The sequence below is a fragment of the Shewanella sp. GXUN23E genome (assembly GCF_050865035.1).
GTDB lineage: Bacteria > Pseudomonadota > Gammaproteobacteria > Enterobacterales > Shewanellaceae > Shewanella.
Genome location: NZ_JBOZWP010000023.1, coordinates 1 through 57,671 on the forward strand (window position 1 = coordinate 1; position 57,671 = coordinate 57,671).

Here is a 57,671-nt window from a genome sequence, read left to right on the forward strand (position 1 = left end):
GTCATTAACGCAGGAGCGGTTAATGACCTTGTCTCAAGCGCATTGAACGCCCGCTGAAACAGATCAACTATTAAATGAAATTGGTATAACAAGTTGATTTAATTCGTTGATTTAAAATCATTAATTAAAAAATAAACCTGATCTACTGGACTTGCACTTTGAGAGGCAGAGTTGAATTACTGCATTGAACAGCGGCGGATTTTCAGACGAGATCCAGATGTTTGGGCCGTTTTATCCCATAACGTTTTTCAATCGCCATAGTCACCAGCTCAGACCATTCTTTTGACCCGGACTGCAACGTCGCTACAGGTGCTGCAACGCCGCCGGCGGTAGAATCTGCAGCCGAATCATTACTGCCGGAGTTAATCGCATCCGGCGGCGCAATCGTCACCGCAGTATCGGTTGTCTGAGTTCTGGTTATATTTCCCTGCTCATCAAGCTGGTTGCCTATCTGAGCTGACTGAGGTTCAAATTTAGCTGTACCTTCAATCAGTTGAGCAGCCTCTGCCAGAGTCTGCTGGGTATCCAGATCAGCAATGGCCTGCTGACGCTCCTGAGCCAATTGCTGTTTGGCGACATTGATTTTTTTCAACGCCTCGGTTGCTACCCGAATGTCTGCAATTGAAGGGTCAACCGGTGCCATCGCCGCAGCGTAAACCTTTTGCATTTTAATCAGGGTCGCCTGAGGATCATCAGGCACCTCGGAAATATCAATCTGCACTTCACCATCGACGGCGTATTTTTTACCGTCACTGCCGGTTTCATAGCGATAGCTTGGACTTTGCGCATAATGCCCACCGACAGTCACATGAGCCTGTTCATGGGACGTGACCTCCATATGCCTTTGTTGCAACTGCACCAACTCCTGCTCAGCGACGCCCATGTCGATAACCGAATGATTGCTTTCTTCGGAAGCCTTGTCCTCTTCCTTCGGTTCAGCCTTCTGTAGCGGTACCGCTGCGGCCTGTCCGGCTTGCGCCGCGCTGTCATCCCGGACCTCAGGAGCAATTGCCCTTTGCTGCTGACGGTCAGCGGTTTTGTCGTTAAATGCGGTATTCAACTCATCTGAATGTGATGAACTGTCTCCTGCCATTCCGGCGGGAGACGATATCAAATCAGACAGCGATGGATTTGCCATCCCGGATGATTGACCCAGAGGCAAATAATGGATGCTGACATCATCAATACTTTGGGATGCCAACGACGGAGAGAATTGCCCACTGATATCGGTTTGCGATGACAACCGGACGCCCGCTGGCACATAGCTTTGTTGACTGGCAGAGGATTTGGCAATTTGCCCGGCTCGGATCCCTGAAATACTTGATGCACCCGCACCCAATCGATAGCTGCCCTGCATGACAGCAACATCAGAAGACCCCGACACCCCGGCTGATGTCGTCGAAGTGGCAGATGACGAACCTGACGCAGGCGTGACAGATGAAACTGGGCTTACGGAGCGCGATGCGCTGCCTGCCCGATTAACCGACGTAATAGCCCCTGCGTATCCCTTGACCGCCGGGATTAAGGATACGTCAGTCATACATCACACCTTGATATCGATCAGAGTACCTAAGGTTTCCGAGGCTTCTTCGACGACCTTAGCAGAAGCTTCACCCTGATTTTCAGCCGCTTTGGCAGCCACCAATGCCTGGGTATTATCCTGCTCCGCCCGCTGCGACTCTTTACCTGCTTCGACAGCCTGTTTATTGGCATCAGGCTTGGCGACATCGGTTGTTGCCTGGGTTATCCCTGACTGGGCACTCTGAATGCCGGCTAATCCGGAAGACATAGCTGAATTAATCTGCATAACACTCTCCTGTGATGTGTCACTGTCCTAAGTATCGTCCACACCCAGCTGAAGATACAGGTTGCTTATGGGTTTTTACAGATCTATTGGTTATCAAACGTACAATGTTAAACCCTGTGGTAATGAAAGCGCTGACAGCCACACCCAACAGGTTACGCCACACAGAAATACCTTCCCGTCCCTTCTTCCGGGGGGGAAATCATGGTTCAGTTGTCGGTGGCAGCGTGTTCATTCAGCGAAAATGCCCGTCAATATTGGCGTCGATAGCCTGTTTGACCTCATCTTCACCACAAAAATCGGATAGCCGGGCAGTTTAGGATAAGTGTTGTGCAGGTCGCCGGGTTTACCACCCGACAGCAGGTATCGACAATCCGGACAATTCGATTGAGGTCAAATTGATGTTCCAGTATGGCAACCCTGGTGACATCAAACTCACCGCCGCCCGCGAGTATATCCATCTCACCATCCATTTCGTTCAGGCTGCGTGCGGCGGTATGCTCATTGGCACCGCGCTAAGCCCCCCCCGGATGGCACGGTTCTGCTGGTTTCGTAACGTCTGCACGCCAAACAAAGGCCGATGCAGTTGCTCTGTCAATATTATTAAGTAGATATCAACCGGGATATGCCCCGGTTAACGGTCACCGGGTGACGCCTCAGGTTGGCAGGTTCGGCGTTAAGCCGCCAAAATCGACCGGGACAGGTGCACCGGCAAGCACAGCGACAGGGGGAAATGCGATATCAGCGTCAGGAGACGGGAGACGGGGGCACAATGCGGCAATCGAGCGCATCACACCAGAGAAAAAGGCCATCAGGCTTTATTGCCTTCAGTCCTGCGTCCTTTCATAGTATGTCCATCCCTGTTTGTGTCAATCAGTGCACATCACGGTAACCGACAGTTTAAGTAGCATAGCGACAGGAAAGTTCCGCAGCCACAGGCCTGCCTTAACCCAAAACAAAAAAGTGTACACGTGTTCGCCAAGTGATTGAGCCCCAAAGTGCATACTGTTACACTGGCCTCATTTGCAGCCTTCAGGGACTTGGATATGTCAGGCGACGCCCTTTATCACGCCAAGGTCAATAACAATAAAAACACCATGTTATCCAACTATTCCAAAAACGAAGAATGGGCCAACGCCATCAGTCATGGACTTGGTGTACTGCTGGGTATAGCCGGGTTGGCGGCCTGTATTATCAAAGGCCGGGATACACTGACAAGCGTACAGATGTTAGGTGTAATCCTGTATAACGCCAGTATCATTCTGCTGTTTCTGTGCTCGACTTTATACCACAGCATTCATCTGCCGCGATGGAAATCCCGACTCAAACTGGCGGATCACTGTGCGATTTATCTGCTGATTGCTGGCACCTATACGCCGCTGATGTTGATCAGCCTGCAAACCGTGCAGGCTGATATGGTGCTGGCCGCTATCTGGATACTGGCGCTCGCCGGGATCGTGTTCAAGGTGATGTTCCTGCACAGATTCAAAGGGCTCAGTGTCGCGATCTATCTGCTGATGGGATGGTTATGCGTGACGGTCATGTCACAGCTCACAGCCAATCTGACATCGTCCGGATTCGACCTGCTGCTGGCTGGCGGCCTGTTCTACAGCGTCGGGGTGATCTTTTATGTGGTGAAAGCCATCCCTTTCAACCACGCTATCTGGCACTTGTTCGTCCTGATGGGCGCCTTCAGCCACTGGCTGTGTATCTATCTTACTGTGCTGCCGGCCAATGGATAATCCGCTGACACACCTGGGTCAACAGATGTTCATCGTGGGAGATCACCAGCATGCCAAGATTACGCTCGCGGGCAATACCCTGCAGCGAGCGCCAGATTTTCTGTTGGGTCAATACATCCAGCTGAGCCGTCACTTCGTCACACAGGACATAACGGGTATCCGGATTCAGAGCACGCAGCAGGTTGATTCGCTGTAACTGTCCACCGGACAGTGTACCGGGGCGACGGCTCAACCAGCCAGGTTCGATTTCCAGCTGGCTCACCAGCTCGCCCATCTCCCTTCCATGCCAGGCTTCATCAAGACTTTCAGCCAGTGTCAGGCGCGGATTGAACGCCAGCTCGCCCTGTTGGATCACCCATTGCACCGGGTTGTTACCGCCTTTGCTCTGCTTTGCTGTCATGACCTCGCCGGATGCCACGCAGGTCATACCGGCAAGCACAGATGCCAGCGTGGACTTCCCTACACCACTGGGACCTCTGAGTCCGCAGATATCGCCGCCTCTGAGTTCAAGATCAGGCAACACTATACGGCTTCGCCCCCGTTTGACGACAACCTTATGCAACCTCAGCATGCGCCCGCTCCCAATGTTCCGGCAGCGCCTGCCACAACGCACTGCTGTAATGACTGCCCTGTCCCCGCTGCAGTTGCTCCGGGGTGAGCGTTTCCACCAGACAGCCGTTGTCCAGTACCAGCAGCCTGTCGGCGACCCTGCACAGTTTTCTCAGGTTATGACTGATCACCAGTACGCCGATCCCTTTATCAGCCTGCTGCCGAAGCATCTGGTACAGCTCAATACTGGCGCTTGGGTCAAGACCGCAGCAGGGCTCATCGGCCACCAGAAAGTCCCGTCCCTGCACACAGGCCTGTGCCAGTAACGCCCGTTTGGTCATGCCACCGGACAACTCATGGGGATACAGTTTGCCCATATGGCTGATGACCTGCTCAGCCTGTTGCAGACTCTGGCCGCTGCCCAAGCGCCGTTTCAGGTGCTGCAGCACGGTACGCAAAGGGTCCAGCGCCGCGCCCGACTGGGGCGCCAGCGCAATGCCGTTGCCGGATACATGCACCTTGCCACCCAACCGATATCCCCGGGGCACAGCACCAAGCAGCGCATTACCCAGTACCGATTTACCGCTGCCACTGGCGCCGATAAGGCCCACCAGTTCACCGGGTTGCAGCACAAAACTTAAAGGTGAAATCAACATCTCGCCCGCAGGACTGCTGACGCTGAGCGAATCCACCAGCAGTCCGCCAAAGGTTTTGATTAAGTGTTCAGCCACCCTTATTCACCTCCATTTCTGACGGTCTGACTCGCCTTGCCGGCAAGCCAGGACAGCAACAGCACCAACAAAATTAAACTCATTCCCGGGAACAACCCCAGCCACCATTGTCCGGACAGCAGGTAATTGCTGGACTGTGACAACAGCCCGCCAATGGATGGCGTCAACGGATCCAGACCGAATCCGAGAAACGTCAGACCGGCCATATGTACCAGAGCATGGGGCAACAGCAACAAGGTGCCCACCAGCCACTGCGGCAATACAAATGGCAACAGGTGACGGGTCAGCACCCTGTGATAAGGCTGACCAAACTGGCGCGCCAGTTTGTAAAACGGCATACGGGTAATGGCCAGCATTTCAAATCTCAATAATCGGGTCAGTCTCGGCCAGTGACTCAGCGCCACCGCCGCAATCAACCCCAGCTCGTTGCCTCCCAGCGCCAGCGACAGCAGGATCAGCAACAGCAGATGCGGGATGGACATAAACACATCGACCAGCAGATCCACCAACCAGCGACAGGCAGGATGCAGCATGGCAACAAATGCCAGCAACAGTGACAGCACGCCGCTGAGCAATACCGCAGTCCCGCCTATCCAGATACTGACCCACAATGCCTTCATGGTCCGGCCAAGCATATCCCTTCCCAGCCAGTCGGTGCCAAAGGGATGCGACAGAGAAGGCGGCAGATTGCGGGCCAGCAAATTGATTTCAATGCTGCCGGACGGCCACAGCCAGGCCAGCAGGATAAGCGAAAACAACACACCGAATGCCATCAGGGTGGCAGGTGCGCGGCGGCGTTGATTCCCCGGATTGAACAACAGCGACAGCATCAGTGTTCCCCTCCGGTCATCAGTTCCCCGGCCAGCAGATTCGCCAGCACATTACCGGCGAAAATAATCAACGCCGAGATCATGGTGCCGGCCATCAACAGCGCAGTGTCCTGTGCCAGTGCAGCGTTCACCAGTGCCTGCCCCATCCCGGGAAATGCAAACAGGGTTTCGGCCAGCACAGAGCCTCCAAACAGTTCCGCCAACGATGCCAGCTGCAGCACCAGCGCCGGCACCATGGAGTTTTTCAGCACATGAAAGCTGATGATCCCGGCGCGACTCTCGCCGTGCATGCGGGCATAAGCAACAAACTCGCTGCCCAGCACATCCAGCACCTTTTCACGGGTATGCAGGATCACCGGCGACATATGCACCAGCATCAGGGTCAACACAGGCAACAACAGATGAGTCAGCTTGCTGTACAGCGGCTGTTCGCTGAAATCCAGACCGGGCGGCGCAGCGCAGCATACCGGCAACCAATGCAGCGCGACCGCAAACAAGCTGATGAACAACATCCCCAGCCAGAATGGCGGAATAGCCGATAATCCCCAGGCGCAGCGGCGAATGGTTTTATCCAGCCAGGAGTCCTGCCTGAGCGCCGCCACCAGCCCCAAAAGATAGCCCAGCACCAGACTGCCCGACCAGGCCAGCGCCATCAGCAGCAGCGACAACGGCAGACGCTGCTCTATCACTTCAGCCACCGGCTGGCGGAACAGGGTTGAGTAACCCAGCTCGCCGTGCACCGCGGCCACCAGCCATTGCCACAGCCGCTCTCCGGCAGGCATATGCAGGCCCAGCTCGCGGACCAGATTGGCCTGCTGCTCAGCCGACACCCCGAACACATTGCCCCCCAGATAGACATTCAGGGGGTCCATGGGAGACAGGGTCAGCAATCCCCATACCAGCAACAACACCAAGACCAGCTGTATCAGTAAACGAAACGCAGATAACACGGTGGCTTTCAGGCTCACTATCATTCGCAGGTCCAGCGCCAGTCAGTAATATTGTTCAACACCGGCCAACCGTGGCCATGGGGCTCAATGCCGGGCTTACCCAAATCCAGACAGGCCCGGGCCGCATACAGGTGGGTCAGATTGACCAGCCAGGTCCAGGGCTCATCCTGAGCGATTTGCTGTTGAGCATCCTGCCAGTACGGTAACGACGACTCCCAGGAGTCGGCGGTTCTGGCTTTATCCAGCAGAGAATCCACCAGAGGATTGGCATAATAACCTGAGTTGTAATATTCCTGTCCGCCATAACGACTGTGGTGAGTGAAGTACACCTCACTGGCGCTGTGACTGCCAAATCCCATTAATACCGGATTTTTATGCATCACTTTGGCGATCTGCTCCCAGCTGCCGCCTTTGGGCTTAAGCACGATTCCCAATGGCCGCACCATTTGCGCCACCGCCAGCGATAGCTGTTCACGGGTACTGTCCCCGGCAGCATACAGCAGTGTCATTTCCGCCCGCACCGGCCCGTCAGCGGTCTGCTTAACCCGCACCCCATCGTCCATCAGCCAACCGCTGTCGGTCAGCAGACGATCGGCCCGGGCAAGGCGTTCTGTAGCACTGCCTGTCTCAGGACTGATGTGGATCCCCCAGGGCAGTCCATCCGCAATGGAATAGGCCGGCCGGCCATAGCCTTCGAGTAAACCTTTAACCAGCAAGTCCCGATCAATCACCAGACTTACCGCTTCCCGCACGGCTTTATCACTGCTGACATTGTTGCCGGCTCCGGCCAATTGACCTTCCGCAATATAAGGCCAGACTATGCCGCGGTTATCGACACTGGCGACCTGCCACAGCCGAAAACCACCGGGAATGTGAGTGGCATATCTGGGCACCACCGATGCCATATCCAACTGACCGGCGGCCAGCTGAGCAAAACGGCTGTCATCATTGCCAAACAGCAGTACCAGCTGTTCAAACGCTGCCGGTTTGCCTTCATAGAAAGGATTCCGTTTGGCCAGCAGTTGCTGCCCCCGATCCCAGCGCACCAATTTATAGGGGCCGGAGCCGACCGGATGAGCCCCATAACCTGGACCATAACTGTCACTGGGTACGATGCCCAGCGTGGTCAGTGGTTCAATAAAGTGCATATCGGGGCGTTTAAGATGAAAAACCAGATTCAGATCGTCAGTCATGCTGACGCTGTCCAGCATAGTGAGATCCTGGGCAGAGGCCGAAGTCATCGCCCGTTCGAAGGTAAATTTGACGTCCCGGGCATCAAGCACCGAGCCGTCGGAAAACTGCAGATGGGGTTTGAGGGTAATATGCCAGCTCAGACCATCGTCTGACGTTTGCCACTGCGCCGCCAGACCGGGCGCCAGCGATAAATCGGGGGTTTTCGCAATGAGGCTGGACTGAAACAATGGGTTATTGTACTTTCCCCAGCCATGCAGTGGATCGAATCCGGACTCTGGTTCAGCGCCCAGCGCCAGGGTAAGCGTGTCAGGAATGGGTTGTGCTTCCCCCCCGCTACAGATAAGCATCAGACCCAGTGCCACTGGATTTAACCACTTCATTGCTACCTCTGTATGAGTATTACCAATTTCAGATGCGTAATACTGCCGTACATTTATGCACAACTCACTGTTTTAAGTATTAAAAATTAGTAATACGCGACATACGTCACATAATCACCCTTATAAAACAGGGTTAAATTGCGCATTCTATTTACATTCGTTTCAGTGATTTCTGCCAATACCCATGAATGACACCATCCGTTTCACTGTTTCACTGCCCAAATACCTGCTGGATGAGATTGACTCTGATCTGCAAAACCGCGGTTACCACAACCGTTCCGAGTATATCCGGGATCTCGTCAGAGAGCGCGCTATCAGTAATCAGTGGCAACAGCAAGACAGCGAAGTGACCGGTGTGGTGACGCTGGTATATGACCATCATCAGCGTGGTCTTGCACAAAAGCTCATTGAAATTCAACACGATGCATTAATTCACGTGCTTTGCAGTACTCATGTTCATATCGATCATTTTCACTGCCTGGAAACCATCATTCTCAAAGGCCATGCTGCGCAACTGCAACACTTGGTGAACAGCCTTGGCGCCCTGAAGGGAGTCAAGCTGGCACGGCTGACAGAAACCGGAACAGTCTGAGTTGAGGCACGAACGTTACCTCTTCGTCAGCACACCATTGCGCAGGCGTGACCAATTTGAGATGCAAATGCAAACAAACATGCTCACACCTGCCTATCAAACAGCGCACTTCACACATCTTCGCTTTGCCGTGATCTTTATCACCTTAATTTTGTTAAGGATATTTTAGACTTTGCTGGCTTACGTGGAATGCTGTTTTTGGCTGTACTTAGTATCGGAAACAACAAAAGGTTAACCCATGGATACACATGCTGCTCTCTATGAGCAGGGCAAACAACGATTGGAAGCGCTGCGCAAACTGCCGGCACGCCAAACGGTTTCCCTGCAACAGAAACTGGAAGAACATGGCATTACCCGCCGTGATTTTATGAAGTGGAGTGCGGCCACCGCCGCCATGCTGGCGCTGCCACTGCCCTTCAGCAACCTGGTGGCGGAAGCTGCCGAACTGGCCGATCGCGTGCCATTAATCTGGTTGAACCTGGCTGAATGTACCGGTTGCAGTGAGTCCCTGCTGCGGGCGACTACGCCGGATGTCTCGACCCTGATCTTCGACTATATCTCGCTGGAATATCAGGAAGTGCTGATGGCCGCCGCCGGTATGCAGGCCGAGCAAAACCTGGATCACGCCATGGAAACTTACCGTGGCCGTTATCTGCTGGCCGTTGAAGGCGCAGTGCCAACCGCCAATAACGGTTCGTTCCTGACCATTGGCCCCCATGCCACCACAGGCGTTGAACTGATCAAGAAAGCCGCTGATGGCGCCGCGGCCATTATTGCCGTAGGTACCTGCTCTTCATTCGGTGGTGTGCAGGCAGCTGCGCCCAATCCAACCGGTGCCAAAGGTATCCATGCCGTTATCGACAAACCGGTGATCAACTTAGGTGGCTGTCCGCCAAGTGAAGTCAATATCACCGGCACACTGATGTACTACATCATGTTTGGCCGCCTGCCAGCACTGGACATGTTCAACCGTCCAAAATGGGCTTACGGGGCGCGGGTTCACGATAACTGTGAGCGCCGTGGTCACTTCGATGCGGGCGAATTCGTTGAAGAATTCGGCGATCAGTACGCCAAAGAAGGGTTCTGCCTGTACAAGGTTGGTTGCCGTGGTCCTTACACCTACAACAACTGTCCTACCGAGCGTTTCAATTCTCACACCAGCTGGCCGGTACTGGCCGGACACGGCTGTATCGGCTGCTCCGAACCCAATTTCTGGGACGAAATGGCCGACTTTGAAAAACCACTGGGCCGCAAACTCATCCATGGTCTGGATGCCACCGCAGATACCGTCGGTGCGGTAATCCTTGGCGTCACTGCAGTGGGCATAGGTGCCCATGCTATTGGCAGCCTGTTTGCCGGTACCTATGAGGAAAAATAAGTATGAGTAATCGTGTAGTAATCGACCCTATCACCCGCATCGAAGGTCACCTGCGTATTGAGGTCGAGCTGGATGAGCAGAATGTGGTGCAGAAGGCCTGGGCCTCTTCCACTCTGTTCCGTGGACTGGAAATTATCCTCAAGGGTCGTACCCCATTCGACGTGGGCCTGCTGGTTCAGCGTATCTGTGGCGTCTGTACTTTCTCCCACTATCTGTGTGGCACCATGGCAGTGGAAAACGCCATTGGCGCTCAGGTTCCGCTGAATGCCAAATATTTGCGCTCTTTGATGCTGGATTCTTTGCACATTCACGACCATATCGTCCATTTCTATCTGCTGGCCGGTATGGACTGGATCGACGTGGTTTCCGCCCTGAGTGCCGACCCAGCCAAAGCCGCTCAGGTCGCCATGAAATATTCCGACAAGCCAATGGCGGCCGGTGAAGGTGAACTGCGTGCCGTGCAGGAAAAGGTCAAAGGCTTTGTGGAGTCCGGCAAACTGGGCCCCTTCGCCAATGCTTACTGGGGCAACAAGACCTACAAATTTACCCCTGAGCAGAACCTGATTGGTCTGTCACATTATCTCAAGGCACTGGAAGTTCAGCGCACTGCCGCCGAAGCCATGGCCATCTGGGGTGGTAAAAACCCACACCCACAATCCATTGTGGTGGGTGGTATTACTTCGGTCAGAGACATGATTAGCCCTGCCCGTTTGCAGGAATGGGCACAGAAGTGGGCCAATTTGCAGGAGTTCGTCGAACGCTGCTACTACCCGGATATTCTGATGGCGGCCGATGCCTACAAAGACGAGGAAACCGTGCTTGGCGGCGTTAATGTCCGTAACTTCATGGCGACCAATGAGCTGCTGTTGGGTGAAGGTAACTATCTGTTCCAACAGGGCGTTATCCGCAACGGTAACCTGGCCGATGTACAGGATGTCGACCCAATGCTGATCGAAGAGGACGTGACTCACGCCTGGTACAGTGCCGATGCCCCACAGCATCCCTGGAACGGTACCACCATTCCTGATCACACGCCTTTCATCGAGCGCGAAACCATTTATGGCAAACTGCCTACCGTCAATGAAGCCGGTAAGTACTCCTGGGTAAAATCACCACGCTATAACGGTGAACCTGTGGAAGTCGGTCCATTGGCCTCGATTCTGGTGAACTATGCCCGTGGCACCCCGGAAGTGGTTGCCGTGGTCAACGAGTTCCTGGCCAAGACAGGTCTGCCCAAAGAAGCGCTGTTTACTACCCTGGGCCGCACTGCGGCGCGGATGCTGCACTGTCTGGTGGTGATGCGTCACGGTAACCGCACATTCGATGCGCTGGTGACCAACATCAACTCCGATGAAAGCACCTATATCCAGCCCACTATCGATCCTGACAAAGAGTACAAAGGCTTTGCCATGATTGAAGCACCACGTGGTCTGCTCAGTCACTGGATCCGCATCAAGGATGCGCTGGTTGAAAACTATCAGGCGGTGGTGCCCACTACCTGGAACGCCGGACCGATTGACGGCAACGGCCGCATTGGCCCCTATGAGGCTTCTTTGCTGGGCCTGAAATTGTCTGAGCCGGAAAAGCCACTGGAAGTCGTGCGGGTGATTCACTCATTCGACCCCTGTATGGCGTGCTCCGTCCACGTGATGGATTACAAGGGACAGTCAATCAGCGAGTTCCGGATTGATCCCAACAGCCTGTAAGCAGGAGGTTTCCATGAGTCAACAACAAACCCTGTATGTCCGGGAACACATTTTTTCCGGGGCCATACGTGTCTTTCACTGGCTCAGGGCACTGTCCATTGTGGTGCTGGTGATCACAGGCGCTTATATCTGCTGGCCATTTCTGACCATGCCCCAGAGCAGTGATGTGCTGGTGCAGGGCTGGATCCGCATGGTGCACCTGATCTTCGGGTTTATCCTGGTGTCAGTCACTGTGGTACGGGCGTACCTGTACTTCTTCGGCAAAAGCGATATTGAACGTCGCTCTTTCCGGGATGTGATCAGTGCCAAAGCCTGGTGGGCACAGCTGAAATCCTACGTCTGGATTGGCCGTCACCCCCACGCCGGTGTCTATGGCCCGCTGCAGTTTGTGTCCTATTTGGGGATCACTCTGGCAGCAGCCTTTATGTGTGTGACAGGATTGGTGCTTTATGCCAATGTGTACCATGAAGGTCTGGGCGGTCTGCTGTGGCAACCCGCCACCTGGCTGACGGTGCAGATGGGTGGGCTGGCAGTGGTTCGTCTGTGGCACCACTATGTGACCTGGGCATTTGTCATCTTCCTGCTGATCCATATTTATATGGCAGTGTGGATGGGCATTCGCTTCAAGCACAACTCGGTTGATGCCATCGTGTCCGGCTACGACTACCACCCTAAAAACGGCCATTAATGTCCAAGGAAACACGATAATACCCTATGAAAATCTTACTCTTGGGTATTGGCAATGTACTGTACGCCGACGAAGGGGTCGGCGTACATTTTGTCAATTACATCTCTGAAAAATACCGTTTCAGCCACCACGGGCATGAGTTGGATATGCTCGATGGCGGCACCCTGGCACAGGGCCTGACCCCTATTCTGGCGCGCTACGACTATCTGCTGGTTGTCGATACTGTCAATGCCAATGGTGTTGAACCCGGTGAAGTCTACTTTTTCGATTTCGACAACGCACCGCCGGAAATTGACTGGCAGGGCAGCGCCCATGAAGTCGAGATGCTGCAAACCCTGTGCATGATGGAAATGCTGGGCGATCGCCCCAAGACCTTCGTGCTCGGCGTTACGCCTACCGTGCTTGAGCCCATGTATCTGGGATTGACTGAAAAAGTAAATGCCGCCGTACCTGTGATGGAAAAAGTGCTGCTCAACCATCTCACTGAGCTTGGCTTTACTGCCGAACAGGTCGCCGACATCGACATCAATCAACTGATCCCCGACGCCTACAAACGCCACCTTGGCAGCTGATCGCCATCGGGCAGCGCCCATCGTCCCGGCCGGGACGAGCGGGCCATCAACTTTTGGTTACCTCAATAGACAGCATGAACAAAAAGCGCTTAAATCAGTTATCACATTTTCATCACATGCGTGACATGAATCACACCGCATGCAGTGTTTCTACATTAGACTGACGGAAATGATGTGACGTGCGGTTCCCGGTTAGATTTTCAATGCTGACAAAAGGTTAACCAATGGATACTCATGCTGCTCTGTACCAACAGGGGCAACAACGCCTCGCCGAGTTACGTGCCCTGCCCCCCATTAACCCCGTCTCCCTGCAACAAAAGCTGAAAGATCATGGCATCAGCCGACGCGACTTTATGAAGTGGAGCGCCGCAACTGCCGCCATGCTGGCGTTGCCCCTGCCATTTTCCAATCTGGTGGCAGAAGCCGCCGAACTGGCCGACAGGGTGCCGCTTATCTGGCTCAACATGGCGGAATGCACCGGCTGCAGTGAATCATTGCTGCGGGCGACCACCCCGGATGTCTCTACCCTGATCTTCGATTATGTGTCACTGGAATATCAGGAAGTGCTGATGGCCGCGGCGGGTATGCAGGCGGAGCAGAATCTCGAGCATGCCATCAGTGAATATCATGGCCGTTACCTGCTGGCGGTCGAAGGCGCGGTACCGACCGCCAATAATGGCACCTTCCTCACTATAGGTCCCAAAGCCACCACAGGTATGCAACTGCTACAGGAGGCCGCCGCCGGCGCCGCCGCGATTATTGCCGTGGGTACCTGCTCGTCATTTGGCGGTGTGCAGGCAGCCGCGCCCAATCCCACCGACGCCAAAGGCATCCACAAATTGCTGACCCAACCGGTCATCAACCTTGGAGGCTGCCCACCCAGTGAAGTCAATATTACCGGCACGGTGATGTATTACATCATGTTCGGCAAGCTACCGGCGCTGGATATGTTCAACCGCCCCAAATGGGCCTACGGTGCCCGGGTTCACGATAACTGTGAACGTCGCGGTCACTTCGATGCCGGTGAGTTTGTTGAAGTGTTTGGGGATGAAGCCGCCAAGCAGGGTTACTGTTTGTACAAAGTCGGCTGTAAAGGGCCCTACACCTATAACAATTGCCCCACAGAGCGCTTCAACGCCCATACCAGCTGGCCGGTACTGTCCGGTCACGGCTGCATGGGCTGCTCAGAGCCGGATTTCTGGGACACCATGGCGGACTTTGAAAAGCCGCTGGGTCGCCAGTTGCTCCATGGACTGGACGCCACTGCAGATACCGTTGGCGCCGTCATTCTCGGGCTGACCGCCGTGGGTATTGGCGCCCATGCCATCGGCAGTCTTTTCGCAGGCACCTATGAGGACAAATAACCATGAATACACGTGTTGTCATTGATCCCATCACCCGCATTGAAGGCCACCTGCGAATTGAAGTTGAACTGAACGAGGAGAACGTCGTTCAGAAAGCCTGGGCCTCCTCTACCCTGTTTCGGGGGCTGGAAATTATTCTCAAGGGCCGCACCCCATTTGATGTGGGTTTGCTGGCGCAGCGGATCTGCGGCGTCTGTACCTATTCCCATTATCTGTGCGGTACCCTGGCGGTGGAAAATGCCATTGGCGCGCAGGTGCCACCCAACGCCAAATACATCCGCTCATTACTGTTTGATTCGCTGCACATGCACGATCATATCGTGCACTTTTATATTCTGGCGGGCATGGACTGGATTGATGTGGTCTCTGCCCTCAGTGCCGATCCGGCAAAGGCCGCTCAGGTCGCCATGCAATACAGCCAAGTCCCCATGGCTGCCGGCGAAGGTGAATTGCGCTCAGTGCAGGAAAAGGTTAAGGCGCTGGTGGACTCCGGCAAACTCGGGCCTTTCTCCAATGCCTACTGGGGCAATAAGAGCTACCGCTTCACCCCGGAGCAAAACCTGATAGGCCTCAGCCACTATTTCCAGGCATTGAAAATTCAGCGCACTGCTGCCGAAATGATGGCGGTATTCGGCGGAAAAAATCCCCATCCGCAATCCATTGTGGTCGGTGGTATCACCTCGGTACGGGATATGCTCGATCCGGCGCGGCTGCAAGAGTGGCAGCAAAAATGGCAGTACGTCAAAGAATTTGTCGAGCGCTGCTACTATCCGGATGTGCTGATGGCCGCCGAAGCCTTCAAAACCGAAGCCAGTGTTCTTGGCGGCGCCAATGTACGTAATTTTATGGCCACCGACGAACTGCTGCTCGGTCCGGACACCACTCTGTATCAACAAGGTGTGATCCGCAACGGCGATCTGTCAAAGGTGGAAGATGTCGATCCCATGATGATCGAAGAGGACGTCAGCCACGCCTGGTACACTGCCCCCGGTCCACAACAGCCCTGGGATGGGACTACGATTCCACAGCACACCCCCTTCATTGAGCGCGACACTGTCTATGGCCCGCTGCCAACCGTTGATGAAGCGGGTAAATATTCCTGGGTCAAATCACCGCGATACGGTGGAGAGCCGGTTGAAGTCGGGCCTTTGTCTGCCATTCTGGTCAACTACGCCAGAGGCACGCCAGAGGTGGTCGATGCTGTTAATACCTTCCTGACACAGGCCGGATTGCCCAAAGAAGCCCTGTTCTCAACGCTGGGGCGCACCGCAGCGCGCATGCTGCAGTGCCTGGTGACCTCCCGCAATTGCATTCGCACCTTCGATGCGCTGGTAACCAATGTCAACTCAGATCAGAGTACCTATATCCAACCCACTATCGATCCGGATAAAGAGTACAAAGGCTACGCCATGCTCGAAGCACCGCGAGGTCTGCTCAGTCACTGGATCCGCATTAAAGGTGCGCTGGTGGAGAATTATCAGGCCGTGGTGCCAACCACCTGGAATGCCGGTCCCATTGACGGTGAAGGTAAAGTAGGTCCCTATGAAGCGTCGCTTATTGGCCTTAAGGTGCTGGAGCCGGAAAAACCGCTGGAAGTCATCCGGGTGATCCACTCCTTCGATCCCTGCATGGCCTGCTCGGTACACGTGATGGATCACAAAGGTCGCAGTTTGAGCGAGTTTCGTGTCGATCCAACAGGTTGCCAATAGGAGGTCCTATGGCTCACAGCAAAGCTGTTTCAGATCAGACCGCCTACGCGCGGCTGCATATCTTCTCCGGCATTATCCGCGTGTGTCACTGGCTGCGGGCGCTGTCAATTCTGGCGCTGGTGATCACCGGATTTTACATCGCCTGGCCATTTCTGGTGGCACCGCAAAGCAGCGATGTACTGGTGCAGGGCTGGATCCGCATGGCACACGAGATCTTCGGATTTATCCTGATCGCCGTAACCGTCAGCCGGGTGTACCTGTTCTTTTTCAGCAAAGACAACATTGAACGTCGTTCATTTGCCGATGTTATCAGCCTTAAAGCCTGGAAAGGACAACTCAAGGCCTACCTGTGGATGGGGCACAATCCCCATGCCGGTGCCTATGGTCCGTTGCAGTTTATGGTGTATTTCGGTATCACCCTGGCGGCGATTTTTATGTGTGTTACCGGGTTGGTGCTGTATGCCAACGTTTACCATCAGGGACTGGGTGGAACCCTGTGGCAACCGGCAATGCTGATCACCGAGTGGATGGGCGGTCTGGCCGTGGTCAGATTATGGCATCACTATGTCACCTGGGCGTTTATTATTTTCGTGGTCATTCATGTTTACATGGCAGTTTGGACGGGTATCCGCTTCAAACACAACTCTGTAGACTCGATTGTCTCCGGTTATAACTATCTGCCCAAAGATCAGCAACACTGACAGAGACGTATCAGTATTCCCATGAATTTGAAGTACCTGGGTTATCAACACCACCGCTGCGCTGAGATACACCTGAGCGCAGCGGTTCATTTTGGCGACAGCGCGATTGTCTGCGCGCCGCCGGTTTTCGTCAGCCGTTTTTTGCTGTTGCAGGCGGAATATCGCCGATCTGCAAAGCCCCATCACATCTGCCCGCAGCAGCGCCTTTGGCCCCTGCAGGCGGATATCTGTCAACGCCACTGAGCATAAAGATCACAAGACATGAAGTTAGTCAGATTTGAATTTGAATGCAGTCGGGACATCCCTTTTTACGCGCACCTGTGCAACCGGTTTTTGACCCGGTATCCCGACCTCACCGTCGCCCGCACTGCCACTGGCTATGTGCTGGAGCAGGAAGATGATCAAGCCGGACTTGAGCGCCTGGCAGAAGAGATAGCCGGTGAGTTTCCACTGTCAGTCTGGTTGACTGACAGCCGTATTCTGGTTGCTGCCGAACGACTTGGAACCCGTCAGCCACTGCCAATCAGCGGCCAGTTCCAGGATTATTGCAGTCACTGTCACCCCCGGTTTGGTGACAATCAATCACCTCAGTTCGGTCAGCTGGCGCTGCCCTGCCCTGTGTGTCAGGGCGAAACGCACTGGCTGGATACACAGGATAACACTGCCGCGCTGCTGCAAACTCTGCTTGGCGGCGACAGCGTCACCGTGGGCGGCGCCGTGCTGAGCTTAAAAGCCCGGGATGACAGCCAATCCCTGCTGATCTGTAACCCCAACATGCTCAACCCGCTGTTCCAACTGAGCGCTGAGCAGACACTGGCGCTGTCCGCCATCGAAAAACCAGCGGTGCTGGGCCGCAATAAATCACCTGATGAGTCACTGCCTCTGGCCCGATACCGGCTGTGTTTCCCCTGGAATCGTGAGCTTATTGTGCTGTGTGAACGCCTGCGTCAACGGGGTATCACCTGGCTCGCCCTCGTGTGTCTCGAGGGTGAAATGCAGCGCCCGCTGGTTGCGCGGATCGCCGGCAAATGGAGTCCGCTGACAGAGCCTCGCCCAACGCCATTCTCACCGGCACCAGAGCCGCTGCATGACAGTGTGCAGCTGGCAGGCTGGCAGGCAAACTGGCGCAAGAAAGTGATCAGTTTCAGTCCCGCACCTCGTGGCGCGCAAGACGCCGACACCCTGGCCCATTGCGCTCTCAACGCCATCAACCTGGAACACGGGATGAAAACCCTGGTGCTGGACTCAGCGCCCAATACTGCTGCGCTGCACTTTACCGGCGACTGCGAAGGCAAGCTGGTGCATACGGATAATCAGGGACAGGTGCAAACCTTCCTGACGTTGCCATCACTGCCAACACGCGGCGCAGAAGTGCTTTCACAGTTGATGGCAGGCGAGCAGGCCGAGGTAACCACAAAATTCGCCGCCCGCTGGCCGGAAGTGATTGCCCGGGTCGAGCAGTTTAACAGCGGCGCCTTTGCCGGTACGCTGACCGGTCTGTTGGCGCTTTGCGCGCTTTTGCTGGATTTGGATAAAAACGGTCGAGGGCTGCGCACAATGGATCATCGCCAACTGGCAGATGCGCTGGAAGCCTGTGCCATGGAAATTCCCGGTCGCCGCGCACCGCGAATCGACTATCCGCTGATCAAAAATGATTCGGGCCTGACCATAGACTGGAAACGCACCCTGGGGTCGCTGATGGCGTTTCGCCTGGTTGAGCCCGAAGATGCCGGTAAAATCGCCTTTGGGGTATTTGATTCACTGGCGGACTATCTGGCCAACTGGATTGAGCATCTGGACAATAAATTTGGCATCTGCGCCGTTGGCTTGTGTGGCGATGAGATGGCCTTTGAGTGTCTCGCCCAGCGTTTGGCTATCCGTATCGGCAAAAATTACCCGCTGCTGGCCAACCACAAGTTGCCTTTAGTCGGGGCCAACTACGCCGCCGGCGCACTGTACCTTAAACGTCGCCGGTTTGCGGCGCGCAGCGCGGAATAACCTCATGGTGCCATTACAACGCCGGCGGATTCAGATTACCGGCATCGTTCAGGGGGTGGGATTCCGCCCCTGGATCTATCGTCTTGCCATGCACCACAGGATCAGCGGCACTGTGCTAAACAGCAGTGCCGGGGTGATCATTGAGTGTCAGGGGAGTGATAACCGGGTCAATGAATTTATCGCGTCACTGGATGATGACCGGCCGCCACTCGCCCGGCTGGATACCATCACCATCACTCCTATCGAACCTGTTGATAATGAAGCCGGTTTTGAGATTATTCAAAGCCAGCAGCAGGATAGCATCAGCGTCAGCGTGTCGGCCGATAAAGCCTGCTGCAGTGACTGTCTGGCGGACATGAATGACCCCAAAAGCCGCTATTTCCGCTATCCCTTTACCAATTGCACCAATTGCGGCCCAAGGTACAGCATTATCCGCAGCCTGCCCTATGATCGCCCCGGCACTGCTATGGCGGGCTTTCCCATGTGCAGCGCCTGTGAGGCGGAATACCGCGATCCGCTCAACCGCCGTTATCATGCGCAGCCGGTCAGCTGTCCTGACTGCGGCCCGCAGCTGACATTGAAAACCGCGGATGGCTGCATCCGGGCCCAAAAAGACGAGGCGCTGGAGCAGGCAGTTCAGGCGTTGCAGGATGGACAAATTCTTGCCGTCAAAGGACTGGGCGGCTTTCATCTGATGGTGGATGCGCAAAATCAACAGGCCGTTGAACGCCTTCGCCGGCGCAAACACCGTCAGGGCAAACCGCTGGCGGTGATGGTAGCGGATATCAACACCGCCAAACGCCTTGCCGATGGCAGCGATGCCGAGTGGCAGGTGCTTGCCAGCGCCGAGCGCCCCATTGTATTGATGGACAAGGCCCAGATGGGCAAAGCCAAGATGAACAGCGCGCTGGAGGAAAGCTCAGGCAGCGCGTCGCTTGCCGACAGCATCGCCCCCGGGCTTGGTCGGGTGGGTCTGTTTTTACCCTATACTCCCCTGCACCATCTGCTGCTGGCCAGGCTCAATCGCCCTTTGGTGGCAACCAGTGCCAATATTTCCGGCGAACCCATTATCACAGACTGCGACACCCTGACGACCCGCCTGGGACTGGTGGTTGACTGTGTTCTGGATCATGACAGGCCCATTATCAACGGCTGTGATGACAGCGTGGTGCAGGTGATTGATGGCGAGCTGCAGGTAATCCGCCTTGCCAGAGGTTATGCACCGCTCAGCCTACCGCTGGCATCATCGCCAAACAGCCAGGGATATCCGTTGACGCTGGCCACCGGTCCTCAACAAAAGAACACCCTGGCACTGTGCAGCGGCAATCAGATGATACTGAGCCCTCATATTGGCGATCTGTTTTCACTGCAGGCGGAGGCTTATTTTCAGCAAACGCTGGCGACCTTCGAGCGCCTGTATCAAATTCAGCCACAGCGTATTTGCTGCGACCGCCATCCGGATTACGCCACCACCCGCTGGGCAATGGGCCGCGCCGCGGTCAGCCACACCGACCAGGCAATCACCGGCAAGCCACTGCAGGTACAGCACCATTTCGCCCACGTGCTGGCAGTGATGGCCGCCAACAAGCTTGACTCTCAGGTGCTGGGATTCAGTTTCGATGGCACCGGACTTGGGGATGACGGCACCCTGTGGGGCGGTGAGCTGTTACTGTGTGACACTCAGGGGTACCGGCGACTGGAGCATCTCTCCCCCTTTTCCCTGATTGGCATGGAGCAGGCGGTCAAACAGCCCTGGCGACTGCTGCCATCACTGCTGTTCAATCGGCTGTCACCTCAGGAGATCCTGACCCTGCCACTGAAGGTGCTCTCAGGTAAACCGGCCTCGTTGCTGCAAAACCTGCACACATTGTGGAATAAGCAGCAAAGCTGTATCGCCACCAGCAGTGTAGGCCGGTTGTTTGATGCGCTCGCCGCCCTGCTGGGACTGGTGGAAGTCACCACCTTCGAAGGCGAAGCAGGAATGAAACTGGAAGCGCTGGCAAGTGCCATACAGCAAAGCGGTCAGCCGCAGTCTGAAGATTGCCATTTCAGCCTGCCCGTGTGTCTGAATGCTGAAAAGCATTTGGTCTGGGACTGTGAGTCACTGTTTGCGCAGATGCTGCAGGCGACGCTTGCCATGCCCCTTAATGATGAGCGGCGCGGCCACATCGCCCTTGGCTTTCATCAGGCGCTGGCGGATTTGGTTACCCAGCGCGCTGCCCAATACCCGGATCTGCCCATAGTGCTTACCGGCGGCGTGTTCCAGAACCGCCTGCTGCTTACCTTGTGTCGCCGGCAACTGCGCGCGGCAGGCCGAACCCTGTTATCTCCCGGTCTGGTTCCGGTTAACGATGGCGGTGTCGCACTGGGACAACTCTGGTATGGTATTCATCAGGGCGAAAAACATCTTACGGACATGGCGCCGCATTCGGGCGACGTGTCATTCAATACCTGTTTACAGCAGTAGTACAAAGAGGAAGAAGTATGTGTAAAGACTGCGGTTGTTCCCTGCCTAGGGGAGCACATCACCACGCTCATGATGATCACGGCCACCATCATGATCACAGCCATGATCACGGACATGACGCCAATGTGATGAGCAATCCTCAGCTCAATGACAGCAAGACGCTGGCTGTTATCCATAAAATTCTGGATAAGAATGATATGGAAGCCGCCCATAACCGGGAGCATTTTGAAGCCCATGGGGTTACTGCCTTTAACCTGATGAGCAGCCCCGGCAGCGGTAAAACCACCCTGCTTGAGCATCTCAAAGAGTACACGGATCTTAATTATGCTGTGGTCGAGGGCGATCTGGAAACCAGTCGTGACGCCGACCGTCTCAAGGCCAAAGGCATTGAAGCCTTCCAGATCCAGACCGGCAGCGCCTGCCATCTGGATGCCTTTATGGTACACAGCGCCCTGCACCATATCGCGCTGGATCCGCTGGATGTCTGCTTTGTGGAAAACGTCGGTAATCTGGTGTGTCCGGCCAGCTACGATGTGGGTACCCACAAAAATATCGTGCTGGTATCCGTACCTGAGGGTGACGATAAAGTTGAGAAATACCCGGTCATGTTCCGCCGTGCCGATCTGGTGCTGATCACCAAATGCGATTTACTGCCGTACTTCGACTTCAGCGTTGAAGCTGCCCGTGAACAGGTGAAAAAGCTCAATCCTCAGGCACTGGTGCTTGAGGTGTCCATCAAAGACGCGGCCTCCATGCAGACCGTTGCCGGCTGGATCGCCGCCAACCGGGGTAACTGTTAATGTGTCTGTCCATTCCCTCCCGGGTCGTTGAAGTTCATGCCGAGGAACATGCGGTTACCGTCGATACCATGGGCGTGCGCCGCAAAGTCAGCTGTCACCTGATGGGTGAACCCCTGACTATTGGTGATTATGTGCTTATCCATATCGGCTTTGTGATGAACAAAATCGACGAACAGGCCGCGTTGGAAAGCCTGGCCCTGTATCGTGAAATTGTCGATAAACTCGAAGGAGAAGCCTCTTGAGTCAACTGGAACTCAAATCTCTCTATGATGGCTTTCGCGATCCGCAAACCATCCGGCATCTGGCCGATGCCATCAGGGTTGAGGCGCAGGCCTGCACTGAGCCGGTTTGTATTATGGAGGTGTGTGGCGGTCATACCCACACCATCATGAAATATGGCCTGCCGCAGCTGCTGCCGGACAATATCGAATTTATTCATGGTCCTGGCTGCCCTGTGTGCATTATGCCCAAAGAGCGGATTGATCACGCCGCAGTACTGGCCTCTCAAAGCGATGTCATTCTGGTCACGCTGGGAGATATGATCCGGGTCCCGGGCTCCAACGGCAGTCTGGCGCAGCACCGGGCTGCGGGTAAAGATATCCGCCCTTTGTACGATCCGCTGGATGCGCTGACCATTGCCCGGGAAAATCCGGACAAAACCGTGGTGTTTTTCGCTATCGGTTTTGAAACCTCTACGCCGATGACCGCGGTACTGCTGCAACAGGCAGAAGCCATGGGTATCAACAATCTGCTGTTTCACATCAACCATGTGCTGGTCCCTCCTGCGATTGATGCGGTGATGGCCGATCCGGCCGTGCGGGTGAACGCCTTTATTGGTCCCAGCCACGTCAGCGTCATCGCCGGCAGTGAAATCTATCGCAGCGCCGTGGAGCAATATCAGACTCCTGTAGTGGTTGCCGGTTTTGAACCTGTGGATGTGATGGAATCCATCCTGCGCATCGTGCGACAGAAAGCCCAGGGCAAGGCTGAGCTGGATATCCAGTACAACCGTGCGGTCACCCCAGCGGGCAACACCACCGCCCAGGCTCTGGTAGCCAGCTGCTTTGATATCAGAGACAGTTTCCGCTGGCGCGGCCTTGGTCCCATTCCTCATTCGGCGCTGAAACTCAAAGACGCTTTTGCCCACCGGGATGCCGAGGTTAAGTACGCACATTTGCTGCCAACCACGGAAATCAATGACCACAAGGCCTGCCAATGTGGCGACATCCTGCGCGGTCTGGCCAAACCCAAAGACTGCAAGGTATTTGACCGCGGCTGCAATCCGCAGAATCCGCTGGGCAGCTGTATGGTCAGCTCCGAAGGTGCCTGCAACGCCTATTATCGTTATGCCAGGGATCTGCCCGTTAGGGGCAACAAGAGGTAATCCAATGCAAAAACAACCTGACAAGGCCATCCAGCTCAGCCACGGTGGTGGCGGACAGGAGATGAATAAGCTGATTAAGTCTCTGTTCTTCAAGGCCTTCGACAACCCTCTGCTGTGTCGTGAAGAGGATGCGGCCGCACTGATGCTATCTGGCCAGTGTGCCTTCACCACTGACGCTTTCACTGTGTCGCCACTGTTTTTTGCCGGTGGCAATATCGGCAAGCTGGCGATTGCCGGTACGGTAAACGATCTGGCCATGATGGCTGCCAAACCCGAATATCTGGCAGCCAGTTTCATTATCGAGGAAGGGTTTGCGCTGGCGGATTTACGCACCATCGTTGAGTCCATGGCTGCCGAGCTCGCCGTCAGTGGTGCCCGGATTGTCTGCGGCGATACCAAAGTCGTGCCCAGAGGCTGTGCCGATGGGGTGTTTATCACCACCACCGGCGTCGGTCATATTCAACATCAGGGTATCTCCTCCCACGCCCTGACAGCCGGTGATGCCGTCCTGATCTCCCGGGATATCGGTCGTCATGGCGCCGCGATTTTAATGGGACGCGAAGGACTGGAGCTGGACTCAGAGCTGACCTCGGATTGTGCGACGCTGTGGCCGGCGGTCAAGGCGCTGCTGGATGCAGGCCTTGAGATCCATGCCATGCGTGATGCTACCCGAGGTGGCCTGGCGGCCGTGCTCAACGAATGGAGTCAGGCCTCCGGCGTAGGTATTGACGTGCAGGAGCAGGCCATTCCGGTCGCCGATCCGGTTCGGGGACTGTGTGAGCTGTACGGTTTTGAACCTTATGATCTGGCCAATGAGGGCACCTTTGTCATCGCTCTGCCTGCCCATCAGGCGCAGCAGGCACTGACGGCTTTGCAAGCCCTGCCCTGCTGCCCCGATGCCGCAGTGATAGGTCAGGTCAGTGGTGCCAATCCGGGCAAGGTCATCCTCACCTCCCCATGGGGGTCAAGCCGTTATCTGGAGCTGCCTGCCGGTGAACTGCTGCCAAGGATTTGCTGATGCATGAATATTCGATAGTCTCATCGCTGATTGAGCAGTGTCAGCAGCATGTGCAGGAAAATGCCGCCAAAGGCGTTGCGCGGGTAGTGGTTAAGGTAGGAGAGCTGAGTGGGGTTGAGCCTGCGCTTTTACAAACAGCTTTTGATACCTTCAAAGAAGAAGGTGTGTGCCGCGGCGCCGAGCTTGAGCTGCAACTGCAACCCCTGACGCTGCATTGTACTGACTGCAATCAGGTTGCAACGCCGGGTAACCGCACCGTGGTCTGCCCTCATTGTGGCAGTTTCAACACCCGGGTTACGGATGGCGAAGACCTGTACCTGATGCAGCTGGAGCTGGTGACTTAAGCACACAAACACCCTGATAAAAAATCCCGCCAACACGGGATTTTTTATTGCCTGTATGCACCGGCTTCTGACTGCAGCGGTTTCTGCACGCCCCTTAGGGCTTCAATACGCAAAAAAGCAAATGCGCAACTGGCCCATCGGACGCTATCCAGCCGCCAAAAGCCCCTGCCCGGCCAGCCAATCGAGACTGAAATCGTAAAAGGCACGGCCCAGGGCGGAATCATTGCGCCCGGTATGACGGATTCGGCTGAACGGCCGGCTCAGCGCCAAATCATCCACTTTCACCTCGGCCAATTCCCCCCGCTCCAGCTCCTGTGCCAGCGTCAACGAAGACAGTACGCCCATCAGGTGTCCCTGTCTGACCGCCTGTTTCACCGCCTCGGGGCGGCCAAAACTGAAATGAATATCCGGATGCAGGCCCTTGGTCATCACGGCGCTGAGGAATACTTCGCGGGTTCCTGAGCCCGACTCCCGCAACACCCAACGTTCATTGGCCAGTGCCGACAACGCTACCCGCCGGCCTGCCAGAGGATGAGCCGGCGAGCAGAAGATGGTCAGATTATCGCTGTGCCAGGCATCAATGCTCAGGCGCCGGTCAAGACAGATACCTTCAATAAAAGCCATCTCGCTGCGGCCCTCGGCCACCGCCTCAATGGCTTCCTGGGTGTTGCAGATGGACAGCTCAACCTGCACTTTGGGCCAGGCCTCACTGAAGGCCACGACGGCCGGCGCCAGCAGGTAGTTTCCTATAGTGGAACTGGCACTGACTGAGAGCTTGCCAGCCAGTTGCTCGCCATGTCCGCTGAACGCGTGCTCAATCTGATTGACCCGCTCCAGCACATCGGAAGCCAGCGGCAACAGCAGCGCCCCCTGCGCATTAAGATGCAAACGGTTGCCGCGCCGCTCAAACAGGCGGGTATCCAGTTGTTTTTCCAGTTCGGCCAGTGCCATCGACGTTGCCGGCGCCGACTGACTGACCAGCTCCGCCGCCTTTGCGACCTGGCCACTGCGTGCAATGGCATCAAATACCATCAATTGTTTCAGAGTGATCCGCATCGTCAGTCATCTTTCCCTGTCACGCAGGGGTGAGAGCGTCCCACTCTGCCCGCAGAAGGGATCGTCTGCCAGTGGGGTTTGCGAGCCTTGCGCTTCTCCCGCACCGGCGTCAGCGGACTGTCCAGCTTGCGCGCCACCAGCAAAAAGACACTGCCGCTGCCCGGCAGCCAGGACTCCAGACCGTGCTGCCACATCAATCCTTTATCGACATGACCAAACAACGGGTGATACACCAGACGCTCATCGCAGATAACCTGATAACCCAGCAGCGCCAGCCAGTCCTTGACCCGTGACGGCAAATAAAAGTGACCGCGCCAGGGTAAGACATGCTGATATCTGGGCAACAATTTACCCAATATCGCAGGACTTAAGGGATTGAAACCGCTGAGGATAAGCGTGCCGCCGGAAATCAGTACCCGGTCAATTTCGCGCAGCAACTGGTAGGGGTTGGCCTCAAATTCCAGCAGAAAATTAGCCAGCACTACATCCACGCTGGCATGTCTGAGCGGTAACTGAGTGGTATTGGCTACCACAGAGGCGCCGGCTGCATCATGCAGGCAAATTTGATGGGAAATACTGCTGTGGCTGGCATCCATGGCGGCGCTCAGCGGGCCGAGCTTGAGCAGATGATAACCAAACAGCCGCGGCCACCAAGGGCTTAGCGCCTGCTGCAGGCACATCTGCAAATGCTCGCCGTTGGCGAAATCCTGCCAGCAAGACGGTCCCGGGGTGGTGTGTCGATAGGAAGAACTGGACAAATACGACTCCATTGCTGCCAATCTGAATGGCAGAAAATGTGTGGAAACCTCGCATACACAAGGCCTCTATACCTATAAAACGAAAAGCGTATACAGGCAAGTCTTTAGGGGGGTAAACTCCCGCCAATGCTCATGTTTTTTAAGGAAACACAAGATGTCACTGATGATTACCGCCATTCCTGCCTTCGATGACAACTATATCTGGTGTCTCAGTCGTCCCGGGCATGATCGGGTCTGGGTGGTGGACCCGGGCGATGCCCAGCCGGTACTGGCTTTCCTGCAGGAACACAGACTGCAACTTGAAGGTATATTGATTACCCATCATCACAGTGATCATACCGGGGGTATCGGTCAGCTTAAAGCCCAGTTTGAGCAACTGGCAGTGTGGGGGCCGGATAATCCTCAGATCCCCGGTATCACCCTGGCCCTCCCCGACAATGAACAGCGGGTATTACCCGGACTGGATGTGACTGTACGTGTGCTCGCCGTGCCAGGCCATACGCTGGATCATCTGGCTTATGTATGTGACGGCAATCTGCTGTGCGGTGATACGCTGTTTTCTGCAGGATGTGGCCGGATGTTTGAAGGAACGCCGGAACAATTTACACGCTCTCTGGCCCGTCTGGCGGAGTTGCCTGCCCAGACAAAGGTTTACAGTGCCCACGAGTACACCTTAAGTAACCTCAGATTTGCCGGAGCCGTCGATGCCGGCAATCCGGTCATCGCCGCTTATCAACAGGAATGTGAAGCACTGCGGGCGCAGGGCCAGCCAACCCTGCCGTCATCAATGGCCAGGGAATTATCCTGTAATCCGTTTCTGCGACTGAATGACCATCATATCCGCCAGGCGCTGACTCAGCACTGGGATCAGGAAATCACCGATACTGTGAGAGCCTTCGCCCTGCTGCGCCGCTGGAAAGACAATTTCTGAGTTATCGGGTAGACTAGCCGACTTTATATGAGTAGGTTTTTCTGAATGGCCAATCATGCCATTTTCAGATTGGAGATAATCCAAGAATAAACAATAAGATACTCTAGAACAATACAGGATAGCTCCGGTAAATGCGTTTATCTTTTATATGTATGGCAGGGGGAATTGCTCTGCTGACTGGCTGCCAGAGTATGGACAGCGAGCAGGTCAAACACACCGTGACGGCACCACTGGTGACGCCGCCTGTGGTGCCGGAAGCACCACTGCCCGCCCCCATCATCATTACTGATGTATGGGAGCGTATCCGCATGAACATGCAGATGCCCATTCCCGACAAAAAACTGGTCAATCAATACCGTGACTGGTACATCCGTCACCCCGAGCATCTGGCCCGGGTGTCTGAGCGTGCCGAACCCTTCATGTATCTGATTGTTGAGGAGCTGGAAAAGCGCAATATGCCGGTAGAACTGGCACTGCTGCCGATTGTGGAAAGCGCTTTCGACCCCTTTGCCTATTCCCACGGATCAGCTTCAGGCCTGTGGCAATTTACCTCGCCCATGGCCAGGCACTTCGGTCTGGAAATGAACTGGTGGTACGACGGTCGCCGGGATGTGCCGGCGGCGACCATTGCCGCACTGGATATGTTGCAGTACCTGCACGGCAAAACCAATGGTAACTGGCTGTACGCCATTGCCGCATACAATACCGGCGAAGGCCGGGTGCTCAATGCGGTCAAACATAATCAGCGCAAAGGAAAAGCCACTGACTTCTGGTCATTGGATCTGCCCCGGGAGACTGAGCGTTATGTGCCTCAACTGCTGGCGCTGGCCGATGTCATCAAAAATGCCGATAAATACGGCATTACTCTGGCACCGATTGCCAACAAACCTGCAGTGGAAGTGATTGATGTCGGCAGTCAAATCGATCTGTCCTTTGCTGCCGATTTGGCGGATATGCCGCTGTCGTCGCTGCATAAACTCAACCCGGGCTACAACCGCTGGTCAACCTCGCCAGACGGCCCCCACAAACTGGTGGTGCCGGTCGACAAGGCTCATGGTTTTAAGCTGGCTCTGGCTGATACCGATTCCAGCGAGCGCCTGCACTGGCTGAGATACAAGATCAAGTCCGGAGACAGTCTGGGATTGATCGCCAACAAGTATCACACCACCATAGATGTGATCCGCTCGGTCAACAACATCGAAGGCAACACCATCGCCGCGGGCAAGCATTTGCTGATCCCGGTAGCGGCAAAAGATCCTGAGCTGTACTCCCTGTCATCGGATCAGCGTCTGGCGCGTAAACAGGGTGTCAAACGTGCTGATTACAAGATCGACTATCAGGTCAAAAGTGGTGATTCGCTGTGGAAAATCGCCAAAGCCAACAATGTGACTGTGGCCAAACTGGCATCCTGGAACGGCATGGCCCCCAAAGATCCATTGAAGGTTGGTCAAAAGCTGGTGATCTGGACCAACAAGGTTGCTCAGAACCAGACTCAGTCTTCTGTGATGCGCACAGTCAACTACAAAGTGCGCTCCGGGGATTCTCTGGCGCGGATCGCAGATAAGTTCAACGTAACAGTCGCCGATTTGCTGCGCTGGAATGGGCTGGACAGCAAGAAATATCTGCAACCCGGTCAGATGCTCAAGCTGTATGTCGATGTGACCAAGATGAGCGTGTAACAACGCAGCAGACGCAGAGCCAATATACTGCTGTTATCGTGCCAATGAGTTGCACTGCAACAGTGAGCATCATCGTCCATGAAAATGCCCCCAATCCTGAACGCTCAGAATTGGGGGCATTTTATTGGGTTAACATATTTGGGGCACGCGACCTAACTCATCACACCAACAGATGACGCACCATCATTTGATGGCCAGCGTCTGCGGCATCAGCAGCGGTCTGGAGGACTCAGTGTTGTGGCCCGTCAAACTGGCCTGCCAGTAATCGCCCGGCCGGACGCGCTCCATCACCTTGGCGGGAATATCGAAATTCACTGTCATGGTCTTGCCGGAAGCCAGCGTTACCTCACGCAGTGCCTGGGTAAACATCATGTCATCCGACCAGGCCCAGAGCCGCTCTCCTTTGGCAGACATCAGCCACAGATCGCCCGTCATTCCCGAGTTAAATTGCATGGGCACACCATGACTCTGTGGATTGCTGATAAGCAGCTGTATCACGGTCAATCCCCGCGCCGAAGGCTTGTCACTTATCTGCAATTGACCGGTAAGGAGTGTGTCTTTTGCCATCGCATCCGAAACCATGGTTTGCTGCCCTCCCGGAGAATCAGGGTGCTCAGGCATTGTCAGCGCCTGCCTTACCCCTTCATTCTTATCCAGCTGACGTATCTCTGTTGAGCCACTGCGCCCGGGTTGTTGCTGCTGACGCGCGGCGTCATCGGACTGGGCCTGGCTTTGCCGGGACAGCGGCGACTGCGGCTTATCCGCCAAAGCGTCGCTCTGGGCATGACAGCCCCCCAGAGCGAACACAGCTGTCGCCAATACCATCCCTATTCGGGTGGTCGACATTTAGAATCCCCCCAGCTTTTCCAGCAGCTTGTTTTTCAGCTTGTCTTCCTGCTTCTTGATCTCATCCTTCACCTTATTGTTAAGCAGGGCTTCGGTATTAAGCGCAAATTCAGGCTTGGCGAAGGTGCCGGTAATGGTCAGCGGAATATCCACGCCTTTAAGTGCACCATCGTTGCCCTGGCCTTCCAGCGAAGCGACCAGTCGGGTCGTCAGATTGTAATCTATCGTCTGCTCAACAATGTTGGCATCGCCTTGTCCCATCACCCGGAGCAGTGGCGACTGCATATCCAGATCCGGATTATTCACCACGCCATTGTTCATCGAAAAATTACCGGTCAGACTGGTGAAGTCGGTCTTCAGCTCTTCCTTGCCGGTGGCATTAAGGTCGCCCTTCAGCCTGGCTTCGGCGCTGCGGATCATCTGAGGGATATTCACGCCATACAGGGAGCCATCATTAATGGCAAATTTGCCATTGGCGTTCAGATTGCGCTTGAGCGCTTCCGGGACCAGGCTTCGACCGCTGCCGGAGACAGAGAAATTGGCATTGCCGGAGAGGAAGTCGATATCGGCCGCATCCGTCAGCAATGGCCTGATTTGGACACCGCTGAGCGACTGCTCGAAACGATAACTGGCAACTGGATTTCGGCCATCCAGGCTGGCTGAAAGTTTGAGCTGTCCGTCATACAGGTTGGCAGACAGATTCTTCACATCCAGCACACCGTTTTTCAGCGCCAGCGCCAATTGCCACTGGCTGGTCTTGAGTTTATCCAGAGAAATGGATTTTACCGTCAAACTGGCCGTCACATCAGCCGCCTTCATACCGGACAAATCCGGCTCTTTAGCAGGCGCCTGCTGGCCCTTGTCTGCGCTCGCAGAAGCCGCATCTTTATTGTCGGCAGCCAGCCAGTCATTGAGGTTGATATCACCCAGACTCAGGGTCATATCCAGCGCCGGAACTTTACGGCCGTATGCTGCAGTGACTTTGCCACTGCCCTCAATATTGCCTACTTTCAACTGCGCCAGCGCCAGACTGGCCTGCTGTCCTTTGAGGTCAACCTCAACATCGGCATTTACCACTGAGCTCAGGCTGCCATTGGGAATACCCAGCCCCTTAAGATCTGTCTCCAGTGTCAGCCCTTTCAGGCTCAGCGCCCCAAAATCGGCTGTCAGCAACAAACTGCCCTTGCCGCTGGCAGTCATATCCAGCTGTGGCAATTTGGCACTGGCACGAAAGGCCAGCTCAGCCGCTTTACCCAAAGAGAATTGTCCCAGCGTGAAACTGTCCAGACTGAACTCATGGGTGGTGTTGGTCTGCTGATTGATGATATTGACTTTGGCACTGGCGATATTCACGCCACCGACACTCAGGCCCGCCAGTCCCTGAGTGTCTGAGCTGCCAGAGCTCTCTGAACGCGTGGCCGCAGATTTGTCGCCATCACCTGCCAGTCCGTCAAAACTGGTGCGACCGTCTTTGGCGGTCACCAGATTCACCGTCAGCCCCTTGAGCTCCAGCGCCTGAATATCGACCTGTTTGCTCAGCAGTGGCATCAACGCCACTTCGGCAACAATAGTGTCGACAGTCATCATTTGCTCAGGCGCCATCCCTTGTGGGTTGGAAAAACTGATCCCGCCCAGATGGATCCCAAGTGTCGGGAAAAAGGTCCAGCTCAAATCGTCTTTGATTGCCAGGGTTCGGCCGGTATGCGCCTTGACCTGGTCGATAATTTCGGGCTTAAAGTCATTGGGATTAAAAAACAGGGTCAAATATAAGACCAATGCCAGTATTAACCCGGCAAAGGCCAGCACCAGCCACTTAAGCACTTTCATAGCGTTTCCTTATGTCAGACAGGACGGCTGAAAATCAGCCAGTTGACTGAGATCCAGCGCACGGTTGGTTACCAGTATGCCATTACTGTCGGCATAGAGGTACATACCCGGCGAAACTGTTATTCCCCCCATATCAACATCAATCTGAGTCTCGCCCACACCTTTGCGCTCGGTCTTGAATGGCACCGCGCCCAGCGCCTGCACTCCAAGGTCGATAGTGGCCAGCGTTCCAACATCCCTGACGGCCCCATTAATCACTACACCCGCCCAGCCATGATTCGCGGCGGAGGCCGCGATCAAATCCCCCAGTAACGCCCTGCGACAGGAGCCCGCGCCATCTACCAGCAATATCCGGCCGGCGCCCGGAGTGGCCAGCAACTCTTTGACCCTGGAATTATCCTCAAAGCACTTTACTGTTACCACTTCACCGTAAAATATCTTTCTGCCGCCATATTGCTTAAATGCCAGTGGCAATAAATGACACTCCTGTGGCCACAGATCACAAATATCAGGTAATAAGTCCAACATATCTCGCCTCCTTGTCGATGAGTTTTCAGCCTAATCATTTCAATTCCCGTGTTCAAGGCACATAACGTAAGAAAAATCTCACAAAAACGGTTGTTTAGTTCTCACAAGTGACTATAATTTGCGCCGAATGAAGGATGGCGCAATTGATATTTTTATGCTCTACAACATGATTGCAGTCTATTCCTGACCTTTTTACGGTCTCGCATCTTTTCCCATAGTGAAACCAACATGACAAAAGAACTTGATTTACAAAATGCCCTGGCGGCATTGGATCAGTACGGATACGATAAAAAACACTCAACGGATTTAGAGCAGGCAAGAAATAAACAGCAGATGGCGAAATATATTGATTCGCTGGATTACAGCCTGCGCCGTCTGGAACTGTTGCAGGAAGTAGTTAATGACGCTGTGCGCAACAAAAAAGAAAGTCTGGCACAGCAGGAACATATTCAAACCTATAAAACCAAAATTATTAATTTATCCCGCGAATGGAATATGTCCTATCAGGATGTGATTGACCTGATGGCCAGAGTAGAAAATAACAAATAATAAAAAACGCCCTCAGTTGAGGCCGTTTTTATACACTCAGCCATGCTTAAGGCAGGTGCGAATAAGTCCTCGCGGCACACTGGCTTATGAGCAAAAGCCAGTGCGAGGTATTCAGATAAAAGAAGGCTGCTTGCCTTTCAAAGCTGAATACCAAAGCAATGGCGATTCCTTTCGGGCGAGGCTGACAGCCCTGGCTGCTTTGTTGCAGTTTTTGCTAATGACTAGGCCATAAACTTCAAACTGCGCCGCGCATCTTGCGCTGTCAGCACTCGCAGAGCACGCACGGGACTTATTCTCACCTTCCCTTAACCGGCATCAGTATCAACCACCGGCGTACCGGCTTACGTAATCCCAGTAACAGCATCAGTATCACCGCATAAATCGCAGGCTCCAGCCAGCCGGATTTCAGTGACCAGTAAAAATGCAGCGGAATTAATATGGCGCACAGATAAATAAGATTGTGCAATCGTTGCCAGCGTCGCCCCATTCTGGCTCTTAATGTATTGACCGAAGTGATTGCCAGTGCCAATAAAATGAAATAACTGACGGCACCAACCACAATATATGGTCGCTCCCATAGCTCATTGACTAATAAGCTGACATCGAATAACAGATCCAGTGCCAGATACGCCAGAATATGTAGACTGGCATAACTGAAACAATATAGACCGAGCAGACGCCGGGTTTGCATCAGGTATCCCATTTTGGCATAGCGCGCCAATGGCGAAACCAACAGAGTCAGCACCAGCAGATTCAGGGCGCCGATACCGGTGAAATGAATAATTCGCTCCACCGGTTCAGCTCCCAGCGCTCCAGCCTGCACCGCCAGCGCCAACCACACCAGCGGAGCCAGTGCCGCCAGATGCATCATGGCTTTCAGCCACACTAACCGGGTCCGGGTCATCACCATCAATAATGCTTCCTCAAATCCACGCCCTGATAAAGATGCGCCACCTGTTCACCATACCCATTGAACATCTGCGTGGGAATGCGGGTTGCGGAAAACAGCCCGCCCGCGCCAATCCGTCGTTCGCTCGCCTGGGACCATCTGGGATGATCGACCAGTGGGTTCACATTGGCCAAAAAGCCATATTCATGTGGCGCCAATTGATTCCAGCTAGTTGGTGGCTGACGCTGGGTAACTCTGATAGTCACCACCGACTTGATACTCTTGAAGCCATATTTCCAGGGAACGACCAGACGTATCGGCGCGCCATTCTGGGGCGGCAAGGTGTTACCGTACAGCCCGACCGCCAGAAAACTCAGTTCATTGCCCGCCTCGGCAATGGTCAGGCCTTCAACATAGGGGTAATGAATACCGCCGCCCATCAGCCGGTTGCGCTGCCCGGGAAGCTGCTCCGGATCAAACAGGGTCTCAAAGGCAACATATTTCCCTTCAGGTTTGACCCCGGCCTTTTTCAGCAGGGCGGCCAGGGGAAACCCAACCCAGGGGATCACCATCGACCAGGCCTCAACACACCTGAGGCGATAGATACGCTCCTCAAGCGCAAACTTGAACAGGTCGTCATAGCTCAGGGTCAGGGGCGTATCCACCTCCCCTTCAACCTTCAGTATCCAGGGATCCACTTTAAGCCCCTGGGCATTGGCAGCAGGATCAGCCTTATCGGTGCCGAACTCATAAAAGTTATTGTGACCAATCACTTTTTCATAGGGAGTCAGAGTTTCATCGTCACTTTGATAGAGGGCGGGCTTGATATAGGTCAGCGGCGTGGTCACAAACTCAGGTGCGGGCGTTTGCTCACCAAACAGATCGAACAATCCAGCCTGCACATAACCCGGGATACTGGCACCAATGGCCCCCAATCCCAGCGCCTTGATGATCTGTCGCCGGTCACGCAACACTTCCCGCGGTGTCACCTCGTTTTCGCTCAGCTGCCAGGGAGCTTTTTTCATAAGACCAGAGGTAAATCTTCCTTTCATAACACGCCTCACTTACCGGACTTTGATGAGTAGACAGTCAAACGGCCGAAAATCTTTCTGCATCCAGGCAAAATACTGCCCTTAACAGGGGTATCTGAAGATAAGTTGTGCAAATAATCCGTCACGACTTGAAGAGCGGGGCTGTGCCATGCCAAGCTTTAACGAATAACAATATTTTCAATCAGTTTTGAGCCCAGGGATGCCAACAGACTTCACTCAGTTCTCCATCACCAATCTGCTTATCCTCAGCGCAGTTGCCCTGCTGTTTCTGATGCTGGGAGCCCTGCTAAATCAAAAATTGACCCGCACCCGCTGGCAGGCCGCCAAAGATCAGTTGAGTGAACTGCACAACAGCGAACAGTTGTCACTGCAACAGGAGCTGGAACATACGCAACAGTTGCAGGATCAGCTCACCGATGAATTACATTTTTGTCGACAACGGCTGGAAAAACAATCGGTTGAACTGGGAAAACTGGCAGAGCGCAGCGAACGTCTGACGCGAACAGAACACCTGCTGGATGACGCCACACGCAGTATCGGTGAGCTGCAGCTGGCCCTCAGCCGCGAACAGGCCCGGGGTGAGCAGCTGGCGGTGAAATTTCAGGCAGAGGAAAATGCTCTGCAGGATAAGATTGCGCTGCTGGAATCGGCAGAATCCCGGTTAAAAACGCAGTTTGAACACCTTGCACAGAAAATTTTTGAGGAACGCAGCGAAAGTTTTCGTGCCCAGAATGTGCATCAGCTCGATGGTGTGCTTGGTCCGCTCAAACAGCAGCTGGATGGCTTTCGCCAACAGATCAGTGAATCCAATCAACTGGCCCAGACCGAACGCCATTCTCTTAAATTCCAGCTGGAGCAGCTGCAGGCCATGAACCTGAGAATGAGTCAGGACGCCATTAATCTTACCCAGGCACTCAAAGGTGACAACAAGCAATTGGGTAACTGGGGCGAAGTGATCCTCGAGCGGGTATTGCAGGAAAGTGGTCTGCGCGAAGGTCACGAATATCACACTCAGACAGACCTCAAAAATGATCAGGGCAAACGCTTTAAACCTGATGTGATAGTGCATCTCCCCCAGGATAAGCATGTGGTGATTGACGCCAAGATGTCGCTGGTGGCCTACGAGAGATACTTCAACAGTCAGGACGAGCACGAAAAAGCCCAGGTGCTCAGGGAGCATGTGATATCAGTGCGCAGCCATATCCGGGGGCTGGGGCAGAAGGATTACCAACATCTGCATGGTCTCAAAAGCCTGGATTATGTGCTGATGTTCATCCCCATTGAGCCGGCGTTTTTGCTGGCGATTGAAGAAGATCCGCAACTGGTTAATCTGGCACTGGAACAAAATATCATGTTGGTCAGTCCAACCAATTTATTGGTGGCACTGCGTACCATTAACAACATCTGGCGTTATGAACATCAGAATCAAAACGCCCAGATTATCGCCAGACAGGCTGGTCGGATATACGATAAGCTGTGTGGCTATGTGGAGGAGATGGATAAGCTCGGTCGTAGTCTGGATACCGCCCAGCGCAGCTATCAGAATGCGATGAACCGCTTGTCCACCGGCAAAGGAAACCTTATTCGTCAGGCCCATCAGATGAAGCAACTGGGTGCCACCGCCAGCAAGCAGTTTGACGCAAACCTGCTTGAAGGCGCCATCAGGGATGATGACGAAGAGCATACCGGCAGTTAATGCCCAAGAGGTAGGATGAAGCATGCGCAGACAGTTGGTTGGCATTCTGGGAGGGATCAGTCTGTGTCTGATCGGTATGACCGATCCACAGGCAAATACATTGAGCCCATCGCAGCAAACCTATCTGGACGCCAAACAGGCTCTGGATGAGGGTGATCGCAACAAATATCAGGCGCTGCGTGCCATCCTGGGAGACTATCCTCTCAATGTTTATCTGGATTACCACGATAAACAGGATGATATCTATCGTCAGAGTGGCCCGCAGGCGGCAGTGTCGCTGGCGGCGTTTGCCCAGACCCCACTGTATAACCCGTTGAAGCACAGATACCTGCAGCAGGCTGGCAGCCAGGCACGCTGGAAAGACTTTCTCGCCATCAGCCCCCAACTTCCCCGGGACACCGAGCTGCAGTGTTACTTCTACCGCGCCAAACAACAGACCGGCGACAGCAAGCTTGCGTGGAAAGGTGCAAGACAACTCTGGCTCTATGGATATTCCCGGCCCAAAGCCTGCGATCCTCTGTTCAACGACTGGACCAAAGCCGGTCAGCGGACTCAGGGACTGATTTGGCAGCGCATGTTGCTGGCATTTGATGCCGGTCAGTATTCACTGCTGCATTGGCTGTCGCGTAAGGTCACCGGCCAAAAAGCCCAGGCCGAGGCGCTGCTGGAGCTCTATCGCGATCCGCGTAAACTGCGTCATCTCTCTGATTACACGGCAAAAGGTACTGCCTGGAGCGACACTGTCGTCGCAGGATTGAGCAAACTGTCACGCAAGGACCTGCCACAGGCGATCACCCTGTATGACAAATACCGCAAAGCCGGGCGTTTCAGTGACTATCAAATCAAAAAGCTCAGACGCACCCTGGTGCGCCGGGCGCTGCTCAATCAGGAAGAATCGCTGGCGGACTATGTTGACGCTCAACTGGCGGCCATCGGCTCGGACGATCTGGTGGAAATGCGCCTGCGCTGGGCCATCCGCAATGGAGATCAGGACAAAGTCAGGCAACTGCTGCCTCTGCTGAGTGACACAGGTAAGGCCAGCGCCCGCTGGCAATACTGGCAAGCAATCACTCAGGCTGACGAAGCCAGACGCAACATTGCACTGTCCGAACTGGCCAAAGAGCGTAATTTCTACGGTTTTCTTGCCGCCAACACAGTGGGTCAGCCCATCGCCCTGAACAGTAAAGGACCGGAAGCGGCAGCGGATGTGCAAGCCGAATTAAGCAAGGACCCGGCATGGCTGCGGATCGTTGAGCTGCAGGCGCTGAACAAGCCGTTTGATGTTCGCACTGAATGGCAACAGCTGCTGATGCGCTCAGAGCCTGAGGCCAGGGAGCAGTTAACCCTGATGGCCGGTGATCGCCAATGGCACGCCATGGGTGTGGAGGGCACTATTCAGGGCAAGCTGTGGGATCATGTCAGCCAGCGTTTCCCTTTCGCCCACGACCGTCAGTTTGAATCTGCCGCCAAAGAATTTCAGGTCAATGCTGATGAGATCAGAGCCATCGCCCGGCGTGAAAGCGCCTTTTTCAGCCATGCCCGCTCCGGGGTTGGTGCCCGTGGACTGATGCAGTTGATGCCTGCGACCGCCAAACAAACCTCAAACAAACATAATCTGAATTACCGCAAAGAGAGCGACCTGTTCGATGTGCCGCTGAATGTCACCCTCGGCAGCGCCTATTACAGCGGCCTGCTGGCACGTTTTGACAATAACCGAATCCTTGCCACTGCAGCTTATAACGCCGGTCCTCACCGGGTAAACGCCTGGCTTGAACGCAGCAATAATCAGTTGGATGCCATCAGTTTTATCGAGTCCATCCCATTCAGGGAAACCCGGGAGTATGTGCAGGCAGTGTTCAGCTATCGCCTCATATACGAGCAGCTGGCCAACAAGCCTGTCACGCCGCTGCTGTCAGACATCGAGCAGTCCCGTCGCTACTGAGCCACCACAACCAACGCCTCCACAACCAAATCGTTGATCAGTCACCTCAGACGCGGGTCCCGGACATGGGACCCGCATGGCAGGCCCGTTGACAATTCGACCTGATGGTAATCGACATCCCGACAGTGACGTACTGATATCCGGCTTGCAGAAATCAGCCAGACCTTCGCCCTGTGACCGCAACTTTTTTGAAAAACACCTCATCATGGTTCAAAATTTAATCTCAACATCAGTAAGTTAAATTGCCCAAACAGGCAATATCCGGCAGCACAGAAGAAAGCGCATACTGAGCCGGTCTGCTGTTTATGTTGTCAGTTACCGTTTCGATACAGATGGCAGAGAGTATTGGCCGGCGACGATATCAGGGAACTCAATCAGGCAAATGGCCGACTTCCGGGAGGGAAGATGTCAGAGCAAATCAAGCGACTCGTTGGCCAGCTGGAGCAGGTGTTGCTGGGCAAACCCGAGCATATCAAACTGGCGGTAACCTGCATTCTTGCCCGCGGTCATTTGTTGATTGAAGATCTGCCCGGCATGGGAAAAACCAGTCTGTCCCAGGCGATGGCCCAGAGTCTGGGATTCAGTTATCAGCGTATTCAGTTCACCAGCGATCTGCTGCCTGCCGATATTCTCGGAGTGACCATCTTTGACAAACATCAGGGGCAGTTTGCATTTCATCCCGGGCCCATCTTCCGCCAGATGGTGCTGGCCGATGAGATTAACCGCGCCAGCCCCAAGACCCAGTCCGCCCTGCTCGAAGCCATGGCCGAGCATCAGATCACCGTCGATGGCAGCACCTACCCGTTACCTACCCCATTTTTTGTTATCGCCACCCAAAACCCCATAGAGCAGTCGGGCACCTTTCCCCTGCCTGAATCTCAGCTGGATCGGTTTTTGATGCGCATTTCCATCGGCTATCCCTCTATGGATGCAGAAATGGCGATGCTCAAGGGCGAAGGACTGACAGGTTATCGCGATACTCTGCCCCAGTGTTTGTCACCGGCAGAGCTGCTGAAACTGCAGGAACAGGTCGATAAAATATCCGTCTCGGATGCGCTGCTGAAATACCTGCTGTCTCTGGTAGAAACCTCCAGACAACAAAATGAAGGTTATGGGCTGTCCCCCCGGGCCAGTAAAGCGCTGCTGCAGGCAGCAAAAGCCTGGGCACTGATCCAGGGACGCAGCTATCTTATCCCGGAAGATGTTCAGGCCGTGTTTACGCCGGTAGCCCAGCACCGGATGCGATCCAGCAGCCAGGCCCAGGGTGAGGCCATCTGCAGTCGCATTCTTACTGAAGTCAACCCGATCCAATGAACAGTATCAGCCGCAGGCAAAGCAAAGGGCTGTGGCAGCGCTGGCTTGACTATAAGCTGCCGGCGGCCAGACAGCATACCCTGTCCCATAACGGCATTTTTATTTTGCCCACCGCCTTTGGCATCTTCTGGCTGCTGTTGGTGGTGCTGCTGTTTTTATTCGGCACCAACTATCAGAACAACCTGGTGATCGCCCTGTCACTGATCATGGGCAGTATTTTCAATACCTGTCTTATCTTCGGCTACCGCAATCTGGCGGGACTGACGCTGAAATCCGGCTTGCCTGCCCAGGTTTATGCCGGCGAGACCCTGGCTATGCCTATCCAGCTCGATGCCCGCCACGCCGGCTGGCAAATTGAACTGGCTTATCCCGGTAACCAGACCACTGAAATTCCCAGAATTACCGGTCATCCTTTGCAGGTACTGGTGGCTATCCGCCAGACCCTGCGGGGTCGGTTAACACCGGGACGGCTGAAAGTCTCCTCCTGCTACCCCATGGGATTGTGCCGGGCCTGGTCGCATCTGGATATGGCGGTGGAGCCACTGGTATTTGCCGCCCCAATCAAACCGGAACATGCAAAACGCTACACAGGACAGGCGGGACAAAGGGATCTGCAAAGTGGTACCCGGGTTGCCGGTGTCGATGAATTCAGTGGCCTGAGAGACTATATCCCCGGCGAATCCCCCAAACAGATTGCCTGGAAACAGGTCGCGCAGGGCCGGGGAATGCTGATAAAACAATTTGAACAGCCCCATGGCAATGCTATCTGGCTCACCTTGCCGGATGAGCAGGCGCTGGAGCAGCACCTCAGTGCGCTGGGATATCTGGTGGACAATCTCAGTCGGGACAAGCAAATATTTGGTCTGTCGCTGATCAGCATCACTCTGGGACCGGGAACCGGTGAAGCACACCGCTTGGCCTGTCAGGAAGCGATTGCGCTGTATCGGGGAGGACAGTCATGAACCCATTTTCCCGACGCCCGCCTCCTCTCCCCATGGCCCAGGAGCTGATCCCCCGCATCACCTCTTTCTGGCTGCTGGTCATCAATCTGGCGGTGCTGACTCCGCTATACGATGAACTGACCCCCTGGACCCTGGCCATCTGCGCCATTTGTTTTGTCTGGCGCATCGGTATCTTTCTGGGCAAGGTTGCCCGTCCGCCCAGATTGCTGGTCAGTGTGCTGGCCATGGCATCAGCGGCAACACTGCTGCTGATCACCGGCCAGCTGGGCACGCTGAGTACGCTTATCAATTTGCTGATCCTCGGCTATGCGCTCAAATTCATCGAGATGCGCCAGCGGCGTGATGTCAAAGCCATTATTCTGGTGGGCTACTTTCTGATCGCCCTGACCTTTGTCAACAATCAATCCATCCTCAGTACCTTGCATCTGTTGCTGGTCACTGTGGTCAATACTGCCGGGCTTATCAGCCTGTATCAGGGTAAAACCCGGCCGTTGGATCCGCTGACCGGCGCCCTGACCATCACGCTGCTGAGTCTGCCGCTGGCAGCGCTGTTGTTTCTGGTGCTGCCGAGATTCTCGCCATTGTGGATGGTACCGGATACCAATAAAGCCACCACGGGTCTGTCAGATACCGTTCGTCCGGGTGATATCCGCAACCTCACCCGCAGCGCACAACTGGCTTTTCGGGCGACTTTCTATGGCGATGTGCCCCCCAATGAACAACTCTATTGGCGGGCGCTGGTACTGGACAGTTACGATGGCAAAGCATGGAATCAGAACCCAACGATAAAAGCGCTGCAGGCCAACACACCGGCCATCGCCAACCAGCGGCGCGCCCCCAAGGGATACGGCCTCTCCTATCAGGTGATCGCCGAGCCAAGCGGCACTCACTGGCTGTTTTCTCTGGATCTGGGCTACAGCGACAGTCGGGGCGTGGTCAACCTGGCCGATGCCAGATTGTTCGCCAAACGCCGCGTGGAGCAGCAATTTGGTTATGAAGTCACCAGCTATTTCGACGCGATCCGCGACCAGCGGCTCAGCGTGGCAGAGCGTCAGCAGAATCTGTATTTACCGCCTGACAGCAACCCCCGCACCCGGGAATGGGGACAGCAACTGGCCCGGCAATATCCCCACCCCGCGATAAGGGTTCAGCAGATGATGAACCACTTCGCAGCCCAGCCCTATTTTTATACGCTGTCACCGCCGGCAACCGGGGTTAATCAGGTTGATGACTTCCTGTTCGATAATCGCGCCGGCTTTTGTGTCCACTATGCCAGCGCACTGGTGGTACTGGCCCGTGCCAGTGGCCTGCCGGCCCGGATGGTCACCGGCTATCAGGGCGGCGAATACAATGCCACCGCAGGCTATGTCAGCGTGTATCAGTACATGGCACATGCCTGGACTGAGATCTGGTTGCCTGAACGTGGCTGGGTCAGCTTTGATCCCACCGCCATGGTCGCGCCGGAGCGGGTGCTGGATGGATTCGATGCGCTGTTTTCGCCCGAAGAAAGCTATCTGCTGGACAACCCACTCTCCAGTCTGAGACTAAAAAACTGGCCCTGGCTGGATCAGTGGCGCCTGTACCTGAGCAGTCTGGACTATTACTGGAGCGTCTGGGTACTGGGCTTTAATGGCGAGAAGCAAACCCGCATGCTCAAAGCACTGCTGGGCAGCGCCTCGACGGAGCGTATCGGACTGTTGATGCTTGGCGGTATTCTGGCCGTGCTGGTTTTGCTTGGCTGGTATACAGGTTTATTGCGACTCCCCCGGCGACGGGACAAGCTGCTGCGCCGCTATCACAGATTATTGCAGGCACTCAGACGCCTGGGGGTTGAACTGACCGATGGTGACGGCCCAAGAACCGTGGCGGCCAAAGTCAGCCGCTTCAACCCTCACTGGCAGGACGCCATTACCCGCATCACCGATGCGATGGAACACCTCATGTTTGATCCTACCCAGGCCCCCCAGCAAAAATCGGAGCTCAAGAGCCAGTGCCTGAATCAGATAGAGCGTCTGCTACTGCTGCTCGCCCTGCACCGTTCAACGCCGACCCTGATGCGGGAATTGCCGGGAAAAGCAGCGAGATAGTCAGGCAACAGGGCAATCCATCCCGGCTTTATTGAACACGACAAATCAAACACATAGAATGGCATTCTGGTTCATCATTCACGCCATTCATGCTGCATCATATCCAGTCCAACCAAATGGAGCGCCTGTCACAGAAGCTGGCGCAATTGCTGACATTACCCAGTGATGCCCCACTGCTGACCCAGGATCAGATCCTGGTGCAAAGCCCGGGTATGTCGACCTGGCTGAGACTGGAGATCGCCCGTCATAACGGCATCGCCGCCGCCCAGGAATTTCCGCTGCCCTCCAGTTTTATCTGGCAACTGTGCTATTTGCTGCTGAAAGGCGTCCCCAAAGAGAACCCCTTTACCAAGGCGGCCATGACCTGGAAACTGATGGCTATTTTGCCGGGGCTTATCGAGCGCGAGCATTTCGCCCCGCTGCGTCACTACCTTGGCAGTCCACAGCGTGATGACCGGGAGTTGAAGCTGTACCAGCTGGCCGGGCGGATCGCCGATATTTTTGACCAATACCTGGTGTATCGCCCCGACTGGATCCTGGGCTGGGAGCAGGATCAGCAGCCGCTGGAGCTTGAGCCGTCACAGCGCTGGCAAAGCGAGCTGTGGTGTGAGCTGGTTGACTATAACCGGACACTCGGCCAGAGCCATTATCACCGAGCCAATCTGCATCAGGCACTGATAGAAGCGCTGAACAATCCACAGCAGGATATCTCTGCCCTGCCGCCGCGGCTGTTTGTGTTTGGCATCAGCTCCATGGCGCCCCAGACGCTGGATGTGCTCTATGCGCTGGCCGGTCGCATGGATGTGTTTATGCTCAGTCTCAGCCCCTGTCGGCACTACTGGGGTGATATTGTTGACCCCAAAGCCCGCGCACGTATGGCGCTTAACTACAGCGAAAAGAAACAACTTCCCGAATACTGGGAACAAACGCTGGATGTCGGTAATCCGCTGCTGGCCAACAACGGTAAAATGGGCCGGGAAATGCTGGATTTGGTGCTCGAGCTGGCACCGGATCATCTGCAGTTGCATGAGTTTTATGCCGAGCCCCGCCACGACACTCTGCTGCACTCAGTGCAGGGCGATATTCTGGAGATGGAAACCCTGGGTGAGTCGCTGGGCACCTCAGTTGACAGCTATCTGAATCTGGCGCGCCGCAAAAAACTGGCCGCAGATGATGACTCCATCACTCTGCGCAGTTGCCACAGCCCACTGCGGGAGGTGGAAACCCTGCATGATCACCTGCTGCACCTGTTTAAACGTGACCCACAGCTGAGCCCCAGAGACATAGTGGTGATGCTGCCGGACGTGGCGGCCTATGCACCTTACATTGATGCCGTGTTTTCCGCCCGCACCGGTAAACATGCCATTGCGTACGCTATTGCCGATCGCGGCGCGGCGCAGGAATCGCCACTTATCAGCAGCTTTTTGAATCTGCTGACACTGGACCGCAGCCGCTTTGGCCTCAGTGAGGTGTTGTCCATCCTCGAAGTGCCCGCGGTAATGGCCAGATTTGATATTCAGGACGACGAGCTGGAGCAGCTAAAACTCTGGCTGCAGCACGCCGGTGTGCGCTGGGGACGGGATCGACAAGCCAGTCAGCAACAGGGGCTGCCGGCCTTTGACAAGCACTCCTGGGCCTTTGGGATCCGCCGGATGATCCTCGGTTATGCCCTCGGGGATGATGCCAGTCTGTATCAGGGCGATCTGCCTCTGGCCGGGATTGAAGGCCAGTCGGCGCAGGCGCTGGGTAAGCTGCTGAACTTTGTTGAAGCACTGGATGCCACCCGCGAGCAGCTTTGTCAGCAGGGCGACCTGCGGCTGCGGGTAAGCCAATTGAGCGAACTTCTGGATACCTTCTACCTGGCGCTGCCTCAGGATGACGGTGTACGGGACGATTTGAACGAAATCCGCAAAGCCATCGACAAATTCAGCGGTGAAACCCTGCAGTCAGGCTTTACCGGCGCGCTGTCGCTGAAAGTACTCAGCCAGTGGTTCACGGCCAGCCTCAGTGAAAGCCGGGTGGGCCAGCGTTATCTGGCAGGCAGCGTGAACTTCTGCACCCTGATGCCCATGCGCTCCATCCCCTTCAAAATTGTCTGCCTGCTGGGGATGAACGATGGCGTGTACCCCAGGGTGCAATATCCTGTGGGATTTGATTTGATGGCCCATCATGGGGCAAGACGCGGCGATCGTTCACGGCGTCTGGATGACAGATACCTGTTTCTGGAAGCGCTGCTGTCCGCGCGCCAGCAGCTCTATATCAGCTATATAGGTCACAGCGAGCGTGACAACGCCGAGCGCATTCCCTCGATGCTGGTGTCGGAATTACTGGAATACTGTCAGCTGTGTTTTTGCCCGATGGACGTTGACCTCAATGCCCTGGCTGATGCCGATGCGCAAGCCCTGGCACGGGCAGGCGAGCAGGCCGCCTGCGCGCTGCTTGATAAACTGCTAATCCACCAGCCGCTGCAACCCTTTGACCCACGCCTGTACAGCGATAATCAGGACGCGCTGGCGCGCAGCTTCGCGCCGCAGTGGTGTCCGGCTGCCGTCGATACCAGCGATGCCGCAGAAAGCCCCTTTGTCAGTGCGCCACTGCAAAGCAGCGAGGGACAGTTGCTGGGCAGTCAGGCAACTGACGAGCTGGAACTGTCATCCCTTATCCGCTTTTATCGCAGTCCGGCGCAGTATTTCTGCCAGCGGTCACTGAAAGTTGATCTGTCGCTGGAGCTTGAGTCCACTGAAGATGATGAACCCTTTGCCCTGGATTCACTTGACCGCTATCAGCTGCAGCTGATGATGATAGAAGATGCACTCGCCCGGGAAGATGGTGAAGTCAGCACTGCATTGCTGGACAGAGTCAGGGCCGATGGCCGGTTGCCTATGGCGCCCTTTGATAACCTGCTGCTGACTCAGTACCGCCGGGATATCGCCCCAGTGGTGGAGCGTACCCGCTATATGCGCGGTTATGAACCCCGCAGCGCAATTCCAAAGCCCACGCCAGTGGATATCAATATACCGCTGCACCATGCTGGCAGCTCATTCAATCTGGTAGGCCGAATCGACGAGCTGTATCCCAAGGGACTTGTCAATATCCGCCCGGGAACCACCAAGCCCAAGGACTTGCTGCGTCTGTACCTGTGCCACCTTTGTCTGTGTGCCATGGGCATGAATAAACCCGCTTACCTGTTGGATATGGGCCACTTCCACGCCCTCACGCCCATTGCACAGGAGGAGGCAAAAGCCAGGTTGCAGCACCTTTGCCAGCTGTATTTCACCGGGTTGGCACAGCCATTGCCGTTTATGGCCAAAACCTCGCTGGCCTGGCTGGATGCCAAATATGATGCCGACAACGAAGATAAATCCCCCGCAGAGCTGATCGAATCGCTGGAGTCAGTGTGGATTGACGATGCCGGTTACGGCGATGGTGCCGATCCTTTCAACGCCCGGGTGTTCCGCTTCCCCGATGATTTCCTCGGCGACGAAGCACTCAGCTTTGGTCCATTGGCAGAGAGCATTTTAACCCCCATGAAGAGTCTGTATCACACCGACAATCTCAACAAACTGGCTGATTACGTCGAAGGAGGCCAGTCATGAGCAGCGCTGCCAATCCGCCCATCAATACCCCTGAGGCAATGCCTGCGGGCAACACCAATACGGCCAGGCCACTGGATCCGCTAACGCTGCCACTTGAGGGCCGACGGCTGATCGAGGCCAGTGCCGGTACCGGCAAAACCTACACTATCTCGGGTCTGTACCTGCGATTGCTGCTGGGGCAGCCGGACCGGGCAGCGCTGACCTGTGAACAAATCCTGGTGGTGACCTTCACCAATGCCGCCACCGAGGAGCTGCGCGACCGTATCCGGCGGCGCATCCGGTTGTGTTTCCAGTGTTTTGTCGGACTGCCGGTGGAAGATGAGTTTATCAGGCAGCTCTATCATGACTGTCCTGAGCAGGAGCGGCCACTGGCACTTAAACGGCTGGATCTGGCGCTCAAATCCCTGGATGAGGCCGCTATTTTCACCATTCACGGCTTTTGTCAGCGAATTTTGTCTGACATGGCGTTTGAGTCGGCGTTGCTGTTTGAGTCAGAATTTACCCTGGATGACAGCCAGTATCTTGCCCAGAGTGTGCGCGATTACTGGCGTGCCAGCTGCTATCCCTTGAGTGAAACGCTGGCGGGCGCCATCGCCGCCAACTTTGCCACCCCGGATGATCTGGGCCGACAACTGCGGCCGCTGCTTGGTGCCAGTCAGGCACAGGCCAGCCGTATCCCTGCATCGTTTGAGACCTTAAAACAGCAGCTAAGTACCAGTATCAGCCGCCTGAAGCTGGCCTGGCCCAGTGGCCGGGATGAGCTGGAAGCCCTGCTGCACACTCTGCCGCTCAATGGCACCAGTTATGGCAAGCAGACTGACGGTTATCCGAAGCTCACCGCCATGCTTGAACGCATGGATAACTGGGCCAGATTCCAGACCGGTTTGCCGGATACCAAATTGCTGGCAGGACTGTCACTGTCGTCACTGAAACTCAAAAAAGGCGGCGAGCTGCCCACTGCGCAGCAGGCACCGCTGCTGGCGCAGATTGAAACGCTCAACCAAACGCTGACAGATCTGCTGCCGGCCTTCCTGTATGAAGCCCGTATCCGTATTGACAAGAGATTCAATGAACTGAAAGCCGAGCGTAATCTGCTCAGCCCGGACGATCTGCTGCTGACTCTGGCCCGCGCCGTGGGTTTGGCACGAAGCGATACTCAGGAGTCAGAGCAGCCACAGGCTCAGGCTCAGGCTCAGGCTCAGGCTCAGGCACTGACCAGCGCGCTGGGTGAGCGGCTCAGAGCCAGCATAGCCAGACGCTTCCCGGTAGCGCTTATCGATGAGTTTCAGGATACCGACCCACTGCAATATGGTATTTTTTCCAGTATCTATCCGGCAGCAGCCCAGGCGCTGATGCCAGCTGATGCGGTGCATGACTCGGCAACACAAGGCCAGGCCAACCACACCCTGCTGATGATCGGCGATCCCAAACAGGCCATTTATGCCTTTCGTGGTGCCGATATTTTCACTTACATCAGCGCCCGTCAGGGCACACCCCATCACTACAATCTGGGCACCAACTTCCGCTCGGCAAGCCAGATGGTGGCTGCCGTCAATGCGCTGTTTATGCACAGCCAGGATCCGTTTATCAGTCAGGAGATCCCGTTCGAGCCGGTCGCCGCAGCGGATAAAGGTGCCAAAACGCTGACAGAGCCAAATTCTGATAACCGGGCACTGAATATCCGGCTGCTGGCCGAAGATGACCTCAAAGGGCTGAACAAAACCCGCGCCCGTAAACTGCTGGCCGCCGATGCCGCCGAAGAAATCGCCCGCCTGCTCAACGCCGCCGAAGACGGCTGCTGCCTGCTTGCCGATAAAGCGCGGGCACTGAAAGCCAGGGATATTGCCGTGCTGGTGCGCGATCGCAACGAAGCGGGCGTGATGCAGCAGGCGCTTAAAACCCGGGGCATAGGCGCGGTATTTCTCAGCCGTGACAGCGTTCTGGGGACAGAGCAGGCCAAAGAGATGCTGCTTATCCTGCGGGCACTGGCCAATCCCAGGGATGAGCGCGCCATTCGCTCGGCGCTGGCCTGTCGGCTGCTGGGCTTCGATGCTCAGGCGATTCATCAATTCAATCAATCGGAAGATCTGCGCAGCGACATTCTCGATGCCTTTATGCAGCTGCATGAACACTGGAGCCGCCGCGGCGTGATGCCGGCTCTGCTGATGCTGGCCGAACGCTATCAACTGCTGCATCGATTGGCGGGCACAGTGGATGCCGACCGCAAGCTGACCGATTTTCGTCATCTGGCCGAGCTGTTGCAGCAAAAGTCCACTGAGCTCGATGGCATCAGCGCGCTGGTGAACTGGTATGAGCAGGAGCTGAGCCAAAGCAGCGGCGCCGAAGAGCAGCAGCTGCGTCTGGACAGCGAGCAAAATCTGGTGCAAATCGTCACCATCCACAAAAGCAAGGGCCTTGAGTACCCGGTGTGCTTTATTCCTTTTGTCAGCCTGGCGCGGGATGGCAGCCGCCGGCCATCGCCTATGCTGTATCACGCTCACAACCGCCTGCTGTGGGATCTTGATGCCAGCGACGAAGCCTGGGAAGCCGCCAAACGCGAGAATCTTGCCGAAGATCTGCGTCTGCTTTATGTGGCACTGACCCGGCCCGTGTATCGCTGCTACCTGTCAATTACCAACCATTGCCGGATGAACAAAAGCGGTATCAACAGTTATCTGCATGAAACGGCCATCGGCTATCTGCTGGGGATCAATGACAAGAGCTGCTACTTCGCCGATCTGCAGCACGCCGCAGGCATGCTGTGCCAGCCGCATCCGGCGGCGATGGCATTGCAGCAGATAAGCGACTCGCCGGCCGTGACGCTCCTTCGCGCCGCCCGGGATCAGCACATCGCTGACTACGCAGCGCTTGAACCCGCGCCGCGCAGTACCACGCCCTGGCGGGTAGGCAGTTATTCGGGTCTGGTGAAACACCTGCCCCATGAGCAAACCTCGCCCGGTGCCGGAGATGAGCAGCTCACCGAAGAGGTTTCTGTGCCGCTGGAGCAGGAACCTGTGGCAAACCGCTTCAGTTTCGATCGTGGTGCCAATGCCGGCTCCTTCATGCACCTGGTGCTGGAAGAAATTGACTTTACCCAAGCCGCTGCCGATTTGCCGCAAGTGCTGCCGTCAGCCATGGCGCAATACGGCATTGCCGAACACTGGCAGGATATTCTCAATGACTGGTATCTGGATTTATTGAATGCCCCCCTGAGCGGAGGGCCAATCCCGTCTCAGACCAGTGCTGCTCCTACGCCACTGATGCTGGCCGCCCTTAAGCCATCGCAAAAACTGGTAGAGATGGAGTTCTATCTGCCTCTGGGAGACTGCCACACGGGTACCGCTGCCCCTGTGGATCCCGCCACCAACGCTATTGAACAAAGTGATTTGGCGCAAAACAATATGGCTCAGAACAACATAGCACTGAGCGACATAGCCCTGAGCAAACTGCTGCAGCGATACGGCTATGGCGGCGAGCTGAAATTCGACGCCTTTGCCGGGATGCTCAAAGGCTTTATCGACTTAACCTTTGAATATCATGGACAATATTTTATTGCCGACTATAAATCCAACCATCTTGGGGATGACTTCGATGCCTATTCCCAGGTCAATATGAGCCGCGCCATCGCCGCTCACCGGTATGATTTGCAGTACATTCTTTACACGCTGGCACTGCACCGGCTACTTAAGACCCGCCTGCCGGACTATGACTATGACCGCCATATCGGCGGCTGTTTCTATCTGTTTTTACGGGGAATGTCCGCTGACCATCCGGGCAGTGGCGTATTCTTCGATAAACCCGAGCAGGCCCTTATTCAGGAGCTCGATGCCCTGCTTCGCGGCCAATCTGCCAATCAATCCATGCGCCATGAACAACGGGAGCTGAGTTTATGATCCACACCACCATGCCCCTGGAGTCACTGCTCAAACAGCTGGAGCAGGAACGTCTGCTGACGCCGCTGGATAGACATTTTGCCCTGCAGATGGCCGCAATGCACCCAGGCCAGGGTGAATTGTTTGCGGTGATCTGTGCACTGCTGAGCCGCCAGTTATCGGCGCAGCACGCCTGTCTGCCCATCGACGCCATCGTACCGGACAATCCGTTTGGGCAGCGCAACCCGGACATCCGTATCCAGGCAGACATCAGCACCCTGATCACGGCCATTGCCGGTTTCAGTGCTGTAGGTCAAAGCGGTGATAACACGCCTCTGGTGCTCGATGGCAACCGCCTGTACCTCAAGCGCTACTTTGACTTTGAACAGCGGGTCGCCAACCGACTGCTGCAGGCCGCCGCCAACCGCTATACCGTCAGGGCGCAGACCGCTCAGGCACTGCAGGTCCTGTTTGCCGATAACAGCCAGCAGGGTATCGATTGGCAGAAAGTGGCCACTGCCACCGCCGTGTGCAATCAGTTCGCGGTGATTACCGGTGGCCCCGGCACAGGCAAAACCACCACAGTCACCAAGCTATTGATGTTATTGTGCCTGAGCGGCGATATGACCATACGTCTGGTCGCCCCAACAGGCAAAGCCGCAGCACGGCTGAGCGAATCCATCAAGGCGTCCAAACAGCGGCTGCGAAGCGAACTCTCGCCTTACGCCGGGCAGCTGGATTTAACCGCCATCGACGCCATCCCCGAAGAAGCCGCAACCCTGCATCGCCTGCTAGGGGTGATCCCCGGCTCCCATCAGTTCCGGCATCACAGTGGCAATCCGCTGCATCTGGATCTGCTGATCGTCGATGAAGCCTCTATGGTGGACTTGCCCATGATGGACCGGCTGCTCGATGCCCTGCCCGCCCACGCCCGCCTGATCCTGCTGGGGGATCAGGATCAGCTGGCCTCGGTGGAAGCCGGAGCCGTGCTGGCGGATATCTGCGCCGGTCTGAAAACCGCCGATGACTGGCAGATGCGCTACGAAGAAACCTTCGCCGCGGCCTTGGGGCGCCTCACCCGTGCGGATCTGACCGCCTGTGTCAGCGCCAGCCCCGGCATAGGCAACAACCTGTGCATGCTGCGCCACAGCCACAGATTTAAAGGCGATGCCGGCATTGGTGTGCTCGCCAAAGCGGTCAATCAATGTGACAAAGCCGCCATCCGCGCCGCCTGGCAAGGTGAATTTGCAGAGCTTGAATGGATAGACCATGGCGCGCAGCGTCAGGGGCTGGAATCGTTGCTCAGACAGGCCTGTGAGGCATTCCGCGATTATCTTGAGGTGATACACAGACCGGACTTCACTCCCGAGGCGATTATTGAGCGGTATAACCAGTACCGCATCCTGTGTGCCACCCGCGCCGGCGAGTTTGGCGTGGAAGGTATCAATGCCCATGTGACAGCGGCGCTCAAACAAGCCGGTCTGATAAACCCTACCAGCGAGTTTTATCCCGGCAGGCCGGTGATCATTCAGAATAATGATTACAACCTTGGCCTGTTCAATGGCGACATCGGCATCATATTGCCCTGCCACGAGAGCCGCCGCCTGATGGCACACTTTATTCAGGCCGACGGGACAGTGCTCAAAGTGTTGCCGGCTCGCCTGCCGGGCCACGAAACCTGCTTTGCCATGACAGTGCATAAGTCCCAGGGCAGCGAATTTGCCTCGGTCGCCCTGGTGCTGCCCCCCACGCCGAGTCCGGCTCAGTGGCAGCTGCTGACCAAAGAGCTGGTGTATACCGCCATTACCCGGGCCAAGTGCCATTTTACCTGTCTGGGTAGCCACCGGGTATTTGAGGGGGCCAGCATGCAGCGCACCTTAAGGGCTTCCGGGCTGGCAGCCCGGCTGTGGGGCGACTCAGACAATCAATAACAGTGACCGACTGCACAGAATTACAGCAGGCACGCCTTGCCTGCACTGTTCACGCGCCCTACACTGGCGTGATTTGCATTACAGCGCCATCACGGCATGCTGGAGAAACGATGACCCAATACAATGTGCTTTTGCTTTGTGGCGGCGGTGGCAGTGAACATGCCATCTCGCTGATGTCGGCAAGCTACCTGAAAACCAATCTGCAGTCCCTGCCCCAGTTCAATGTGCTGTGGCTGGAGCTGATGGCTGATGGCCGCTACCGTCTGGAAGATGGCAGCTTCGCCCGTTTTGAAGCCGATAAACAAGTGATTTTTGACGATGGCCGTGCGGCATTTGCGGTGGATTATGTGATGCCCTGCATTCATGGCTACCCGGGCGAAACCGGTGACATTCAGTCCTGGTTTGATTTGATTAAGCTGCCCTATTTTGGCTGCAACGGCGAAGCCAGCGTCAACTGCTTCAACAAGATCACCGCCAAGATGTGGTTTTCCGCACTGGGGATCCCCAACACGCCTTATCTGTTTCTGGATGAACCCGGTGAGCTGGCTGAGGCGCAAACCAAAGTTGCACTGGAAGAATGGGGATCGGTGTTTATCAAGGCCGCGTCTCAGGGCTCGTCGGTGGGCTGTTATAAAGTCGATAAGGCTGAAGACATTGCCCGGGTGCTGAATGAAGCATTCACCTTCAGTCCCTATGTGATTGTGGAGAAAACCATTATCGCCCGTGAGCTGGAAGTCGCCACCTATGAATATGACGGTGACATTGTCGCCAGTTTCCCCGGTGAAATCGTCTGCGCCAGCAACACCTTCTACAGTTTCGAAGAGAAGTACGACAGCAAAAGCCAGGCGATCACCCATGTGCGCGCCCCCGATTTGCCTGCCGACGTTGCCGAGCAGATCCGCAGCTACGCCATCAAGGCTTTCAAAGGCATGAAGCTGCGTCACCTGTCGCGCATCGATTTCTTCCTGACTCAGGATAACGAAATTCTGCTCAATGAAATCAATACCTTCCCTGGGATGACGCCAATTTCCATGTTCCCCAAAATGCTGATTGGCAACGGCCATGATTTCGCCCGAATGCTGGAGCAAAACATCATGGCACAGCTGCAACACAAATAAGCCGCCAATGCCCGGATAAAAAAATCCAGCCAATTGGCTGGATTTTTGTCGGTCTCAGGCCGTCAGCTCAACCCTTTGGCAGTTTAAACTCGCCCAGCATAGCGCTTTGCCGCTCAGCCAGCTCAGACAGGAAGTTGGAGGCCTGACTCGACTCATCAATGCCACAGACATTCTGGTTGATAGCTTCCTTGATGCCGTTGAGGGACTGACTGATCTCTTCCGATGCCCGGGATTGCTGCTCAGCCGCCACCGACATTTCAGTGGCACTCTGGTTGATGTTGGATACCGAGCTGTGAATACTCTCCAATTTGCTGACCGCTTCACGGGACGTGTCGCGCACTTCATCAACCTGACTCAGACAGGCCACCACTCTGTGCTGGGCATCATCTGAGCGGGCCTGCAGTTCACCGATGATCTGCTTGATATGCTCGGTGGAACTCTGGGTTTTGGCCGCCAGCGCCCGCACTTCATCGGCCACCACGGCAAAGCCCCGCCCCATGGCACCGGCACGGGCCGCTTCAATCGCGGCATTCAGTGCCAGCAAATTGGTCTGATCGGAGATATTGCTGATCACAGTCACCACCTCAGCGATGCTGTGGCATCTGTCCTTTAACGTTTCCACCACCACAGCAGTGTCATTCAGCTCAGCCGTCAGCTGATCGGCCCGTTCATTGTTGTGCAGCACTATGGTGCGCCCTTCATGACAGGCATCCAGCGCAAGATTGGCCCGCGCTTCAGTGGTCCGAGCCGAATCAGCCACAATTCCGGCAGAGGTCGACATCTCGGTCACTGCGGTGGCGATTTGATCGACCTGACAACTCTGCTCCTCGGCATTGGCGCTGCTTTGCACCATCACCGCCGCCAACTCGGTTGCCGATGATGACACCTCCACGCTCTGATCCTGAATACTGCGGATAACCCGATTGATGGCGTTCATGGTCTGATCGGCATCCGCAGCCAGCCTGCCCAGTTCGTTGCGGCCCTGAATGCCGGTAAAACGGGTAAAGTCTCTGGCAGCCATGCCTGCAAGAGAATTGCCCAGCACCGCAAACACCGCCACAAAATGGCGGGCAATATACAGACTGAAAAGAACGGCCAGTACCGCCGCAAACACCCAGGAGCCGGTCTGGATATTGACGACTCTGGCGATACTGTGACCGGTCTGGGCATTGAAGTCTGCGCGAACGTCGGCATGGCGTTCGATGACCGACAACAGGTGTTCGCGGATATTCTGCGCCAACGATGCCCGCTCGGCAGCCAATTGCTCAAGCCTTTGGGAATATTGCAAAAATTCTCTGTTGGTTGCGCCGTATTCGAGATAAACCTTGTCATGGAACTGGCGCACCGCAGGGATCGTCAGATAAGGTGCCAGCAGACTGCCAACATTGGCGTAGCGACGCATCAGCTCATCATAATTGGCGGCGTCCCGCATAAAATAGATTTGTGTCAGGTTGGAATAGTACCAGTCAAACTGAGAGGTCAGCTCGGCAGCATCGGTACGCCACTGACTGATATCCAGTCCGGGATTTTGCGTTACATAAGCCATCACCGCTGACTCCATCTGCATCAGGGGATACCACAGAGACGGTGTTTCCTTGCTCCAGCGGTGGCCCAGCATATTGATACATTCAACACTGCCATCCATGGTTGCCACATACTTGTCCATCAGTGCCAATACTGTCTGCAATTCCTGACGACTGGCCTGGGTCATATTGGGATTGTCGATAAGATCGCGTCTGGCCTGCTCTTTCAGCGCCGCAGAGCGGACCTGCAGCTCCTGCATCATCGCTGGCATGTCCGCTACCTGAGCACGCAGGATATCCCTCGTTAAGGTGCGGATATTGTTCCATTTGTTGTCTAGCTCAGCGGCGGCCTCGGTGCGGTTGGCAGTATTGTCCACCAGGTTGTTGTTGATACTGACCTGCTTCAACTCCAGATAAATACTGGCGGCCACCAGACCGAAAAGTAACAGGGTAATAAGCACAGGTAACAGCAGCAGCTTGTTAAGCGACAGGTTGGCTATCCAGGCCGGAATATTGGATTTGGTCGTCATGGGATTCCTATCCGTCAAAGGCAGAGAAAACGGCACGTCAATGACTCCGATTGCTCCTGCACTGTGACAGCCGGAGCAATCCGAAGGCTTCAATCAGGCAAATAGCGACCCAAAAACATACGGAATAAAGCGCCTGCAGCCCAAATAGTGTGAACCAACCGACTGTTTAACAGTGTTTCATCCTGTTTAAGAAGTGAATTGCAATATCCGGCAGGAATAAGCCCTTTGTTTTATACAACCACAGTGTCTTGCCGCGACCAGCCAGGTTGCTCATAGTGGTAACCTGCTATCTTTTTGGGGCCTGGCCATGAACCGCAAAACAGCGGGTAACCCTAGCATCACAGGTACAGATACTGGGATCCTGGATACTGTCTATGCCGGAGGAGCCTACCGGATCGAACAGCGACGTGGTGCAGACCGCCGTCGCCGCGGGAGCCGGCCGACATGTCACTGGCACAACTATGAACGCAGGGCTGACTGTTGCCGACGCGGACAAACATGCGTATCTCAACATGTGGATATTCGGGTGTAATTGACAGCCGCCGACACATTTCCCTTAACGGGATGCAGAGCTGAGGAATGCCCTCCTGATATCCCTCAGCAGATGGGCCCGAATATCGTCCAGAATAAACGCTGTCTTAAATTCTCTTCATGCAACCGACTTAACCCCGGCCTCACTTTATAATCCCCTGACTCAACGCAGGAAATGGAAACTTTCATGAATACCAAGCCTCTCCTTGTGATCAGCCTGTTAAGCACTCTCGGTCTCAGCGCCTGTGCTACCGGCCCCAATCCTTATGGCGATGCCTACAGCGTGGCCGACGCTCAACAAATTCAGACGCTGGAAACCGGCACCATAGTCAAACTGGTTCCCGTCTCGCTGGAGGGAGAAAATGCCTCTACCGTCGGGACCATCGCCGGGGGTGCCATTGGCGCTCTGCTTGGCTCCCATATTGGTGGTGGAACCGGCTCAGATATTGCCGCCATTGGCGGAGGTCTGCTGGGCGGTATCGTGGGTAATGAAGCCGGACAGGCGGTCGGCACACGTCAGGGCGTGAACATAGTGATCCAGCTGGATAACGGCCAAACCATTGCGGTTGTGCAACAGGTTAACCCACACATTTTGTTCCGGGTTGGTGAACGGGTAGATATCTATCAGCTCAATGGCAGTGCCAGAGTGGTTCCCGCTGATGAATATGAGGGCAATACTGCTCAGCAACCAGTCCGCTGAGCGATCTGCTTGCCGTCCGAATAACATCGGCATTGAGTCAGTACCGGAAAAGCCGCCTTGGAGTGGCTTTTTATTGGCCGGAAATTGCTTTTGACGCCAGCACTGCAGGGATGCACTCAGTCATTGTCTCGGCAGCATCAGGCGAATGGCGTCGTTTGATTTATTGATGAAAAAATGGTCACAGAGCTGCGCCGGGGGATTTACCGTGCAGATAAAACCTCAGGGGTATACCAGTACCCACAAACCCTCCAGCAAACAGCGCCGTTGCGAGCAGGATTCAGTGTTTGCTGTCGGGCCCAGCACCATCGACAATACCCAGTCTGAATAACACTTCACTGAGGATCCCCAGGGATATCAGTGACCAGGCCCCAAGAATATTGCCGGTCAAAAAGGTGGTTAACGCGCCCAGGATCATGGCGGTCATAATAAGGAAACGAATCGCAGTTTTCATTAAAGCTCTCTCCCTGATGTAACGGGCGCCGGTCAATCGACATGGCAAATTTCCGTTATCAAAAGCATCCCTGTTTACCACTTGCGACAGCTTTCGGCGTACCTTTTACCAGCACTCAGAAAATACCTGTCAAATCAAAGCTAGACCGGCTTTGCTATGCCGTCAAATTCACCGGAAAAATATTTTTTCAAGAGAGATCATTAAGTTAAGAGGGTTAATCTGGTTTTTTCTGACGTATCGCCAAGACAATCGGCAATAACCATAGAAAACAAGCGGTTATTATGTGGATATGATATTTGTGGCGACATTCCAAAAAAAAGCCGCCCTTCACGGGCGGCTGCAGCAAACAATAAACTCAGTTGAGAGATGTCAGTGGCTGCTGACTGTAATACAGGGCAACAT

At 55.2% G+C, this 57,671-nt stretch carries 47 protein-coding genes (1 of these 47 running past the window's edge); 29 read left to right on the forward strand and 18 right to left on the reverse strand.

Annotated features, from left to right (window positions below; genetic code table 11):
- Positions 1-202: 202 nt before the first annotated feature.
- From ACRRUX_RS16910 to ACRRUX_RS16920, 3 genes are all read right to left on the reverse strand, one after another.
- On the reverse strand, positions 203-1,540 hold the full coding sequence (locus ACRRUX_RS16910; protein WP_432532477.1) for a putative metalloprotease CJM1_0395 family protein: 1,338 nt from the start codon (positions 1,538-1,540) through the stop codon (positions 203-205).
- A gap of 3 nt (positions 1,541-1,543) precedes the next feature.
- Positions 1,544-1,807, reverse strand: a complete 264-nt coding sequence (locus ACRRUX_RS16915; RefSeq protein ID WP_432532479.1) for a chemotaxis protein — start codon at positions 1,805-1,807, stop codon at positions 1,544-1,546.
- Between the two features lie 284 nt (positions 1,808-2,091).
- On the reverse strand, positions 2,092-2,265 hold the full coding sequence (locus tag ACRRUX_RS16920) for a hypothetical protein (protein ID WP_432532481.1): 174 nt from the start codon (positions 2,263-2,265) through the stop codon (positions 2,092-2,094).
- A gap of 636 nt (positions 2,266-2,901) precedes the next feature.
- Between ACRRUX_RS16920 and trhA the strand changes: the two genes are divergently transcribed.
- Positions 2,902-3,546: a PAQR family membrane homeostasis protein TrhA gene (trhA, locus tag ACRRUX_RS16925; protein ID WP_432532599.1), complete on the forward strand. Its 645-nt coding sequence runs from the start codon at positions 2,902-2,904 to the stop codon at positions 3,544-3,546.
- Here trhA and ACRRUX_RS16930 read toward each other — a convergent pair.
- The 5 genes from ACRRUX_RS16930 to ACRRUX_RS16950 are packed head-to-tail and all read right to left on the reverse strand — an operon-like array spanning position 3,521 to position 8,180.
- Complete coding sequence (locus ACRRUX_RS16930; RefSeq protein WP_432532483.1) at positions 3,521-4,117, reverse strand: ATP-binding cassette domain-containing protein; 597 nt, start codon at positions 4,115-4,117, stop codon at positions 3,521-3,523. The two genes, trhA and ACRRUX_RS16930, sit on opposite strands and share 26 nt — an antisense overlap.
- On the reverse strand, positions 4,101-4,826 hold the full coding sequence (locus tag ACRRUX_RS16935; RefSeq protein WP_432532485.1) for an ATP-binding cassette domain-containing protein: 726 nt from the start codon (positions 4,824-4,826) through the stop codon (positions 4,101-4,103). Before ACRRUX_RS16935 ends, ACRRUX_RS16930 begins: the two co-directional genes overlap by 17 nt.
- Before the next feature lie 2 nt (positions 4,827-4,828).
- A complete protein-coding gene (locus ACRRUX_RS16940) occupies positions 4,829-5,656 on the reverse strand; it encodes an ABC transporter permease (RefSeq protein ID WP_432532487.1) in 828 nt (275 codons plus the stop codon).
- The gene (locus ACRRUX_RS16945; RefSeq protein ID WP_432532489.1) at positions 5,656-6,630 is read right to left on the reverse strand and encodes an ABC transporter permease; all 975 of its coding nucleotides are present in this window, start codon (positions 6,628-6,630) and stop codon (positions 5,656-5,658) included. The genes ACRRUX_RS16940 and ACRRUX_RS16945 overlap by 1 nt, the downstream gene beginning before the upstream one ends.
- Complete coding sequence (locus ACRRUX_RS16950; protein WP_432532491.1) at positions 6,627-8,180, reverse strand: ABC transporter substrate-binding protein; 1,554 nt, start codon at positions 8,178-8,180, stop codon at positions 6,627-6,629. The genes ACRRUX_RS16945 and ACRRUX_RS16950 overlap by 4 nt, the downstream gene beginning before the upstream one ends.
- 184 nt (positions 8,181-8,364) lie before the next feature.
- On the opposite strand from ACRRUX_RS16950, the gene nikR reads away from it, so the two are divergent.
- The 15 genes from nikR to hypA all read left to right on the forward strand — a co-directional run bounded on the left by nikR (position 8,365) and on the right by hypA (position 24,901).
- Positions 8,365-8,772 (forward strand): nickel-responsive transcriptional regulator NikR, encoded by a 408-nt coding sequence (gene nikR / locus ACRRUX_RS16955; RefSeq protein ID WP_432532493.1) that lies wholly within the window; start codon positions 8,365-8,367, stop codon positions 8,770-8,772.
- 238 nt (positions 8,773-9,010) lie between these two features.
- Positions 9,011-10,150, forward strand: coding sequence for a nickel-dependent hydrogenase small subunit (hyaA, locus tag ACRRUX_RS16960; protein ID WP_432532495.1), 1,140 nt, complete (start codon positions 9,011-9,013; stop codon positions 10,148-10,150).
- Between the two features lie 2 nt (positions 10,151-10,152).
- The gene (locus ACRRUX_RS16965; protein WP_432532497.1) at positions 10,153-11,856 is read left to right on the forward strand and encodes a nickel-dependent hydrogenase large subunit; all 1,704 of its coding nucleotides are present in this window, start codon (positions 10,153-10,155) and stop codon (positions 11,854-11,856) included.
- Between the two features lie 13 nt (positions 11,857-11,869).
- Entirely contained in the window at positions 11,870-12,544 is a 675-nt protein-coding gene (gene cybH, locus ACRRUX_RS16970; protein ID WP_432532499.1) for a Ni/Fe-hydrogenase, b-type cytochrome subunit, read from the forward strand.
- A gap of 26 nt (positions 12,545-12,570) precedes the next feature.
- On the forward strand, positions 12,571-13,116 hold the full coding sequence (locus tag ACRRUX_RS16975; RefSeq protein ID WP_432532501.1) for a HyaD/HybD family hydrogenase maturation endopeptidase: 546 nt from the start codon (positions 12,571-12,573) through the stop codon (positions 13,114-13,116).
- Positions 13,117-13,340: 224 nt separating this feature from the next.
- A complete protein-coding gene (locus ACRRUX_RS16980; protein WP_432532503.1) occupies positions 13,341-14,480 on the forward strand; it encodes a hydrogenase small subunit in 1,140 nt (379 codons plus the stop codon).
- Between the two features lie 2 nt (positions 14,481-14,482).
- The gene (locus ACRRUX_RS16985) at positions 14,483-16,189 is read left to right on the forward strand and encodes a nickel-dependent hydrogenase large subunit (RefSeq protein WP_432532505.1); all 1,707 of its coding nucleotides are present in this window, start codon (positions 14,483-14,485) and stop codon (positions 16,187-16,189) included.
- An 8-nt stretch (positions 16,190-16,197) separates the two neighbouring features.
- On the forward strand, positions 16,198-16,890 hold the full coding sequence (gene cybH, locus ACRRUX_RS16990) for a Ni/Fe-hydrogenase, b-type cytochrome subunit (protein ID WP_432532507.1): 693 nt from the start codon (positions 16,198-16,200) through the stop codon (positions 16,888-16,890).
- 261 nt (positions 16,891-17,151) lie between these two features.
- Positions 17,152-18,888 carry a hypothetical protein gene (locus tag ACRRUX_RS16995; protein ID WP_432532509.1) on the forward strand — a complete coding sequence of 579 codons (1,737 nt, stop codon included), beginning with the start codon at positions 17,152-17,154 and terminating at the stop codon, positions 18,886-18,888.
- 4 nt (positions 18,889-18,892) lie between these two features.
- Positions 18,893-21,355 (forward strand): carbamoyltransferase HypF, encoded by a 2,463-nt coding sequence (gene hypF, locus ACRRUX_RS17000; protein ID WP_432532511.1) that lies wholly within the window; start codon positions 18,893-18,895, stop codon positions 21,353-21,355.
- A 17-nt stretch (positions 21,356-21,372) separates the two neighbouring features.
- Positions 21,373-22,155, forward strand: a complete 783-nt coding sequence (gene hypB / locus ACRRUX_RS17005) for a hydrogenase nickel incorporation protein HypB (protein WP_432532513.1) — start codon at positions 21,373-21,375, stop codon at positions 22,153-22,155.
- Positions 22,155-22,397 carry a HypC/HybG/HupF family hydrogenase formation chaperone gene (locus ACRRUX_RS17010; RefSeq protein ID WP_432532515.1) on the forward strand — a complete coding sequence of 81 codons (243 nt, stop codon included), beginning with the start codon at positions 22,155-22,157 and terminating at the stop codon, positions 22,395-22,397. The genes hypB and ACRRUX_RS17010 overlap by 1 nt, the downstream gene beginning before the upstream one ends.
- Before the next feature lie 5 nt (positions 22,398-22,402).
- Entirely contained in the window at positions 22,403-23,539 is a 1,137-nt protein-coding gene (gene hypD, locus ACRRUX_RS17015) for a hydrogenase formation protein HypD (RefSeq protein ID WP_432532601.1), read from the forward strand.
- Positions 23,540-23,543: 4 nt separating this feature from the next.
- On the forward strand, positions 23,544-24,557 hold the full coding sequence (gene hypE, locus ACRRUX_RS17020; RefSeq protein ID WP_432532517.1) for a hydrogenase expression/formation protein HypE: 1,014 nt from the start codon (positions 23,544-23,546) through the stop codon (positions 24,555-24,557).
- Positions 24,557-24,901, forward strand: coding sequence for a hydrogenase/urease nickel incorporation protein HypA (gene hypA / locus ACRRUX_RS17025; protein WP_432532519.1), 345 nt, complete (start codon positions 24,557-24,559; stop codon positions 24,899-24,901). The genes hypE and hypA overlap by 1 nt, the downstream gene beginning before the upstream one ends.
- 144 nt (positions 24,902-25,045) lie before the next feature.
- Here hypA and ACRRUX_RS17030 read toward each other — a convergent pair whose 3' ends face one another.
- Positions 25,046-25,957, reverse strand: a complete 912-nt coding sequence (locus ACRRUX_RS17030; protein ID WP_432532521.1) for a LysR substrate-binding domain-containing protein — start codon at positions 25,955-25,957, stop codon at positions 25,046-25,048.
- A gap of 2 nt (positions 25,958-25,959) precedes the next feature.
- Positions 25,960-26,715, reverse strand: a complete 756-nt coding sequence (locus ACRRUX_RS17035) for a class I SAM-dependent methyltransferase (RefSeq protein WP_432532523.1) — start codon at positions 26,713-26,715, stop codon at positions 25,960-25,962.
- A 154-nt stretch (positions 26,716-26,869) separates the two neighbouring features.
- On the opposite strand from ACRRUX_RS17035, the gene gloB reads away from it, so the two are divergent.
- Together gloB and ACRRUX_RS17045 are read left to right on the forward strand one after the other, a co-directional pair.
- Positions 26,870-27,646, forward strand: a complete 777-nt coding sequence (gloB, locus tag ACRRUX_RS17040) for a hydroxyacylglutathione hydrolase (protein WP_432532525.1) — start codon at positions 26,870-26,872, stop codon at positions 27,644-27,646.
- 131 nt (positions 27,647-27,777) lie between these two features.
- Positions 27,778-29,325 (forward strand): LysM peptidoglycan-binding domain-containing protein, encoded by a 1,548-nt coding sequence (locus ACRRUX_RS17045; protein WP_432532527.1) that lies wholly within the window; start codon positions 27,778-27,780, stop codon positions 29,323-29,325.
- 183 nt (positions 29,326-29,508) lie between these two features.
- Here the strand turns inward: ACRRUX_RS17045 and ACRRUX_RS17050 are convergent, their stop codons facing one another.
- The 3 genes from ACRRUX_RS17050 to ACRRUX_RS17060 are packed head-to-tail and all read right to left on the reverse strand — an operon-like array spanning position 29,509 to position 32,526.
- The gene (locus ACRRUX_RS17050) at positions 29,509-30,171 is read right to left on the reverse strand and encodes a BsuPI-related putative proteinase inhibitor (protein ID WP_432532529.1); all 663 of its coding nucleotides are present in this window, start codon (positions 30,169-30,171) and stop codon (positions 29,509-29,511) included.
- Positions 30,172-31,998: an AsmA family protein gene (locus ACRRUX_RS17055; protein ID WP_432532531.1), complete on the reverse strand. Its 1,827-nt coding sequence runs from the start codon at positions 31,996-31,998 to the stop codon at positions 30,172-30,174. It lies immediately after the preceding gene.
- 9 nt (positions 31,999-32,007) lie between these two features.
- Complete coding sequence (locus tag ACRRUX_RS17060) at positions 32,008-32,526, reverse strand: putative 4-hydroxy-4-methyl-2-oxoglutarate aldolase (protein WP_432532533.1); 519 nt, start codon at positions 32,524-32,526, stop codon at positions 32,008-32,010.
- A 228-nt stretch (positions 32,527-32,754) separates the two neighbouring features.
- Between ACRRUX_RS17060 and ACRRUX_RS17065 the strand changes: the two genes are divergently transcribed.
- The gene (locus ACRRUX_RS17065) at positions 32,755-33,075 is read left to right on the forward strand and encodes a hypothetical protein (protein ID WP_432532535.1); all 321 of its coding nucleotides are present in this window, start codon (positions 32,755-32,757) and stop codon (positions 33,073-33,075) included.
- A gap of 295 nt (positions 33,076-33,370) precedes the next feature.
- Here ACRRUX_RS17065 and msrQ read toward each other — a convergent pair whose 3' ends face one another.
- Together msrQ and msrP are read right to left on the reverse strand one after the other, a co-directional pair.
- Entirely contained in the window at positions 33,371-33,985 is a 615-nt protein-coding gene (msrQ, locus tag ACRRUX_RS17070; protein ID WP_432532537.1) for a protein-methionine-sulfoxide reductase heme-binding subunit MsrQ, read from the reverse strand.
- Positions 33,985-35,016, reverse strand: coding sequence for a protein-methionine-sulfoxide reductase catalytic subunit MsrP (msrP, locus tag ACRRUX_RS17075; RefSeq protein ID WP_432532539.1), 1,032 nt, complete (start codon positions 35,014-35,016; stop codon positions 33,985-33,987). The genes msrQ and msrP overlap by 1 nt, the downstream gene beginning before the upstream one ends.
- A 199-nt stretch (positions 35,017-35,215) precedes the next feature.
- On the opposite strand from msrP, the gene rmuC reads away from it, so the two are divergent.
- The 9 genes from rmuC (at position 35,216) to ACRRUX_RS17120 (ending at position 53,534) form a co-directional block, all read left to right on the forward strand.
- On the forward strand, positions 35,216-36,712 hold the full coding sequence (gene rmuC / locus ACRRUX_RS17080; RefSeq protein WP_432532541.1) for a DNA recombination protein RmuC: 1,497 nt from the start codon (positions 35,216-35,218) through the stop codon (positions 36,710-36,712).
- 22 nt (positions 36,713-36,734) lie between these two features.
- Positions 36,735-38,654: a transglycosylase SLT domain-containing protein gene (locus ACRRUX_RS17085; RefSeq protein WP_432532543.1), complete on the forward strand. Its 1,920-nt coding sequence runs from the start codon at positions 36,735-36,737 to the stop codon at positions 38,652-38,654.
- 405 nt (positions 38,655-39,059) lie between these two features.
- Positions 39,060-39,968 carry an AAA family ATPase gene (locus ACRRUX_RS17090; RefSeq protein ID WP_432532545.1) on the forward strand — a complete coding sequence of 303 codons (909 nt, stop codon included), beginning with the start codon at positions 39,060-39,062 and terminating at the stop codon, positions 39,966-39,968.
- On the forward strand, positions 39,965-40,930 hold the full coding sequence (locus ACRRUX_RS17095; RefSeq protein ID WP_432532547.1) for a DUF58 domain-containing protein: 966 nt from the start codon (positions 39,965-39,967) through the stop codon (positions 40,928-40,930). The genes ACRRUX_RS17090 and ACRRUX_RS17095 overlap by 4 nt, the downstream gene beginning before the upstream one ends.
- Positions 40,927-43,017: a transglutaminase TgpA family protein gene (locus ACRRUX_RS17100; RefSeq protein ID WP_432532549.1), complete on the forward strand. Its 2,091-nt coding sequence runs from the start codon at positions 40,927-40,929 to the stop codon at positions 43,015-43,017. Before ACRRUX_RS17095 ends, ACRRUX_RS17100 begins: the two co-directional genes overlap by 4 nt.
- A gap of 89 nt (positions 43,018-43,106) precedes the next feature.
- Complete coding sequence (recC, locus tag ACRRUX_RS17105; RefSeq protein ID WP_432532551.1) at positions 43,107-46,613, forward strand: exodeoxyribonuclease V subunit gamma; 3,507 nt, start codon at positions 43,107-43,109, stop codon at positions 46,611-46,613.
- Between the two features lie 38 nt (positions 46,614-46,651).
- Positions 46,652-50,506, forward strand: a complete 3,855-nt coding sequence (locus ACRRUX_RS17110) for a UvrD-helicase domain-containing protein (RefSeq protein ID WP_432532603.1) — start codon at positions 46,652-46,654, stop codon at positions 50,504-50,506.
- Positions 50,503-52,416: an exodeoxyribonuclease V subunit alpha gene (gene recD, locus ACRRUX_RS17115; RefSeq protein WP_432532553.1), complete on the forward strand. Its 1,914-nt coding sequence runs from the start codon at positions 50,503-50,505 to the stop codon at positions 52,414-52,416. The genes ACRRUX_RS17110 and recD overlap by 4 nt, the downstream gene beginning before the upstream one ends.
- Before the next feature lie 110 nt (positions 52,417-52,526).
- On the forward strand, positions 52,527-53,534 hold the full coding sequence (locus ACRRUX_RS17120) for a D-alanine--D-alanine ligase (RefSeq protein ID WP_432532555.1): 1,008 nt from the start codon (positions 52,527-52,529) through the stop codon (positions 53,532-53,534).
- 67 nt (positions 53,535-53,601) lie between these two features.
- Here ACRRUX_RS17120 and ACRRUX_RS17125 read toward each other — a convergent pair whose 3' ends face one another.
- Complete coding sequence (locus ACRRUX_RS17125; protein WP_432532557.1) at positions 53,602-55,587, reverse strand: methyl-accepting chemotaxis protein; 1,986 nt, start codon at positions 55,585-55,587, stop codon at positions 53,602-53,604.
- A gap of 718 nt (positions 55,588-56,305) precedes the next feature.
- On the opposite strand from ACRRUX_RS17125, the gene ACRRUX_RS17130 reads away from it, so the two are divergent.
- Positions 56,306-56,818 (forward strand): glycine zipper 2TM domain-containing protein, encoded by a 513-nt coding sequence (locus tag ACRRUX_RS17130; RefSeq protein WP_432532559.1) that lies wholly within the window; start codon positions 56,306-56,308, stop codon positions 56,816-56,818.
- Positions 56,819-57,095: 277 nt separating this feature from the next.
- Here the strand turns inward: ACRRUX_RS17130 and ACRRUX_RS17135 are convergent, their stop codons facing one another.
- Entirely contained in the window at positions 57,096-57,269 is a 174-nt protein-coding gene (locus tag ACRRUX_RS17135; RefSeq protein ID WP_432532561.1) for a hypothetical protein, read from the reverse strand.
- Positions 57,270-57,624: 355 nt separating this feature from the next.
- On the reverse strand, positions 57,625-57,671 hold the 3' portion of the coding sequence (locus ACRRUX_RS17140; RefSeq protein ID WP_432532563.1) for a c-type cytochrome. The gene runs 349 nt beyond the window's last position; 47 of the gene's 396 nt are visible here — the last part of the coding sequence; its start codon lies off the right edge, out of view — the gene reads right to left on this strand; its stop codon occupies positions 57,625-57,627.

What these genes read in the sequence shown, in the direction of transcription:
- ACRRUX_RS16985 (WP_432532505.1), top strand. Translation starts at nt 14,483, where the DNA reads ATGAATACACGTGTTGTCATTGATCCCATCACCCGCATTGAAGGCCAC.
- ACRRUX_RS17090 (WP_432532545.1), top strand. Translation starts at nt 39,060, where the DNA reads ATGTCAGAGCAAATCAAGCGACTCGTTGGCCAGCTGGAGCAGGTGTTG.
- ACRRUX_RS16975 (WP_432532501.1), top strand. Translation starts at nt 12,571, where the DNA reads ATGAAAATCTTACTCTTGGGTATTGGCAATGTACTGTACGCCGACGAA.
- ACRRUX_RS17135 (WP_432532561.1), bottom strand. Translation starts at nt 57,269, where the DNA reads ATGAAAACTGCGATTCGTTTCCTTATTATGACCGCCATGATCCTGGGC.
- recD (WP_432532553.1), top strand. Translation starts at nt 50,503, where the DNA reads ATGATCCACACCACCATGCCCCTGGAGTCACTGCTCAAACAGCTGGAG.
- rmuC (WP_432532541.1), top strand. Translation starts at nt 35,216, where the DNA reads ATGCCAACAGACTTCACTCAGTTCTCCATCACCAATCTGCTTATCCTC.
- gloB (WP_432532525.1), top strand. Translation starts at nt 26,870, where the DNA reads ATGTCACTGATGATTACCGCCATTCCTGCCTTCGATGACAACTATATC.
- ACRRUX_RS17055 (WP_432532531.1), bottom strand. Translation starts at nt 31,998, where the DNA reads ATGAAAGTGCTTAAGTGGCTGGTGCTGGCCTTTGCCGGGTTAATACTG.
- hypB (WP_432532513.1), top strand. Translation starts at nt 21,373, where the DNA reads ATGTGTAAAGACTGCGGTTGTTCCCTGCCTAGGGGAGCACATCACCAC.
- ACRRUX_RS17060 (WP_432532533.1), bottom strand. Translation starts at nt 32,526, where the DNA reads ATGTTGGACTTATTACCTGATATTTGTGATCTGTGGCCACAGGAGTGT.
- ACRRUX_RS17120 (WP_432532555.1), top strand. Translation starts at nt 52,527, where the DNA reads ATGACCCAATACAATGTGCTTTTGCTTTGTGGCGGCGGTGGCAGTGAA.
- ACRRUX_RS17065 (WP_432532535.1), top strand. Translation starts at nt 32,755, where the DNA reads ATGACAAAAGAACTTGATTTACAAAATGCCCTGGCGGCATTGGATCAG.
- ACRRUX_RS17010 (WP_432532515.1), top strand. Translation starts at nt 22,155, where the DNA reads ATGTGTCTGTCCATTCCCTCCCGGGTCGTTGAAGTTCATGCCGAGGAA.
- ACRRUX_RS16915 (WP_432532479.1), bottom strand. Translation starts at nt 1,807, where the DNA reads ATGCAGATTAATTCAGCTATGTCTTCCGGATTAGCCGGCATTCAGAGT.
- ACRRUX_RS16950 (WP_432532491.1), bottom strand. Translation starts at nt 8,180, where the DNA reads ATGAAGTGGTTAAATCCAGTGGCACTGGGTCTGATGCTTATCTGTAGC.
- cybH (WP_432532507.1), top strand. Translation starts at nt 16,198, where the DNA reads ATGGCTCACAGCAAAGCTGTTTCAGATCAGACCGCCTACGCGCGGCTG.
- ACRRUX_RS17050 (WP_432532529.1), bottom strand. Translation starts at nt 30,171, where the DNA reads ATGTCGACCACCCGAATAGGGATGGTATTGGCGACAGCTGTGTTCGCT.
- ACRRUX_RS17110 (WP_432532603.1), top strand. Translation starts at nt 46,652, where the DNA reads ATGCCTGCGGGCAACACCAATACGGCCAGGCCACTGGATCCGCTAACG.
- ACRRUX_RS17125 (WP_432532557.1), bottom strand. Translation starts at nt 55,587, where the DNA reads ATGACGACCAAATCCAATATTCCGGCCTGGATAGCCAACCTGTCGCTT.
- recC (WP_432532551.1), top strand. Translation starts at nt 43,107, where the DNA reads ATGCTGCATCATATCCAGTCCAACCAAATGGAGCGCCTGTCACAGAAG.
- cybH (WP_432532499.1), top strand. Translation starts at nt 11,870, where the DNA reads ATGAGTCAACAACAAACCCTGTATGTCCGGGAACACATTTTTTCCGGG.
- ACRRUX_RS16940 (WP_432532487.1), bottom strand. Translation starts at nt 5,656, where the DNA reads ATGCTGTCGCTGTTGTTCAATCCGGGGAATCAACGCCGCCGCGCACCT.
- trhA (WP_432532599.1), top strand. Translation starts at nt 2,902, where the DNA reads ATGTTATCCAACTATTCCAAAAACGAAGAATGGGCCAACGCCATCAGT.
- ACRRUX_RS16995 (WP_432532509.1), top strand. Translation starts at nt 17,152, where the DNA reads ATGAAGTTAGTCAGATTTGAATTTGAATGCAGTCGGGACATCCCTTTT.
- ACRRUX_RS16980 (WP_432532503.1), top strand. Translation starts at nt 13,341, where the DNA reads ATGGATACTCATGCTGCTCTGTACCAACAGGGGCAACAACGCCTCGCC.
- hyaA (WP_432532495.1), top strand. Translation starts at nt 9,011, where the DNA reads ATGGATACACATGCTGCTCTCTATGAGCAGGGCAAACAACGATTGGAA.
- hypA (WP_432532519.1), top strand. Translation starts at nt 24,557, where the DNA reads ATGCATGAATATTCGATAGTCTCATCGCTGATTGAGCAGTGTCAGCAG.
- ACRRUX_RS17095 (WP_432532547.1), top strand. Translation starts at nt 39,965, where the DNA reads ATGAACAGTATCAGCCGCAGGCAAAGCAAAGGGCTGTGGCAGCGCTGG.
- nikR (WP_432532493.1), top strand. Translation starts at nt 8,365, where the DNA reads ATGAATGACACCATCCGTTTCACTGTTTCACTGCCCAAATACCTGCTG.
- ACRRUX_RS16965 (WP_432532497.1), top strand. Translation starts at nt 10,153, where the DNA reads ATGAGTAATCGTGTAGTAATCGACCCTATCACCCGCATCGAAGGTCAC.
- msrQ (WP_432532537.1), bottom strand. Translation starts at nt 33,985, where the DNA reads ATGGTGATGACCCGGACCCGGTTAGTGTGGCTGAAAGCCATGATGCAT.
- msrP (WP_432532539.1), bottom strand. Translation starts at nt 35,016, where the DNA reads ATGAAAGGAAGATTTACCTCTGGTCTTATGAAAAAAGCTCCCTGGCAG.
- hypE (WP_432532517.1), top strand. Translation starts at nt 23,544, where the DNA reads ATGCAAAAACAACCTGACAAGGCCATCCAGCTCAGCCACGGTGGTGGC.
- ACRRUX_RS17130 (WP_432532559.1), top strand. Translation starts at nt 56,306, where the DNA reads ATGAATACCAAGCCTCTCCTTGTGATCAGCCTGTTAAGCACTCTCGGT.
- ACRRUX_RS17085 (WP_432532543.1), top strand. Translation starts at nt 36,735, where the DNA reads ATGCGCAGACAGTTGGTTGGCATTCTGGGAGGGATCAGTCTGTGTCTG.
- ACRRUX_RS17030 (WP_432532521.1), bottom strand. Translation starts at nt 25,957, where the DNA reads ATGCGGATCACTCTGAAACAATTGATGGTATTTGATGCCATTGCACGC.
- ACRRUX_RS16945 (WP_432532489.1), bottom strand. Translation starts at nt 6,630, where the DNA reads ATGATAGTGAGCCTGAAAGCCACCGTGTTATCTGCGTTTCGTTTACTG.
- ACRRUX_RS17100 (WP_432532549.1), top strand. Translation starts at nt 40,927, where the DNA reads ATGAACCCATTTTCCCGACGCCCGCCTCCTCTCCCCATGGCCCAGGAG.
- hypF (WP_432532511.1), top strand. Translation starts at nt 18,893, where the DNA reads ATGGTGCCATTACAACGCCGGCGGATTCAGATTACCGGCATCGTTCAG.
- ACRRUX_RS17045 (WP_432532527.1), top strand. Translation starts at nt 27,778, where the DNA reads ATGCGTTTATCTTTTATATGTATGGCAGGGGGAATTGCTCTGCTGACT.
- ACRRUX_RS16930 (WP_432532483.1), bottom strand. Translation starts at nt 4,117, where the DNA reads ATGCTGAGGTTGCATAAGGTTGTCGTCAAACGGGGGCGAAGCCGTATA.
- ACRRUX_RS16910 (WP_432532477.1), bottom strand. Translation starts at nt 1,540, where the DNA reads ATGACTGACGTATCCTTAATCCCGGCGGTCAAGGGATACGCAGGGGCT.
- ACRRUX_RS16920 (WP_432532481.1), bottom strand. Translation starts at nt 2,265, where the DNA reads ATGGATATACTCGCGGGCGGCGGTGAGTTTGATGTCACCAGGGTTGCC.